Origin of the sequence: Tenacibaculum sp. 47A_GOM-205m, from assembly GCF_000518405.1 — a bacterium.
Taxonomy (GTDB): Bacteria; Bacteroidota; Bacteroidia; order Flavobacteriales; family Flavobacteriaceae; genus Polaribacter; species Polaribacter lutimaris.
Genome location: NZ_KI912431.1, coordinates 41642 through 99312 on the forward strand (window position 1 = coordinate 41642; position 57671 = coordinate 99312).

General features: G+C 31.4%; 52 protein-coding genes and 3 tRNA genes (1 of these 55 cut by a window edge). 18 read left to right on the forward strand and 37 right to left on the reverse strand.

Translation table 11 applies throughout. The features are described from left to right. Window positions 1-391 precede the first annotated feature (391 nt). From rfbA to rfbB, 4 genes are read left to right on the forward strand one after another with little or no spacing between them, the layout of a single operon-like run. On the forward strand, window positions 392-1267 hold the full coding sequence (gene rfbA, locus N534_RS0112265; protein WP_028892768.1) for a glucose-1-phosphate thymidylyltransferase RfbA: 876 nt from the start codon (window positions 392-394) through the stop codon (window positions 1265-1267). 3 nt (window positions 1268-1270) lie between these two features. After that, window positions 1271-1822, forward strand: a complete 552-nt coding sequence (gene rfbC, locus N534_RS0112270) for a dTDP-4-dehydrorhamnose 3,5-epimerase (RefSeq protein ID WP_028892769.1) — start codon at window positions 1271-1273, stop codon at window positions 1820-1822. Window positions 1823-1827: 5 nt separating this feature from the next. Then, window positions 1828-2697 (forward strand): dTDP-4-dehydrorhamnose reductase, encoded by an 870-nt coding sequence (rfbD, locus tag N534_RS0112275; protein ID WP_028892770.1) that lies wholly within the window; start codon window positions 1828-1830, stop codon window positions 2695-2697. Between the two features lies 1 nt (window position 2698). Then, window positions 2699-3745 (forward strand): dTDP-glucose 4,6-dehydratase, encoded by a 1047-nt coding sequence (rfbB, locus tag N534_RS0112280; protein ID WP_028892771.1) that lies wholly within the window; start codon window positions 2699-2701, stop codon window positions 3743-3745. Between the two features lie 894 nt (window positions 3746-4639). On the opposite strand, the gene N534_RS0112290 is transcribed toward rfbB, so the two are convergent. The 5 genes from N534_RS0112290 to porV all read right to left on the reverse strand — a co-directional run bounded on the left by N534_RS0112290 (window position 4640) and on the right by porV (window position 11014). Continuing rightward, window positions 4640-6472: a LysM peptidoglycan-binding domain-containing protein gene (locus N534_RS0112290; RefSeq protein ID WP_028892772.1), complete on the reverse strand. Its 1833-nt coding sequence runs from the start codon at window positions 6470-6472 to the stop codon at window positions 4640-4642. 33 nt (window positions 6473-6505) lie between these two features. Continuing rightward, window positions 6506-8041: a glutamine-hydrolyzing GMP synthase gene (gene guaA, locus N534_RS0112295; protein ID WP_028892773.1), complete on the reverse strand. Its 1536-nt coding sequence runs from the start codon at window positions 8039-8041 to the stop codon at window positions 6506-6508. Between the two features lie 71 nt (window positions 8042-8112). Then, window positions 8113-9177: a 3-oxoacyl-ACP synthase III family protein gene (locus tag N534_RS0112300; protein ID WP_028892774.1), complete on the reverse strand. Its 1065-nt coding sequence runs from the start codon at window positions 9175-9177 to the stop codon at window positions 8113-8115. 173 nt (window positions 9178-9350) lie between these two features. Continuing rightward, a complete protein-coding gene (gene cdd / locus N534_RS0112305; protein WP_028892775.1) occupies window positions 9351-9833 on the reverse strand; it encodes a cytidine deaminase in 483 nt (160 codons plus the stop codon). A gap of 80 nt (window positions 9834-9913) precedes the next feature. Beyond that, entirely contained in the window at window positions 9914-11014 is a 1101-nt protein-coding gene (porV, locus tag N534_RS0112310) for a type IX secretion system outer membrane channel protein PorV (protein ID WP_028892776.1), read from the reverse strand. Window positions 11015-11374: 360 nt separating this feature from the next. Between porV and gldJ the strand changes: the two genes are divergently transcribed. Together gldJ and murF are read left to right on the forward strand one after the other, a co-directional pair. Beyond that, window positions 11375-13078 (forward strand): gliding motility lipoprotein GldJ, encoded by a 1704-nt coding sequence (gldJ, locus tag N534_RS0112315; RefSeq protein ID WP_028892777.1) that lies wholly within the window; start codon window positions 11375-11377, stop codon window positions 13076-13078. Between the two features lie 63 nt (window positions 13079-13141). Then, window positions 13142-14395, forward strand: a complete 1254-nt coding sequence (gene murF, locus N534_RS0112320) for a UDP-N-acetylmuramoyl-tripeptide--D-alanyl-D-alanine ligase (RefSeq protein ID WP_028892778.1) — start codon at window positions 13142-13144, stop codon at window positions 14393-14395. On the opposite strand, the gene N534_RS0112325 is transcribed toward murF, so the two are convergent. Continuing rightward, entirely contained in the window at window positions 14392-15243 is an 852-nt protein-coding gene (locus N534_RS0112325) for an N-acetylglucosamine kinase (RefSeq protein WP_028892779.1), read from the reverse strand. The genes murF and N534_RS0112325 overlap by 4 nt on opposite strands. Before the next feature lie 151 nt (window positions 15244-15394). On the opposite strand from N534_RS0112325, the gene N534_RS0112330 reads away from it, so the two are divergent. Next, window positions 15395-16150: a tyrosine-protein phosphatase gene (locus N534_RS0112330; RefSeq protein ID WP_028892780.1), complete on the forward strand. Its 756-nt coding sequence runs from the start codon at window positions 15395-15397 to the stop codon at window positions 16148-16150. 34 nt (window positions 16151-16184) lie between these two features. On the opposite strand, the gene N534_RS0112335 is transcribed toward N534_RS0112330, so the two are convergent. The 13 genes from N534_RS0112335 to N534_RS0112395 form a co-directional block, all read right to left on the reverse strand. After that, window positions 16185-18551: a tyrosine-protein kinase gene (locus tag N534_RS0112335; RefSeq protein ID WP_028892781.1), complete on the reverse strand. Its 2367-nt coding sequence runs from the start codon at window positions 18549-18551 to the stop codon at window positions 16185-16187. A gap of 7 nt (window positions 18552-18558) precedes the next feature. Next, window positions 18559-19311 carry a polysaccharide biosynthesis/export family protein gene (locus N534_RS0112340; protein WP_028892782.1) on the reverse strand — a complete coding sequence of 251 codons (753 nt, stop codon included), beginning with the start codon at window positions 19309-19311 and terminating at the stop codon, window positions 18559-18561. A 28-nt stretch (window positions 19312-19339) separates the two neighbouring features. Further along, the gene (locus tag N534_RS0112345) at window positions 19340-21244 is read right to left on the reverse strand and encodes a nucleoside-diphosphate sugar epimerase/dehydratase (RefSeq protein ID WP_028892783.1); all 1905 of its coding nucleotides are present in this window, start codon (window positions 21242-21244) and stop codon (window positions 19340-19342) included. A gap of 59 nt (window positions 21245-21303) precedes the next feature. Next, a complete protein-coding gene (locus N534_RS0112350) occupies window positions 21304-21819 on the reverse strand; it encodes a hypothetical protein (RefSeq protein ID WP_028892784.1) in 516 nt (171 codons plus the stop codon). Between the two features lie 60 nt (window positions 21820-21879). After that, window positions 21880-25026 carry a cytochrome c biogenesis protein CcsA gene (gene ccsA / locus N534_RS0112355; protein ID WP_028892785.1) on the reverse strand — a complete coding sequence of 1049 codons (3147 nt, stop codon included), beginning with the start codon at window positions 25024-25026 and terminating at the stop codon, window positions 21880-21882. A 105-nt stretch (window positions 25027-25131) separates the two neighbouring features. After that, window positions 25132-26010: a phosphatidylserine decarboxylase gene (locus N534_RS0112360; RefSeq protein WP_038006084.1), complete on the reverse strand. Its 879-nt coding sequence runs from the start codon at window positions 26008-26010 to the stop codon at window positions 25132-25134. Window positions 26011-26015: 5 nt separating this feature from the next. Continuing rightward, a complete protein-coding gene (gene scpA / locus N534_RS0112365; protein WP_028892787.1) occupies window positions 26016-28079 on the reverse strand; it encodes a methylmalonyl-CoA mutase in 2064 nt (687 codons plus the stop codon). Next, window positions 28072-29418: a methylmalonyl-CoA mutase subunit beta gene (locus N534_RS0112370; protein ID WP_028892788.1), complete on the reverse strand. Its 1347-nt coding sequence runs from the start codon at window positions 29416-29418 to the stop codon at window positions 28072-28074. The genes scpA and N534_RS0112370 overlap by 8 nt, the downstream gene beginning before the upstream one ends. Further along, entirely contained in the window at window positions 29411-29734 is a 324-nt protein-coding gene (locus tag N534_RS0112375; RefSeq protein ID WP_028892789.1) for a septum formation initiator family protein, read from the reverse strand. Before N534_RS0112375 ends, N534_RS0112370 begins: the two co-directional genes overlap by 8 nt. Window position 29735: 1 nt before the next feature. Next, entirely contained in the window at window positions 29736-30341 is a 606-nt protein-coding gene (gene udk, locus N534_RS0112380) for a uridine kinase (RefSeq protein WP_028892790.1), read from the reverse strand. Between the two features lie 98 nt (window positions 30342-30439). Further along, window positions 30440-30513 (reverse strand) — tRNA-Thr (locus tag N534_RS0112385). A gap of 150 nt (window positions 30514-30663) precedes the next feature. Next, window positions 30664-30738, reverse strand: a tRNA-Pro gene (locus N534_RS0112390). Window positions 30739-30885: 147 nt separating this feature from the next. Further along, window positions 30886-31116, reverse strand: a complete 231-nt coding sequence (locus N534_RS0112395; RefSeq protein ID WP_028892791.1) for a hypothetical protein — start codon at window positions 31114-31116, stop codon at window positions 30886-30888. Between the two features lie 361 nt (window positions 31117-31477). Here N534_RS0112395 and N534_RS0112400 point away from each other — a divergent pair, with 361 nt between their 5' ends. Beyond that, on the forward strand, window positions 31478-32086 hold the full coding sequence (locus N534_RS0112400; protein WP_028892792.1) for a DUF1684 domain-containing protein: 609 nt from the start codon (window positions 31478-31480) through the stop codon (window positions 32084-32086). Window positions 32087-32120: 34 nt separating this feature from the next. On the opposite strand, the gene N534_RS0112405 is transcribed toward N534_RS0112400, so the two are convergent. The 4 genes from N534_RS0112405 to N534_RS0112420 all read right to left on the reverse strand — a co-directional run bounded on the left by N534_RS0112405 (window position 32121) and on the right by N534_RS0112420 (window position 34962). Next, complete coding sequence (locus N534_RS0112405; protein WP_028892793.1) at window positions 32121-32825, reverse strand: crotonase/enoyl-CoA hydratase family protein; 705 nt, start codon at window positions 32823-32825, stop codon at window positions 32121-32123. 69 nt (window positions 32826-32894) lie between these two features. After that, window positions 32895-33287 (reverse strand): fluoride efflux transporter CrcB, encoded by a 393-nt coding sequence (gene crcB, locus N534_RS0112410; RefSeq protein ID WP_028892794.1) that lies wholly within the window; start codon window positions 33285-33287, stop codon window positions 32895-32897. A gap of 139 nt (window positions 33288-33426) precedes the next feature. Then, complete coding sequence (locus N534_RS0112415; RefSeq protein ID WP_028892795.1) at window positions 33427-34398, reverse strand: DoxX family protein; 972 nt, start codon at window positions 34396-34398, stop codon at window positions 33427-33429. A gap of 18 nt (window positions 34399-34416) precedes the next feature. After that, window positions 34417-34962: a DUF1599 domain-containing protein gene (locus N534_RS0112420; RefSeq protein ID WP_028892796.1), complete on the reverse strand. Its 546-nt coding sequence runs from the start codon at window positions 34960-34962 to the stop codon at window positions 34417-34419. 80 nt (window positions 34963-35042) lie between these two features. Here N534_RS0112420 and folP point away from each other — a divergent pair, with 80 nt between their 5' ends. Beyond that, entirely contained in the window at window positions 35043-35861 is an 819-nt protein-coding gene (folP, locus tag N534_RS0112425) for a dihydropteroate synthase (protein ID WP_028892797.1), read from the forward strand. Window positions 35862-35922: 61 nt separating this feature from the next. Continuing rightward, on the forward strand, window positions 35923-36705 hold the full coding sequence (gene cdaA / locus N534_RS0112430; protein WP_028892798.1) for a diadenylate cyclase CdaA: 783 nt from the start codon (window positions 35923-35925) through the stop codon (window positions 36703-36705). Window positions 36706-36760: 55 nt separating this feature from the next. Here cdaA and N534_RS14815 read toward each other — a convergent pair whose 3' ends face one another. The 3 genes from N534_RS14815 to truA form a co-directional block, all read right to left on the reverse strand. Further along, a complete protein-coding gene (locus N534_RS14815) occupies window positions 36761-37228 on the reverse strand; it encodes a hypothetical protein (protein ID WP_051435924.1) in 468 nt (155 codons plus the stop codon). Window positions 37229-37297: 69 nt separating this feature from the next. Beyond that, on the reverse strand, window positions 37298-39064 hold the full coding sequence (locus N534_RS0112440) for an ABC transporter ATP-binding protein (protein ID WP_028892799.1): 1767 nt from the start codon (window positions 39062-39064) through the stop codon (window positions 37298-37300). Then, window positions 39064-39798 carry a tRNA pseudouridine(38-40) synthase TruA gene (truA, locus tag N534_RS0112445; protein ID WP_028892800.1) on the reverse strand — a complete coding sequence of 245 codons (735 nt, stop codon included), beginning with the start codon at window positions 39796-39798 and terminating at the stop codon, window positions 39064-39066. The genes N534_RS0112440 and truA overlap by 1 nt, the downstream gene beginning before the upstream one ends. Window positions 39799-40081: 283 nt before the next feature. On the opposite strand from truA, the gene N534_RS0112450 reads away from it, so the two are divergent. After that, window positions 40082-40579, forward strand: a complete 498-nt coding sequence (locus N534_RS0112450; RefSeq protein WP_028892801.1) for a metallophosphoesterase — start codon at window positions 40082-40084, stop codon at window positions 40577-40579. Here the strand turns inward: N534_RS0112450 and N534_RS14820 are convergent. The 4 genes from N534_RS14820 to N534_RS0112470 all read right to left on the reverse strand — a co-directional run bounded on the left by N534_RS14820 (window position 40562) and on the right by N534_RS0112470 (window position 44618). Then, window positions 40562-42262, reverse strand: coding sequence for a tetratricopeptide repeat-containing sensor histidine kinase (locus N534_RS14820; protein ID WP_051435925.1), 1701 nt, complete (start codon window positions 42260-42262; stop codon window positions 40562-40564). The two genes, N534_RS0112450 and N534_RS14820, sit on opposite strands and share 18 nt — an antisense overlap. Before the next feature lie 99 nt (window positions 42263-42361). Continuing rightward, window positions 42362-43039 carry a hypothetical protein gene (locus N534_RS0112460; RefSeq protein WP_028892802.1) on the reverse strand — a complete coding sequence of 226 codons (678 nt, stop codon included), beginning with the start codon at window positions 43037-43039 and terminating at the stop codon, window positions 42362-42364. 270 nt (window positions 43040-43309) lie between these two features. Next, window positions 43310-43963, reverse strand: coding sequence for a response regulator transcription factor (locus N534_RS0112465; protein ID WP_028892803.1), 654 nt, complete (start codon window positions 43961-43963; stop codon window positions 43310-43312). A gap of 217 nt (window positions 43964-44180) precedes the next feature. After that, entirely contained in the window at window positions 44181-44618 is a 438-nt protein-coding gene (locus N534_RS0112470) for a DUF4293 domain-containing protein (protein ID WP_028892804.1), read from the reverse strand. Between the two features lie 201 nt (window positions 44619-44819). Between N534_RS0112470 and rho the strand changes: the two genes are divergently transcribed. Then, complete coding sequence (rho, locus tag N534_RS0112475) at window positions 44820-46433, forward strand: transcription termination factor Rho (protein ID WP_028892805.1); 1614 nt, start codon at window positions 44820-44822, stop codon at window positions 46431-46433. Window positions 46434-46478: 45 nt separating this feature from the next. On the opposite strand, the gene N534_RS0112480 is transcribed toward rho, so the two are convergent. The 3 genes from N534_RS0112480 to N534_RS0112495 form a co-directional block, all read right to left on the reverse strand. Then, a complete protein-coding gene (locus N534_RS0112480) occupies window positions 46479-47027 on the reverse strand; it encodes a 5-formyltetrahydrofolate cyclo-ligase (protein ID WP_028892806.1) in 549 nt (182 codons plus the stop codon). A gap of 6 nt (window positions 47028-47033) precedes the next feature. Then, a complete protein-coding gene (locus N534_RS0112485) occupies window positions 47034-47399 on the reverse strand; it encodes an MmcQ/YjbR family DNA-binding protein (protein WP_028892807.1) in 366 nt (121 codons plus the stop codon). A 249-nt stretch (window positions 47400-47648) separates the two neighbouring features. Next, window positions 47649-48260: a DUF4230 domain-containing protein gene (locus tag N534_RS0112495; RefSeq protein ID WP_028892809.1), complete on the reverse strand. Its 612-nt coding sequence runs from the start codon at window positions 48258-48260 to the stop codon at window positions 47649-47651. A gap of 111 nt (window positions 48261-48371) precedes the next feature. Here N534_RS0112495 and N534_RS0112500 point away from each other — a divergent pair, with 111 nt between their 5' ends. The 5 genes from N534_RS0112500 (at window position 48372) to N534_RS0112525 (ending at window position 53431) form a co-directional block, all read left to right on the forward strand. Beyond that, window positions 48372-49469, forward strand: coding sequence for a sensor histidine kinase (locus N534_RS0112500; RefSeq protein WP_028892810.1), 1098 nt, complete (start codon window positions 48372-48374; stop codon window positions 49467-49469). A gap of 5 nt (window positions 49470-49474) precedes the next feature. Next, window positions 49475-50800 (forward strand): sigma-54 dependent transcriptional regulator, encoded by a 1326-nt coding sequence (locus N534_RS0112505; RefSeq protein WP_028892811.1) that lies wholly within the window; start codon window positions 49475-49477, stop codon window positions 50798-50800. Between the two features lie 495 nt (window positions 50801-51295). After that, entirely contained in the window at window positions 51296-52597 is a 1302-nt protein-coding gene (locus N534_RS0112515) for a Glu/Leu/Phe/Val dehydrogenase (protein WP_028892813.1), read from the forward strand. A 12-nt stretch (window positions 52598-52609) separates the two neighbouring features. After that, window positions 52610-53029 carry a GreA/GreB family elongation factor gene (locus N534_RS0112520; protein WP_028892814.1) on the forward strand — a complete coding sequence of 140 codons (420 nt, stop codon included), beginning with the start codon at window positions 52610-52612 and terminating at the stop codon, window positions 53027-53029. A 15-nt stretch (window positions 53030-53044) separates the two neighbouring features. Beyond that, window positions 53045-53431, forward strand: a complete 387-nt coding sequence (locus N534_RS0112525; RefSeq protein WP_028892815.1) for a hypothetical protein — start codon at window positions 53045-53047, stop codon at window positions 53429-53431. A 303-nt stretch (window positions 53432-53734) separates the two neighbouring features. On the opposite strand, the gene N534_RS0112530 is transcribed toward N534_RS0112525, so the two are convergent. Continuing rightward, window positions 53735-53809: transfer RNA gene (locus N534_RS0112530), tRNA-Pro, on the reverse strand. 163 nt (window positions 53810-53972) lie between these two features. On the opposite strand from N534_RS0112530, the gene trxB reads away from it, so the two are divergent. Further along, complete coding sequence (trxB, locus tag N534_RS0112535) at window positions 53973-54911, forward strand: thioredoxin-disulfide reductase (RefSeq protein ID WP_038006086.1); 939 nt, start codon at window positions 53973-53975, stop codon at window positions 54909-54911. A 72-nt stretch (window positions 54912-54983) separates the two neighbouring features. On the opposite strand, the gene N534_RS0112540 is transcribed toward trxB, so the two are convergent. The 3 genes from N534_RS0112540 to N534_RS0112550 all read right to left on the reverse strand — a co-directional run. Further along, window positions 54984-56546, reverse strand: a complete 1563-nt coding sequence (locus N534_RS0112540) for a hypothetical protein (protein ID WP_028892817.1) — start codon at window positions 56544-56546, stop codon at window positions 54984-54986. Between the two features lie 78 nt (window positions 56547-56624). Then, the gene (locus N534_RS0112545) at window positions 56625-57212 is read right to left on the reverse strand and encodes an aspartyl/asparaginyl beta-hydroxylase domain-containing protein (protein WP_028892818.1); all 588 of its coding nucleotides are present in this window, start codon (window positions 57210-57212) and stop codon (window positions 56625-56627) included. Window positions 57213-57453: 241 nt separating this feature from the next. Continuing rightward, a protein-coding gene (locus tag N534_RS0112550; protein ID WP_028892819.1) for a nuclear transport factor 2 family protein crosses the window boundary here: on the reverse strand, window positions 57454-57671 show its 3' portion. Its footprint extends 193 nt past the window's final position; the window shows 218 of its 411 coding nt (coding positions 194-411); its start codon lies off the right edge, out of view; it ends in the stop codon at window positions 57454-57456.

Below are 57671 nucleotides of genomic sequence, written 5' to 3' on the forward strand. Positions count from 1 at the left end.
TTTACGGTCTGGATTCGAATACGGAATACAACGTAGAATTCAAAAAAAGGAAAAAAAGTCTAGATTTTTTTGGTTCGTTTTTTCATCAATGGAAAAAATGAACAACATAAAAGATTGTCACATTGAGTGGTATTCTAGACTGAAAGGAAGGAGAATAGTATCGAGATTTTTTATAGTTTTAACGACTGCTAGATGCTAAAACAAGTTCAGCATAACATGTGTAATAGGTAGAATTAAAAGCCTAAAAAAATATATATTTAGAACAACAAAGAATAATAAGTTTCTTTACCGTCCCTATTCCCTAGTTTTAAACTCAAAACTAAAAATTAAAACATCAAAACTGCTAATGGTTTATTTTTTCTATAAATTAGCATTGTAATAAACAGATTAAATGAAAGGCATTATACTAGCTGGAGGGTCAGGAACGAGATTATACCCTATTACTAAAGGAGTATCTAAACAGTTACTTCCAGTATATGATAAACCAATGATTTATTATCCGTTATCGGTATTAATGTTGGCGGGAATTAAAGAAATATTAATTATCTCTACACCTGATGATTTACCTAGTTTTCAAAAGTTATTAGGAGATGGAAGTGACCTAGGAATTTATCTTAGTTATGCAGAACAACCTTCTCCAGATGGATTAGCACAAGCATTTATCATTGGGGAAGAATTTATAGGAAATGATGATGTATGCCTCATCTTAGGCGATAATATTTTTTATGGCCATGGGTTACCTGAAATGTTACAATCTGCAATTCAAAATATAAAAAACAACAATAAAGCTACTGTTTTTGGATACAATGTAAAAGATCCTCAACGTTATGGAGTAGTAGATTTTGACACTAACGGAAATGCTATTTCTATTATAGAAAAACCAGAAAACCCGAAATCAAATTATGCAGTGGTTGGACTCTATTTTTATCCAAATGATGTGATTCAAGTGGCAAAAAATGTAAAACCATCAAAAAGAGGAGAGTTAGAAATCACATCTGTAAATCAACATTATTTAGAAAACAATGAGTTAAAGGTTGAGTTAATGGGGCGTGGTTTTGCATGGTTAGATACTGGAACACACGACTCTTTATTAGAAGCGAGCCAGTTTATTGAAACCATAGAAAAACGTCAAGGATTAAAAGTAGCTTGCATAGAAGAAATAGCGCTGTATATGGGCTATATTAATAAAGAGCAAGTAAAAAAGTTAGCGGAACCTTTACAGAAAAATAGTTATGGACAATACTTACTTAATCTAGCAAAAGAATAAAGGATGATTTTTACAAAAACAGCTATTCCTGAAGTTGTCATTATTGAACCAAAAGTGTTTGGTGATCATAGAGGTTATTTTTTTGAATCGTTCAATCAAAAGGAATTTGAAGAAAATATCGGAAAGATAAATTTTGTACAGGATAACGAATCAAAATCTTCTTTTGGTGTATTGAGAGGATTGCATTTTCAAAAACCACCGTATACTCAAGCAAAGTTAGTGAGATGTGTCAAAGGAAAAGTGTTAGATGTTGCGGTTGATATCAGAAAAAAATCACCTACCTATGGAAAGCATGTAGTTGTAGAATTGTCAGAAGAGAATAAAAGACAATTATTCGTGCCTAGAGGTTTTGCCCATGGTTTTGTGGTAGTGTCTGATGAAGCTATTTTTTCTTACAAAGTAGATAATGTGTATGCTCCTGAATGTGATTCAGGAATTATATGGAACGACAGCAAGTTAAATATCGATTGGAATATTAGTGAAAGTGAGGTAAGGTTATCTGAGAAAGACCAAAAGTTACCAATGTTAGAAGAGTTAGAAAATCCTTTTATATAACAATAATGAATATTTTAGTTACAGGGGCGAATGGACAGCTTGGTTCAGAAATAAAAGAATTGTCTTTAAGTTATCCTAATTTTAGATTCTTTTTTGAAGACTCAAAAAGCTTAGATATTACAAATGCTGATCTTGTTGATAATTTTATAGAAAAATACAAGATTGATAGAGTTATCAATTGTGCAGCATATACTAACGTAGATAAAGCTGAAGAGGCTCTTGAAGAGGCTGAAAAGGTAAATGTTTTTGGAGTTGAAAATTTAGTTAACTCAATAAAAAGTAGAGGAGGGAAATTAATTCATATTTCTACCGATTATGTATTTAATGGTGAAAGTTTTTTACCTTATAAAGAAGAAGATAACATAGCCCCATTAGGAGTGTATGGTATAACAAAGAGAAGAGGAGAAGAGGTAGTAGAGTCTTCATCTATTGAAGCTATCATAATTAGAACTTCATGGCTATATTCCACCTACGGAAATAATTTTATGAAAACGATGATAAGGTTAGGGGAGGAAAAGGAATCACTAAATGTTGTTTATGATCAAATAGGAACACCAACTTATGCTAGAGATTTAGCGAAAGTTTGTTTGCATATTATTTCTTTGGATAGAAAGATAGATAGAGATTCAAAAATATATCATTTTTCAAATGAAGGTGTTACTTCATGGTATGATTTTGCAAAAGCAATTATGGAGTTCGGTAATTTACCATGTGCAATTAATCCAATAGAGTCAAAGGAATATAAAACATTGGCAAAACGACCTCATTATTCCGTATTGAATAAACAGAAAGTTAAAAATGATTTTACTATAGAAGTACCTTACTGGAGAGATTCTTTAAAAGAATGCATATTGAACATAAAACAAGTGAAATAATATGAAAAATATACTAGTTACAGGAGGAGCAGGTTTTATAGGTTCACATGTGGTACGCTTGTTTGTAAACAATTATCCTAATTATAATATTATTAATTTAGATCTTCTTACCTATGCTGGAAACCTTGAGAATTTAAAAGATATTGAAGGTAAACCAAATTATACGTTTATCAAGGCTGATATTTGTGATTATGATACTGTGGCCGATATTTTTTCAAAATACAAGATAGACGGGGTAATTCATTTAGCGGCTGAATCACATGTAGATCGTTCGATAAAAGATCCTTTCTCTTTTGCAAGAACGAATGTAATGGGAACTTTGAGCTTATTACAGGCAGCTAAAAACTATTGGGGAGGCAATTTTGAAGATAAATTATTTTATCATGTGTCTACTGATGAGGTTTACGGTTCTTTAGGTGATGAAGGTTTCTTTTTAGAAACCACAGCGTATGATCCGCATTCTCCTTATTCAGCTTCAAAGGCTTCGTCAGATCATTTTGTAAGAGCTTTTCATGACACATACGGTCTGCCAGTTGTAATTTCAAACTGTTCAAATAATTACGGGTCATATCAGTTTCCAGAAAAGTTAATTCCGTTGTTTATTAATAATATTTGTAACAACAAAGCATTACCTGTGTATGGAAAAGGAGATAATGTAAGAGACTGGTTGTTTGTAAACGATCATGCTAGAGCAATTGATGTAATTTTTCATAAAGGAAAATTAGGTGATACTTACAATATTGGAGGATTCAACGAATGGAAGAATATAGATTTAATTAAGGTGTTGATAAAAACCGTAGATAAGTTTTTAGGGAGAGAAGAAGGAGCCTCTGAGAAGTTAATAACGTATGTAACAGATAGAGCAGGACATGATTACCGTTACGCTATAGATTCTTCAAAATTGAAGAATGAGTTAGGTTGGGAACCCTCTTTACAATTTGAAGAAGGAATAGAAGAAACTGTAAAATGGTATTTAGAAAATGAAGATTGGGTAAAAAATGTTACCAGTGGAGAGTATCAAAAGTACTATCAACAAATGTATGAGTAGAAAACAAACTATTATAAAAAATACTTTTTGTCAAACTGAGTCCGTCGAAGTTTTTTATCGATGAAAAATTAAACTCCGTCATTACGATCCCGACACTTCAAGAGAAGTAATTTTTGTATTAATAGTTTGAGATAAACAGATAACTTCATTCGTATATTCCTTAATAATGACAAAAAAACAGGATATGTCATTTCGACCAAAGGGAGAAACCTTTAGGTTCAATGGAGTTAAACCTCAAACCCGACCTATTTTCCTTTTGGTAGAATTCAAGGTTATGGAGTACAAGAGAATCCAAAGAGTTACGGTCTGGATTCGAATACGGAATACAACGTAGAATTCAAAAAAAGGATAATAAGTCTAGATTTTTTTGGTTCGTTTTTTCATCAATGGAAAAAATGAACAACATAAAAAATTGTCAGATTGAGTGATATTCTAGACTGAAAGGAAGAAGGATAGTATCGAGATGTCTTCATAATTTGAATAACAACTATTTAGATTCGTTTTTTAGACAAGCAAAAAATGAATGGAATCAAAAATAAAATGCTCGTCATTGCGATCCCGACACTTCGGGAGAAGCAATCTCATGCATAAGAACGAAAAACCAACCCGATCTATTTTTCTTTTGGTAGAATTCAAGTTTATGGAGTACAAGAGAATCCAAAGAGTTTACGGTCTGGATTCGAATACGGAATACAACGTAGAATTCAAAAAAAGGATAATAAGTCTAGATTTTTTTGGTTCGTTTTTTCATCGATGGAAAAAAGAACAGCAAACAATGTAGGTGGTAAAAAATAAAAGTTATTACAATTAACGGACACTGAATGTAGTAGAAGTGTATAAATAAAAAACCGAAACTAATTAGTTTCGGTTTTTTTATTTAGTATAATCTTAAGTTTATCTCAATCTACTTAAGCTAAGGTCTTTGTTGTATTTAATCACAAATAAACCATTGTTACTGCCACTTCCAAATATTTTTTTATGGTAATCAAATTTGCTTTCAACGCGTAAAGAAACTCCTTCTTTAAAGGTACTGTCAAGGTTTTTACCAGAAGCTAAACGCATTAATATATCATATGTAATATCAAATCCTTTAATAGCATAATCAGAAGGAATGGTATTGTTTTTTAATAAATATTTTTCGGTAAACGTTTTTGTTTCTATAGCGTCTTCATCAGTAAAAGTATCAGAAACATAGGTGAAATTAATAGTAGCAAGTTTATTATTGTCAATTCGATAATAAGCATCTCCTTTGTTTGGCGAAAACACTTGAACATTAATCTCATCAGGTAAACCAATCATGCTATTTAAAGCGTCAGCAACCACAACATTATCATCAGAAGCAATAATTACCCAATTATGCCTTTTGGAAGACATTTTTCTTGTAAAACGTTCTCTCTTAATATATCCTTTTTCAGGTTTTAAGATATTGATGTTATTGATGCTATCATGTCGTTTTAACTCAGAAACAATTTTAGAAACCAAACGATTAGATTCACTCTTGTCATCACCAACTACAAAAATTTCTTGGTCTTTATAACTGTCTTTTAAATAAGAAGCTAAATAGTCTGCATACCTACTTTTTTCAGGTGCTGTTTTTACCAATTTAGAAGAGGTAAATTTTTCTTGGTTATTAGAATAGTGAGGAAAAATAACAGGAACATTTACTCCTTTTGCAACAACTTCAGCTTTGTCTGAATAGAAAGGACCTATAACAACATCGGTATTTTCTAATTTATTTTCGTTTAAAATAACATCGATGTTTTTTCCTCTATTACCAGTATCAAAAACATTTACATGTACGTTTACTCCTTGTTTTTTGATAGAATCAATAGCAATTTCTGCACCCATATAAAAATCAGTTACCATATTAGCTAATTGATTTTTTTCAAAAATATCTTTGCTTGATTTTTCTATATACTCATCAGCTCTAAAAGGTAGTAAAATCGCTAAATTGATAGATGTGTCTTCTTCTATAGAATCTTTGTAAAAAGTATAATTTTCAGCTTCGTTTACTTCTTCTATAGGTTTTATTTTTAATAATTGACCTATCGATAGCTTGTTATCTGCTAAATCAGGATATTCGGGATTTAAACGTAAAATATCTTCTTTTGAAACGTTGTAAAAACGAGTTAAACTATACATGGTTTCTTTGCTTTTAACTGTGTGGGTTAAAAACTTTTCTAAAACCTCTTCCTTGTCAATAGTAATTGTTTTTTTAATTTCTTTAACTTTTAGTACTTGACCGATACTCAAATTATTACTTTCAATATTAGTGTATTCAGGGTTGTACTTAATTAAATCATCTTTAGTAATTCCGTATTGTTTGGTAATTCGGTATACGGTTTCTCCTTTTTGAACTTCATGAGTTTCATACTCTACAATGGTTTGCTGAAAAACAGTGTCGTCTTCTTTTGTTTCAGGAGTAATTTCTTCGTTAGTAGCGTCAGAAGTTATCGTTTCGTTTTCTTTTTCTGAAGAAGGAGTAGATGTAGAAGTACTGTTTTTAAGTTTAGGATTAGGAATAACAATTACCGTATTGGCTTCAGGACGTCTGCTAACATCAGGATTTAAACGTAGTAAATCTTTTGTTTTCATATCCAAACGATCAGCAATATCACGCATGGTTTCTCCTTCTTGAACTTTATACGATACATAACGTTTTTGCTGTCCGCAAGAAACGGTAAAAGTTAAAATACAAACTAATAGTAAAAACTGTAATTTCTTCATCTACTCTTTTTTTATTTTTAATTTAATCGAGGGTTATTCCCATTCAATTGTTGCTGGTGGTTTAGAACTGATGTCATACACAACTCTATTCACACCTTTTACATTATTTATTATTTTATTTGATGTTTTTTGTAAAAACTCATAAGGTAAATTTACCCAATCAGCCGTCATACCATCGGTACTTTCAACTGCTCTTAAAGCAACTACCTTTTCGTAAGTTCTCTCATCACCCATAACTCCAACTGAGTTTACTGGTAATAAAATAGCACCTGCTTGCCATACTTTATCGTACAGTCCGCTTTCTTTCAATCCGTTGATGAACACAGCATCTACTTCTTGCAAAATACGAACTTTCTCAGCGGTAATATCACCTAAGATTCTGATAGCTAAACCAGGACCAGGGAAAGGGTGACGACCTAATAATTCTTTATCAATTCCCATAGAAGCACCTACACGACGTACTTCGTCTTTAAAAATCATACGTAAAGGTTCTACTACTTTCAATTTCATGAAATCTGGTAGACCACCTACGTTATGGTGACTTTTAATAGTTGCTGAAGGACCACCATTTACAGAAACTGATTCAATTACATCAGGATAAATCGTTCCTTGTGCTAGCCATTTGGCATCTTCTATTTGGTGTGCTTCATCGTCAAAAACATCGATAAAAACTTTACCAATGGCTTTACGCTTCGCTTCAGGATCACTTAATCCAGCTAATTCGCCCAAAAAGCGTGCCGAAGCATCTACACCTTTAACGTTTAATCCCATACCTTCGTATTGCTTTAATACATCGGTAAATTCATTTTTACGTAACAATCCGTTGTTTACGAAAATACAATGTAAATTGCTTCCGATAGCTTTGTGTAATAGAACAGCAGCTACGGTAGAATCTACACCACCAGATAATCCTAAAACAACTTTATCATCACCTATCTTTGCTTTTAACTCAGCAACGGTTTCGTCAACAAACGAATCTGGTGTCCAAGTTTGAGCAACTCCAGCTATAGTAACTAAAAAGTTTTGTAATAATTGTTTACCGTCAGTAGAATGATATACTTCTGGATGAAATTGTATTGCATAGGTAGTTTCACCTTCAATCTTATAAGCCGCATTTTCAACATCGTGCGTGCTTGCTAATAAGGTCCCTCCAGTAGGTAATTCTTTGATAGTGTCTGAATGACTCATCCAAACTTGACTTCCTTGTGAAATACCTTTAAAAAACTCTTCATTTTCTTTAATGAAAGATAAATTGGCTCTCCCATACTCACGAGTATTTGAAGGAGCTACTAATCCACCAGAAAAATGCGCTAAGTATTGCGCTCCGTAGCATACCGCTAATAAAGGTTTTTTACCTCTAATTTCAGATAAATCTGGATGTGGAGCTTCTTCTGAACGAACCGATGATGGACTTCCAGAAAGGATTACAGCTTTAAAATCGTTTAAGTTTTGTGGTATTTTGTTGTAAGGGTGAATTTCACAATAGATATTCAATTCTCTTACGCGGCGCGCAATTAACTGCGTGTATTGCGATCCGAAATCTAATATAAGTACGTTGTGTTGTTGCATGCGCAAAAATAGTACTTACATTTTAGATTTGCGAGAATATTTAACAAGAAATTCTTCCTATTTAAGAAACTTTAATACTTGTAAACAATTGCGTTAATATTCATACCTGCTCCGACAGAAGCAAGAATAATTACATCACCTTTATTTACTTCTTGGTTTTCAATGTTTCCTTTTAAAACTAAATCGAGTAGGGTAGGAACGGTTGCTACAGAACTATTTCCTAATTTATGAATACTCATAGGCATCACTCCTTCTGGAATAGGTTTTTTATATAAGCGATAAAAGCGTTTGATAATAGCTTCATCCATTTTTTCATTTGCTTGATGAATGAAAACTTTTTTAACATCATCAATAGAAACTCCGCTTTTGTCTAAAGCAGTTTGCATAGCTTTAGGAACGTTGGTTAAGGCAAATTCGTAAATTTTTCGTCCATGCATTTTAATATAACGAACGTCTTTGTCTTTGCTTTTATCGTTTGAGTTTCCGAAGAATAAATAATAAGCTTCATCTTTAGTAAAAGTTTGTGAAGCGTGACTTAAAATTCCACTGTCGTTTTTGTCAGTAGCTTCTACAATACAAGCACCTGCACCGTCGCTATAAATCATAGAGTCACGGTCATTGATGTCAACTACTCTCGACAAAGTTTCTCCACCAATAACCAAACATTTTTTTGCGATTCCTGCTTTGATAAAAGCTTGTGCTTGAATAACTCCCTCAATCCAACCAGGACATCCAAATAAAATATCGTAAGCTACACAATTTGGATTTTCAATTTGGAGTAAATACTTTACACGAGTGGCTAAGCTTGGAAGAATATCACTTTGAATAGCATCCTTTTTTACATCACCAAAATTATGTGCAAAAATGATATAATCTAATTCCTCTGGATTAATATTAGCATCTTCAATAGCTTTTTTTGCTGCAAAATAACCTAAATCAGAAGCTTTATATTCTTCTTTTGCATAACGACGCTCTTCAATACCGGTAATGGATTTGAATTTTTCAATAATTATAGGGTTGGGGTTATCAAAAGAGGTTCCGTCTGCATTTAAAAATACATGATTATTAAAGTTTGCATTCTCTTTTTTGATAGATGGAATGAAGGAACCTGTTCCTGTAATTACTGATAGTTTCATTAAAGTAAATGATTTTTAGGATTGAGTAATTACAAATAAAACATTTTTATTGACAATAACCTTTTTATTTACAGTCAATTTTAAAGATTTGTTAGATTCTTAAAAAAAGGAGGTTAAATTATTTTTTTAGAAATGAGCAATCACCTTTTTTATGATTTTGATGTTTAGGTACTTTATAAATAAGAGCTGTCAAAAGAAAATGGTAATAATGAAAGTAACGACTCTGTTTTTACAATTTGTCCAATTTCTCCCATAAATAGGATTTCAATCGGTTGTTTTTGATTGATTTCATATTCTGATAATGTTTGGCGACAAGCACCACAAGGACCAACAGGTTTATCAACCTTAGAGTTTTCAGAAGAAGCTGTTATAGCTATTTTTAGTACTTTCATGGTTGGATATTCAGAACCAGCTTTCCAAATAGCAACACGTTCGGCACACATGCCAGAAGGATAAGCAGCACTTTCTTGATTATTTCCTAAAATAACTTCTCCATTATCAAGTAATATTGCAGCGCCTACATTAAATTTTGAGTAAGGGGCATAGGCTTTTTGTCTAGCTTCAACTGCTTTTTCAAGTAAAAAAGCGTCTTCGGGTGATAATTGAGAAATATTATCAAAAACAATAGCGGAGGTGGTTACATTAATTTTCTTCATAATGAATAAATTAGTCAAAAAAAGCAGTCGGTTAGACTGCTTTTATATTCTGACACGAATTTATAAAAAAAATATGAGTTTTAATAAATTTCATAAAGCTCTCCTAAATCAAAAGAAAGAGAAAAGCGTAAGGTGTTTTCTAATGGGTTATTTACTTCTGCGGTATTGATTAAGTAAGATAAGTCAATGTTAAATGCCTTGGTAGCAAAACCAGCTCCTAAAGTAAAGTACTGACGTTGTCCTTTTTTAGGGCTCTCATGGAAATATCCAGTTCTTAAAGCAAAAGAATTATTGTATAAATATTCAGCACCTAAAGCCCAAGTGGTTTCTTGTAACTCTTCCTCAAAACTTCTATCTCCTAAAGAAGTAAACATTCCTTCAAACCAGCCTCTATCCGAATCGGGGTTGGAAGGAACCAATAGTTTTGTGAATTCTAAATTCAATCCGAAAATATTCATATCATCAAAAATAAAATCGAATCCACCACCAATTTTAGCATTGGTTGGAATAAAATTAGGGACACCAGGAGTATACTCTACTTTAGGCCCAATGTTGGCAATGTTAAATCCTAAGCGGTAACGACCGTTAAAACTTCCGTAGTTAGCTTCTTTTGATTGATAATAACCAGAAACATCAACAGCAAAAGAGTTAACAGCATCTATACTAGAATCATTACTTCTAATTTTATAATTAGAGTGTACATATTTTAAACCAATACCCATTGAGAAGGTTTCGCTCAGTTTTAAGGAATAAATTCCCGTAATAGCTAGCTCGTTTGGTTTTTCTGTACCATTAGAAATACCTCCTAGATCATATAACGCTACTTCTCCTAGAGAAAAATATTTTAAGTCTATACCCCAAGCAGATTTCTCACTGTATCTATTAACGTATGAGCCTCCACCAACAAAAATATCGTCAGTAAGGTTTCTAAGCCAAGGAGTGTAGTTAACACCAACGCTAATTCTATTTTGATTAAAAGCAGTTTTTGCAGGGTTGTGAAAAATTGCAAAAGCATCAGAAGATGTTGCAACACCAATGTCTCCCATACCACCAGCACGAGCATCGGGTGTAATCAATAAAAATGGCATTGCCGTTGTGTTTATTGATGTTTCATTTTGGGCTTGTACTTTGTTTTGAAGGGTAAAGCACACAAAAAATAATACGATCGATAATTTTTTCATGTAAAAATTTGATTAATTGTTTAGCAAATATATAATTTTAATTGAAGGATTATCGGGGTTTTATGTATACTTAGGGTTTAAATTGACTATTTTGGATTACTTTTCTGTATTACATAAACGATAAGACAAAGAATATATTATATAGTTGTTTTTAATTTACTTCTTATAATGTTAGAAATAATAAATTTTATAGGGTGGTTATTTTAATCTTTTTCTTAGATTCGTAATACTAAAGTGTAAAATGTATCGTTTGTAATCTAGCAAGGTTAAGGTTGCAAAAAGAGAATTTGTAGTTAAATTAGTTGTAAGAAATTAGAAATATTGTAAATTGCGACACCCTTAAAAAACAGTTTAAAATACATGAAAAGTACGTTAAAATTATTTAGTTTATTGGCGATCACTGGCTTGCTGATTACTTCTTGTAAGAGTAATGGAGGAAGTGGTTCAAGTAAATCCTCTCTAACTGGTTGGAACTTTAATGATCCTAGTTATGGTGGTTATTTAAAAGGGAAGTACAAAGAAGGTAAAAATGTTCCCCCTGGAATGGTTCATATTGAAGGTGGTACCTTTACTATGGGACTAGTACAAGATGACGTAATGTTTGATTGGAACACGACCCCTCAAAAAATGCACGTACGTTCTTTTTATATGGATGAAGTAGAGGTAACTAATGCAGAATATGGTTTATTTATGCAATATACTAAAGATGTGTTCCCTCCAGAAGATCCACAGTTTAAAAATATTTATCCTTCTATTTTACCAGACACCTTAGTTTGGAGAAAAGGTTTAGGAAATACAAACTTATTATCGGAGAGTTACTTACGTCACCCATCGTATGCAGAATATCCTGTGGTTGGTGTTAGCTGGATTCAAGCTAATAAATACTGTAAGTGGCGTACAAATGCATTAAACTTAAAGATTTTAATGGATAAAGGTGTAATTAAAAACATCTTTAAAGACGATTCATTAAGTTTTAAAGGACAAAATAATTTTGATACCGATACGTATTTAACGGATCCATATGCAATTTTTGATGGTGATTCGACTATTTATAAAAAAGGGATTCCTGTACCAAGAGTTAAAGGAGAACCAAAACCAGCGAAAGGATCGTTTACAGGAAGACAAGTAACTTCTTCAGATGGTATTTTAGCACAGAAATTTAGACTTCCTACAGAAGTTGAATGGGAATACGCAGCAAAAGCTATTTTTGAAAACCGTGAGTATAACAACATTAGAGGTAGAAAAAAATATGCTTGGAGTGGAAAGTATACACGTGATAGAGATAAGCGTAGAAGAGGAGATCAGTTAGCAAACTTTAAACAAGGAAAAGGAGACTATAGTGGTATAGCTGGATGGAGTAGTGATGGTTCTGATATTCCTAACGCAGTAAGAAGTTATCCTCCAAATGCATTCGGTTTATACGATATGTCTGGTAACGTTGCTGAATGGGTAGAGGATGTATACAGACCAATTATCGATTCAGAAGCAAATGACTTTAACTATTTTAGAGGAAATATTTTTACGAAAAAGTTAATCAACGAAGATGGTAAAGTTGTGATTGTTGGAGACGGAGAAGTAGAGTACGATACTTTAGAAAATGGTAGAATTGTAGCAAAAGATTTACCAGGAAGTGTGAAGTATATTCCAATTACTAAGGAAGATACGTACATGAGAAGAAACTATAACTTAGCGAATAACTCTAGTTTAGGGGATGGAGATCAAGCCTCTTCTAAGTTCTACGGATTAGATAAAGATCAATTAGACCGTTCGTCTAGAATGTATAACTCTCCTCAAAAACCAGAAGCTGAAGTAGATTCTTTAGGAAATGCTATAGAGAATTACAAATATGACGATAAGAGAAGAACTACGTTAATTAGTGATAAATCTAGAGTGTATAAAGGAGGTTCTTGGGCTGATAGAGAATATTGGTTAGATCCTGCACAAAGAAGATATTTCCCAGAGTATATGGCAACTAATTACATCGGATTTAGATGTGCTACTGATAAAATGGGACCAATGGTGTTAAACAAAAGAAAGACTGCAACACCAGATAAAGTAAAATAATTACAGTTTTAATTATAGAAAAAACCTCATTGAATCTCAATGAGGTTTTTTTATTTTTACAAGATGAAGATAGAAGATTTATATCAGTTATATAGCATTCACGGATTAGTTGATACTGATACCAGAAACATTAGACAAAACACAATTTTCTTTGCCCTAAAAGGAGAAAATTTTAATGGAAATAAGTTTGCTGAAGAAGCGATAGACAACGGAGCGAGTTATGCTGTAGTAGATGAAGAAGCTTACAATACTTCTGAAAAAACTATCTTGGTAGATAATGTTTTAGAAACGCTGCAAAAGCTAGCAAATTACCATCGTAATCAATTAGGATTGCCTATTATAGCGTTGACAGGAAGTAATGGTAAAACGACAACCAAAGAACTAATCAATGCTGTGCTTTCAACAAAGTATAAGACAACTGCTACCGTAGGAAATTTAAATAATCATATTGGTGTTCCATTGACTTTATTGTCAATGAATAGAGATACTGAAATTGGTATCGTAGAAATGGGAGCCAATCACCATAAAGAAATAGCTTTTTTATCTGAAATCGCAGGACCTGATTATGGGTATATAACTAATTTTGGAAGCGCACACTTAGAAGGGTTTGGTTCGCTTGAAGGCGTGGTAAAAGCAAAATCTGAGCTGTATGAATATCTTAGAAAACATAACAAAAAAGTAATAGTCAATCCTAACGATGCTAAACAAATAGAGCATACTAAAGGCATGGATAGTGTATGGTTTAGCAATGATATTAAGTATTTAGATGCAGATCCGTTAGTTAGATTTTCTTATCAAGAAAAAATAATAACAAGTAATTTAATAGGAGCATATAATTTTGCAAATATTTCTGCAGCTATTACAATAGGTAATTATTTTAAAGTTACTCTAGAACAAATTAAAGAAGCAATTGAAAACTATATTCCGTCGAATAATAGATCACAAGTTATAAAGACGGAAAGAAACACGATAATTTTAGATGCTTACAATGCAAATCCAACAAGTATGAAGGCTGCTTTAGAGAGTTTTGAAGCACTTAAATCAGCTCATAAAACAATTATTATAGGTGATATGTTTGAATTAGGAGAGCATAGTTCAAAAGAGCATCAAAAGATTGCAGATATAGTTCAGGAATTTAATTTCAACAGCGTGTTTTTAGTAGGAGAAAACTTTTACAAAACTACAACTGAATTCAAAAAGTTTAAAAACTTTACAGAGTTAGCAGAGTATCTGAAGTTTAACCCTATAAATAAAAGTACAATTTTAGTAAAAGGATCAAGAGGAATGGCTCTTGAAAGAGTAGTTGAGTTTTGTTAAAAGTTGTTGTTCCTATGAAATTCTACTAAATTATCGATTGGGCGTTGGATAACATCAGTAATAACTAGATTGTTTTTAGCAGCTACTTTCTCTAAAATATCTCTGAAATAGTAAGCAACTGACCCAATGAAGTAAATAGGTGTCTTTATGTCTTTCTTAAAAGGAAGAACTCTATAATAAAAGAAATCTTGTAATCCTTTTTTTATCATTTTTCTGATGTATTTTTCTTCTTTATGTTCAAACATAAAACGGGTAAAAGAAGCTAGATACATATTAGCGTTTGGTTTTCTGTACAAGTTCATTTTTACGATATCCGTATCCAATTCAAAAGAACTTTTAAATGCTGTAGCTATTTTTTTAGGCATTTTTTTATAGTAATAATCACGAAGGAGTTGTTTTCCGAAGTAATTACCGCTAGCTTCATCCATAAGAGTGTAACCAAGAGAAGGAGCTGTAGTAGTCATTTTTTTCCCATCAAAATAACAGCTATTTGAGCCTGTTCCTAAAATACACACAATACCAGGATTATTTCCAGAACTAGCATATACAGCAGCCAAAGTATCTTCAGAAACAAAAACAGTAGCTTTTTCAAAAACTGATTTTAAAACTTGCTGTAAATTTTCAGAAGCCTTAGGGCTACCACAACCTGCTCCATAGAAATGGATTTGTTGCACTTCGTTTTGTATTGAAAGTAAATCTTCTGTATTGTTTATTGTACGTAGTATTTCTTCTTTTGTGAGTACAGAAGGGTTTAAACCTAAAGAAGTAGTTCTAAAAACTTCTTTTTTGTGCTTATTAAGTGCAATCCAATCAGCTTTTGTAGAGCCGCCATCCGCAATTAAAATCATATACTTTATCTATTACACTCCAAAGATATAGTATCATGATGAAATGACAGTAATTAATTTGGTGTATAAGTGAAAAAGGAATAGATTTTGTTACTGTTTGATAAATATTATTCGTTTATTTTTGTAGCTAAATATATTATTTCGCCTTACTATGTTTTTTTTCAAGAAAAAGGAACTTCCATTAAATGAAGTTTTTCCAGATGGTTTTGTAGATATTCACTCACATTTGTTACCAGGGATTGATGATGGAGCAAAAGATTTAGAGCATTCAATTTCGTTAATTTCTAAAATGTATTCTTACGGAATTAAAAACATTATAACTACACCTCATGTTTTGGGTGATGTATATCCTAATTCTTCAGAAACAATAAACAATAAGTTAGAAGAAGTAAGGATTGAGTTGAAAAAGCAAGGATTTCATGATGTGAATATAAATGCAGCTGCTGAATACATGATGGATGAACGTTTTGTAGAGCGCTTAAAAGCAGATGATATTTTGACATTAAAAGATAATTATGTTTTAGTAGAAATGTCTTACTTCAATGCTCCTTATAACCTATATGATATTTTGTTTGAGATTCAATTAAAAGGATATAAACCTGTTTTGGCACATCCTGAGCGATATAATTTTTATCATGGCGATTTTCAGAATTTTTATAAATTAAAAAAGGCAGGTTGCGTTTTTCAATTGAATTTATTGTCGTTGACAGAACAATACGGAAAAGGAGTACAGAAAACAGCTCAGAAGTTATTAAATGAGAATATGTATGATTTTGTTGGAACTGATACGCACCATCACAATCATTTAAAACTTTTACAAAAAATAGGAAATGTGAAAACAAAAAAGCAAATAGAGCATTTGCTAAATAATAATAAACAATTTATACAAAAAAAGGAAGCTATATAGCTTCCTTTTTTGTCTTCTTTTAGTTTTTTATTAATTAACTAAATATTTTTTTATACCAAGGTTTATCATCATCTAGGTCAGCTCCATATCCATATCCATATCCATAGCCATAACCATATCCATAACCACGCTTTAAATCTGTATCATTTAATACGATTGCTAGGTTAGGTAACTTTTTGTCTTTATACAAGGTTTGCGGAACAATTAACATTCGTTTATCCAAATAATTAGCTCTAGTTACATACATTACAAGGTCTGCATATTTAGCAATTAGAAGGGTATCAGTAACTAAGCTTACGTGAGCAGTATCAATAATCACATAATCATACTGTGCTTCTAATTCAGTAAATAACTGTTCTATTTTGTCGGTCATTAGTAGTTCTGCAGGGTTAGGAGGAATAGCCCCTGAAGAGATAATATCCAAATTAGGGATTTCATCAATTGAAAACTTTAATGAATCTATCGTAATAGAATCATCTGTAATGTAGTTTGTAACTCCTTTCCTTTCAGGAAGTTCAAGGTATTCGATAATTTTAGGGGCTCTTAAGTCTAATCCAGCTAAAACCACTTTTTTTCCTGATAATGATAAAGAGGCTGCTAAGTTAATAGATGTAAACGATTTTCCCTCTCCACTAGTAGTTGAAGTAATAAAGATAGTTTTAGCTTTATTTTCTTCTTTTTTAGGAAGCATAAAATCAAGGTTTGTCCTTATTAATCTGAAGGCTTCAGCTGTACCAGAACGAGCACCTGAGTTGATAACTATCTTTTCTTTTATTTCAGAATGTGGAATATCTCCTAAGAAAGGTATTGAAGTTAAATCTGCAATATCTTTTCTAGTATGAACTTTTGTGTCTAATAAATCTCTTAAGTAAATAAAAATGAAAGGAATTATTAAACCTAATAATAACGCAGCCAAATAGATGATTTTTCTTTTAGGGCTTACAGGAATGTCAGAACCATAAGCTTTATCGATAATTTTAGCGTTAGGAACTGCAGTTGCAGCCAAAGAAATAGCAGTTTCTTCTTTTTTCTTCAATAAATAAGAGTATAAACCTGCAATAATTTCTTGTTGGCGAGCTATGTCTAAGAACTCTCTTTCTCTAGTAGGAATAGAAGAGATTTTTGTATTAAAGCGAGATGCTTCATGTTGCAAGCTATTAACTTTTACTTGCAATGAACGAATAGTATTTTCAAGACTTCTCTTTAGAGAATATTTTAAGCTAGAAAGATTTTCTTGAACATTAATAAGTACAGTGTTTTTTGATCCAGCACTTTTTTCTAAACGTTTTTGTTGAGCTATTAATTGATTATATTCGTTAATAGATGCTGATATATTAGCGTCTTCTAGACCTAAGTTAGTAGGTAGATAATCGTTATTATCTAATTCTTTAGTTAAAGATTTTGCTAAGTTTAATTCGGTGCTAACTTCAATTAATTTTTTGCGGTTCTCAGTGTTTGTTTGTAAAACTAATTGTGCTTCAGACTCAATATCTGTTATGTTGTTTTTGTTTTTAAATGTTTCAACATTATTGTCTAATTTTCCTAGTTCTTTAGCTACATTATTTAAGCGATTAGAGATAAACTCTTTTGTTTTTTCAGAAACTTCCTTTTTATCATTAATAGCGTCTAAGTTATATTGCTTAACTAATTCGTCTAAAACATCTTCAGCTTTTTCTTTAATTGAGGATTGTAATGATAATTTTAAAACATTTGATTTCTTACCAACAGGAGAAATGTTTATGCTGTTTTGGTAACTTCCTATAATTTTATGAATTGGATGTATTAAAATTTTGATATTTTGGTTTATGTTAGAGTCATTAAAATCAACGTTTTTTTCAATTTTGAAGCTACCTAAGTTGTCGTTTTTTATTACTTTATTAAATGAGTTTTCTGAAATAAGATTACCTTCATTGTCTATTAAACGATACTTTTCATTAGATAAAATTTTAATATTAATTATAGTGCTTTGATCATATGAGGTTGAATCAGTTTGTGTGAAAAAAATAGGAGACTCTTTATAAACTTCTGTTTCTTTAATTCTTCCTTCAGTTATATATATAATATTTAACTCTAATGATTTAATAACATCATTTATAAGCTTACGAGACTTAATGATTTCTATTTCATTATCTATATTTTTATTACTACCACCTATAATACCTATATCTTCAAAAGCGGCAAGTTCTTCAGAAACACCTCCTTGTTTGTCATTTTTAATTAAAATAGTAGTTGAAGCATTATATATTGGAGTACTATACCTTAAATATAAATAAGCACCAACAAGAGAAATAAAAACACCTAAAACAAACCATTTCCAATGGATTAAGTATTTTTCTACTTCAGCTCGAATATTAATAGTATCGTTGTTATCTAATTGCGGGGAATATTGTTCGTTATTCATAGCAATATTATCTTGTTAGAATTGAAATTAATGATATGATTATAGAGCCTAAGGATATAAATAGACCAGTATTTCTATTATAAACAGCATCCTGTGAAGATGATTTATTAGGTTCCACATATATCACATCGTTTTGCTGTAGGTAATAAACAGGTGAGTTGAAGATTTTATTAGAGCGTAAATCTAATTTATAAGTTTTAATTTGATTATCTTCTTCCCTTTTAACTTTAATAGTTCTAATCCCTGACATGTTTAAATCACCTGCTAAACCAATTGCCTCTATAACTGAAATGCGTTCGTTTGGAATAGTAAATCTTCCAGGGTTTTTCACATCACCAAGAACAGTTATTGAAAAATTTGTAATTTTAATGTTAACTGTAGGGTTTTTAACATAATCAGGAGATAATTTTTTTTTAAATAATTCAATCGCTTCAACTCTAGTTAAACTGGCTAATTTTAATTCTCCTAATATAGGATAATCAATATATCCATTGTTATTAATTAAATAAGAATGTTGAGGAGTTCCTGATACATTTGTATTGGTTGCAGAACTAGAGGTTAAGTTAAAAGGTTTTACAGCTTCTATATCTAAAGCTGAAATAGTTATTTGTACTAAATCACCAGGTTTAAAAATTGTTTTATAATTTATTTTTGATTGATCAACTTCATCATTTTGAAAATAAACAATATCTTTCTTAGAAGCACAAGACGTTATAGATAGAATAATAATAGCTAAAACAATTTTTGAAACTTTTTGCATTGACTAAATTTTTGGCGAAATTACTAATTTAATTTTTAGAAGCAATATCTAATTTTTCATAGATAGAATTATTAGATATATATTCAGGAACAATTTCTTTGATAAGTAAGACTGTCTCTCGGTTATTATGACTTTGGTTAGATAAACACAGCTCTTGTATTTTGGAATTAACAAACGTATAATCGATATTTTGGTTTTTGGCAATCATGATTTTTTCATGATAAGTAGGAGTCGTGTTTTCACCATCAGCCAAGAGTTCTTCATACAGTTTTTCTCCAGGGCGTAGGCCGGTTATTTTTATATCAATATCATCAGGGTATTGTAATCCGGATAAATAAATCATTCTTTTAGCGATATCGTATATTTTTACAGACTTTCCCATGTCGAAAATATAAATTTCACCACCTTTTCCCATTGTTCCTGCTTCTAAAACTAATTGACAAGCTTCAGGAATAGTCATGAAGTATCGAGTAATATCTTTATGGGTAACCGTCAAAGGACCTCCATTTTCAATTTGACGTTTAAAAAGAGGAATAACAGAACCATTAGATCCTAAAACATTACCAAAACGAGTAGTTGTAAATTTTGTTGTATGGTTTTTAGAGTTACTTAGGCAACTTATGTACATTTCGGCAACGCGTTTTGTAGCTCCCATTACATTGGTAGGGTTTACAGCTTTATCTGTAGATACCATTACAAAACGTTCAATCTTATGTTTTATTGATAAGTCAGCAATGTTTTTTGTACCTCCAATGTTAATTTTTACAGCTTCATAAGGACTCATTTCCATTAAAGGGACATGTTTATATGCTGCGGCGTGAAAAACTTTTTGAGGTTTAAACTCTTCAAAAATTTCATTCATTCTTACTTCATCTCTAACGTCAGCTACGATAGAGGTAAAGTTTTTACAATCTTTTTGAATGAGTTCTTGTTGAAGGTCGTACAAAGGAGATTCAGCATGATCTACTAATACCAAATGTTTATGGTTGTATACGCTTAATTGACGAGAAATTTCTGAACCTATTGATCCAGCGGCACCAGTAACTAAAATTACTTTGTCGTTCACTTCTCTTTTAACAATAGGATTATCAATAGAGATAGGTTTTCTATCTAATAAGTCTTCAATTTTAACTTGTTTAATTTGGTTGGCTTCTAAATCGCCATCAATCCATTTTGATAAAGGAGGTACAATTTTTACCTGAACTCCTAGTTCGAGCAGTTTGTCAGTTAAATATAAAAGTTTTTCAGATTTTATATTTTGAATAGATATAATGATTTCATCAATTTGTTTGTCTTGTATGAAGGTTTTATTGATTACTTTTTTGCTATATATTTTTATTCGGTCTAATTTTTTGCCAATTTTCTTTGGGTCATCATCAACAAAACCAATAACTTCATATTTATTTTTGGTATCCCTGTTTAAAGCTCCGTAAGTTATCAGTCCAGAATCTCCAGCTCCATAAATCAAAACATTTGTGATCGATTTTAATTCGGTAGAAATAATCTCATAAAATGCTTTAAATACATACCTGCTAATAACTAAAAGAATAACAGAAATCAAATAATGAATAATAAGTATTGATTTCGGAATTGTAAAATTTGGAACTATTTTTAGAAGGTTGTTAATTAATACAAGGCTTGTAGTAATAATAAAAAGTAAGGTTACACCAATAAAAACATTAAAGGCATCTCTTGTTCCTGTATGACGGACAATTCCTTTATAAGAACCAACAGTGATAAAACTAATAAGAGCAATAAAAGCTATAAAAGGAATTTGAAAGAATAGGTTTTCTACCTCAAAATTTAAGCTAGCATTAAAACGTACTGTATAGGCTAAAATAAAGGAAATACAAACTAAAGTAATGTCTATAATTAGAACAACCCATCTAGAAGCGTACCTGTCAAAAGCTTTTAAAAATAAACTCTTAATCATTGTTGATTTTTGTTAGCAAATAAAGGTACAAAATATAAAATGAACAAATTAAGGAAGAATTAAATCTTCTTCATTTGTTGCTTCATCATTTGCATCTGCTCTTTAAGCATTCCATGCTTATCCAGTTTTTTAGCTTCAGCCATTAAATTTGTAGCTTCTCTTTTTCTACGTTTAGTCATTGCTATTCCTGCTAACTGTAATTTAGCCATGGCTAAATCATGATCCATAGCTAAACCTAATTTAACAGCTTTCTTTAAATACTTTTCAGCTTGAGTTATGTTCGTTTGAGATAACATAATTCCGTGTAAGTAGTTATAGTAACCTTCTTGCTTTCTAGTTAATGCTGCTGAAGGATTTTTAATATATCCTAGCCATTTTTGTGCCCCTGGAAAGTTTTGTTTACGTAGCTGTAAAAAAGCTAAAAGAATAAATTCGTTTTTGAAGTAAAATAAAATAAATAGTCCAGCAAGTAAAAGTATTGATATTCCATTCATTATATGCCCTTGGGTAAATTCATACACAGACCATACAGTTATTAATGCAGCTAGAGCTAATTTTATATTTTTATTGAACATAATTGTTTTTTCTTTTTGTCGGTTTGCAAAAATACATTTTTTAACAGAAAAACTGTCAACTTATTTCTTGTAATACTTTTTGTTTTTTATCCAAGCGGCAATTCCTAAAATGGCTACAAATGCTACAGAATAATATACAGATGTTGGAGTAATTACTTTATCTCCACTAGCGTATGAATGCAGTCCTGATAAGTAAAAGTTTACCCCGAAATAAGTCATCATAATAGAAGCAATAGCAATGATAGATGCTAAGTTAAATGTATATCTTCCTCGTAAACCAGGTATTAATCGCATGTGTAATACAAAAGAATATATCATTATAGAAACTAAAGCCCAAGTCTCCTTAGGATCCCAGCCCCAATAACGTCCCCAACTTTCATTTGCCCACATTCCTCCTAAAAAGTTACCAATAGTAAACATTACCAATCCAACAGTCAACGCCATTTCATTGATAATTGTTAACTCTTTAATGTGTAAATCCATTTTCTTTTTATTCTTTTTGTTTGTGAAAATGATTAAGAATAAAGCAAATATTCCAAGAATCATTCCCAAAAAGAAAGGTCCGTAAGCGGCAACAATTATAGAAACGTGTACATATAACCACCAAGAGTTTAATACTGGTTGTAAGTTGGCAATTTCAGGATCTAACCAGTTTTGGTGAGCAAAAGCTAAAATAATCGAAACTAAAAATGTTGATGCTGCAATTGTTAATGAAGATTTTTTTCCTAAGATTAATCCAAACAACATAGTTGCTAATCCAACAAAAATAATAGACTCATAAGCATTACTCCATGGAGCATTACCACTAATGTACCATCTAGCTGTTAATCCTAATAGATGAAAAATAAATAAGAAAATTACAACACCTATCAATGCTTTCACAACACTACTAATCCATGGTTTGTTGTTGAAAATTTGAAAGAAAACAAATACAATTAAAAGTAAACTTGCATATCCGTAATATTTAGAAAGCTTTACAAAAATATTTAGTTTGTTGTAAGCTATTTCTAAATTGATTTTGTCTTTAGAAGGAATAACTTCTGAACCAAATTTTTGTTGGAATTTCTTAATTCCCTCTAAAACCTTGTTGGTTTCAGTATAATCTCCCGATTTTTTTGAAGCTTGTAACAACTGTAAGTATACAGGTAATGACTGACGTACAAAAACAGAGTCTGTTGCTTTAAAATTAGCTTGTAGTGTTTCTGGTTGCGAAACCCATTTGTTGTTTTCGTCGTTAGGGATTGGGTAAATACGTAAAATACCGCCTCCTAAGGCTTGCGATAATAACCAAACTCTTCTTTCAATTTTAATAGCGTCTTGTTCAAATTTATTTTGAATTCTTTTCTTTTCAGCTTCAACAACAAGCTTACTAATTTTAGAAGAACCGTCAGGATTGTAAAAATCAATAAAACGAGCATATTCTGTGTCTTCTGGAAGACCTAAAATTTCTCTAATTTGTGTGTTTCCTTTTTCTAGATACACAAAAGGAACATTTAACCAAAGCATTGGGTTTTCTGTAATAGATAGTAAAATTTGGCTAGGATCCATGTCTTTAAATTTATCGACATGTGCTACTTTTCTAACTAATTCCGAAGCAAAAGTATGAGCAGGCTTCATACGTCCTCCAGCATCTTGAATAACTAAAGAACTGAATAAATCAGCGTGTTTGTTGTTTACTTTGTTTGCGATTAAAATAGAATCAATTTGAGCTTCAGTAATTTGTTTAGGTTCATGTTGTTTGTGTTGACTAAAACCAGCTAAAGAAATAAATAAAGCGATTACTGATAATTTGGCTTTTTTATTACGGATTTTAACTAGCGATTGTTTTAAGTCGTAAAAACGAGTTCCTTTTACAAATAATATAGCAGTCATACCAAAGAATAATAAGAAGTAACCAATATAGGTAATCCAAGTACCCCAAAAATCATGGTTTACAGATAGGTGAGTTTGTTCGTGTTCACCTTCGATTTTATAGCTAGATTGGAAGAATTTATACCCTTTATAATCTAAAATATGGTTCATGTAAATTCTATAATCAAAAGTTTCTTCAGGAGAAATTACTGTAACTTCACTAGCATAGGCAGCAGCACTTTCTGAACCAGGGTATTTTTCTAATTGAAAATCGTTTAGTTTTACACTGAAAGGAGTTTCTAATAATTTAGAACCATACCAAGCTCTGAAGTTTAAATCACCAACGCTAAATTCTTGCTGATTAGCCACGTTAAATTTACCTCCATAAAACTCTACACGTTCAGTTTCTCCATTAGCAGTAATATCAAAAATAACGGTGTCGTACTTTTGATCGTCTTTTTTACCTCTTACCGTTTTAATTTCTCCTTTTTCAGGTGATTTTGGAACAACGAATTGTAATCCATTTATGTTATGAAGTGTTAAAAACTGGAAGTGTTGTGTGCTATCTTTAACTATTAATCCCTTTTTTTGATCAGCCATTCTAAGCCAATCACCATCATTTTTTGAAGTCATTTTTAAACTACCATCTTCATAGAAGAAGTTAATTGAGGCAGCGTTTCTATCTTCAGCTTCAAAACCAACTAAAATATTATGAATGTTTTCTATAGTACCCTTTTTAACATAGTGTTCATGTCTAGTTCCATCAGAGCTTTCAACAAAAAACAAGTGTTCTGTTCCGTTTTCATCGGGTATCATTTTAGTCTCAGACCAAGGAATATAATCAACTAAATTAAAAGTAACTTCATGATTTTTTCCATCTTTTTGAGGTTTGAAGTTTTCTGTAAAAGTAGCTGAGTTTTTGCCCCATGCAGAGAGTAGTAATTTATTAGCGGTAGTTTTTTGAAACTCGCTATTATCAATAATCACATTTAAATAAGTGTGTTCTGAATAGAATTGATTAGTGGTTTCTCCTTCATCAATAACCATTAAACCTTCATAACTGATGTATCTTGTAATACCTGCTCCAATTAAAATTAAAAGGAAAGACACATGAAATAATAATACAGCCCACTTTTCTTTTTTATATAATCGGTACCTGAAAATGTTTCCAAAAAAGTTGATTACAAAAAATACCATGATTAACTCAAACCACCAAGTGTTGTACACTAATGCTTTTGAGGTTTGTGTTCCGTAGTCATTTTCAATAAAAGTGGCAACTCCCATGGCAATGGCAAAAGCAAAAAATAATACGGCCATTAAACGGGTAGAGTAGAGGGTGTCTAAGATTTTTTTCATCAGTAAATCTGCTAAGTATAAAACGACGCAAATTTACGGATTAAAGCTCTAATCACCCTAAGAAATTAATCATTTTTAAAATGTAAAATGTTAAAGTTATGTAGGTTAATTTCCTATTTGTTCTCCCATTTTAACAAAGGTTTCCATTTTGTTTTTAGTGTTAGCTAAAATATCTTCGTCAATAGTGATTTTTGAGCTATCAACCAATAATACAATAGTAGACCCACCAAAAGCAAAATAGCCCATTTCGTCCCCTTTTTTCACCTTTATATTTGGGATGTAAGTTTCAATAATACTTCCAACCATCGTAGCGCCTACTGGAGCAATGATAATATCTCCTTTATTCTGTGTTTTTAAAGTGCAGAATTCTCTTTTGTTTTCACAAAATACTTTGGTAAAGTTTGAAGCTAAAGCATAAGGTGATACTGAAAAATAACGTCCTTTAATTTTTGTTACTTCAGAAGGAATTCCGTCGTAAGGGAAGTGGTAACGATGATAATCGTTAGGTGCCAATCGAAGTATAATTAAAGAATCGTCTTTATGCTTTGTGGCTAGTTCTTTGTTGCCTAAAAATTCTTCTAAGGTGAATTTTCGTCCTTTAACAAAGAAGTTTTGAATATCTGAAATATTTTTAAAGGCTAACATTTTTCCATCACCAGGAGAAACAAAACCTTTTTCAATAGGACGAGCGTCAGGTTTTAATTTTCGATAGAAAAAATCATTAAAAGAAATATAATCTTCTGAAGGCCTTTCAGCTTCGTTCATGTCAATTTGAAGCTCTCTAACAAAACTGTTTATTTTGTTAATAGAGTTAGGTTTGTTCATGAGCTTACCATACCATGATGATAAAAATTTACGCTTAACCAATGGCAATAAAGCCATTTTACCAAACGGATTGTTGTATAGCAATTTTAAGTACCCTTCTCCAGGAGGGGTTTCGGTAATTATTTTACCTGTTTTTCTATCAATGAATTTTATTTTCATAACCGTTATTCTTCGGTACTATCAATTAAAATAGTTAACATGTCAATAGCAGCTTGTGCAATTTTAGTTCCTGGACCAAAAACACCTACGGCACCAGCATCAAACAAGAATTGGTAGTCTTGTGCAGGAATTACACCACCAACAATAACCATAATATCTTCACGGCCATATTTTTTAAGTTCAGCAATAACTTGAGGAACTAAGGTTTTGTGTCCTGCAGCTAATGATGAGATACCTAAAATATGTACATCATTTTCTATAGCTTGTTTGGTAGCTTCTTGCGGAGTTTGGAATAAAGGACCTATATCTACATCAAAACCTAAGTCAGCATATCCTGTAGCTACTACTTTAGCACCACGATCGTGGCCATCTTGTCCTAATTTAGCAATCATAATACGTGGACGACGTCCTTCTAACTCAGCAAATTTATCAGCTAGTTCAGTAGCCTTTTTAAATAACTCGTCATCTTTTATTTCTTTACTATACACGCCAGATATGGTTTTATGCACTGCTTTATGACGTCCGAAAATAGTTTCAAGGGCGTCAGAAATTTCACCTAATGTGGCTCTGTTTCTTGCAGCTTTTACTGCTAAATCTAATAAATTTCCTTTACCTGTTTTAGCAGATTCAGTTAAATCGCTCAATGTTTTGTCAACTTCAGCTTGATTTCTTTTTGATTTTAAATCGTTTAGTCTATCAATTTGAGATTGACGAACGGCTTCGTTATCAACTTCTAAAATATGTAAAGGGTCTTCTTGTTTTAGCTGATATTTATTAACACCAACAATTATATCTTGACTACTGTCAATTTTGGCTTGTTTTATGGCAGCAGCTTCTTCGATACGCATTTTAGGAATCCCTTTTTCAATAGCTTTGGTCATTCCTCCTAATTCTTCAACTTCTTGAATTAGCTCCCAAGCTTTGTTGGCGATTTCTTCGGTAAGTTTTTCTACATGATAACTACCCGCCCAAGGATCAACCGTTTTTGTAATATGGGTTTCTTGTTGTAAATATATTTGTGTGTTACGAGCAATGCGCGCTGAAAAATCGGTAGGTAAGGCAATTGCTTCGTCTAAAGCGTTGGTGTGTAAGCTTTGTGTGCCTCCGAATGCAGCAGCCATAGCTTCAATTGCAGTACGAGCCACGTTGTTAAAAGGATCTTGCTCAGTTAAACTCCATCCACTAGTTTGGCAGTGAGTTCTTAATGCTAACGACTTTGGATTTTTAGGGTTGAATTGTTTTACCAATTTAGCCCATAACATTCTACCTGCACGCATTTTGGCAATTTCCATAAAATGATTCATTCCGATAGCCCAGAAAAAAGATAGGCGAGGAGCAAAGGTGTCGATATCCATTCCTGCTTCCAATCCTTTTTTTATGTATTCTAATCCGTCAGCTAAAGTGTATGCTAATTCAATTTCTGCTGTAGCACCAGCTTCTTGCATGTGGTACCCAGAAATAGAAATTGAATTAAACCTAGGCATATTTTCAGAAGTATATCTAAAAATATCAGCAATAATTTTCATTGATGGAGTAGGTGGGTAAATGTAAGTGTTACGCACCATAAACTCTTTTAATATATCGTTTTGAATAGTTCCTGATAATAATTCAGGAGCTACACCTTGTTCTTCGGCTGCTACAATATAAAATGCCAAAATAGGTAAAACGGCTCCGTTCATAGTCATGGAAACCGACATTTTATCTAGCGGGATCTGATCGAATAAAACTTTCATATCCTCAACAGAATCAATAGCTACTCCAGCTTTTCCAACATCACCTTGTACACGTTCATGGTCTGAGTCGTACCCTCGGTGTGTAGCTAAATCAAAAGCAACGGATAAACCTTTTTGGCCAGCAGCTAAATTTCTACGGTAAAAAGCATTACTTTCTTCTGCGGTAGAAAAACCTGCGTATTGACGAATTGTCCAAGGTCTACGAACATACATGGTAGAGTAGGGGCCGCGTAAGTTTGGAGCAATACCAGCAACAAAATCTTCATGTTTGAAAGAGTTGTTTACTGCTGCTTGTTTTTTAGGTAATTGTATGTTTGATATATCTTTTCTACTCATTTTTTAAACGTTCTTGTTCAAGCTTTTCAGCTAATCGTTTTTGAATAATTGGTTGAATCAAGGTTTTTTCGTTACGTACCTCTAAGAAAGGAGAAACTTCTAGGTCTTGTTTCATCTTATCATTTTCATTCTGGATTTTGTTGGTGCCTAGTAATACTAGTTTTCCAGAATCAAATAAGTCTTGTTCTTTTTTAGCGGATTCTTTTATTTTTCGTTGAATAACGCCTTCTTTCAGTTGTTTTAAAAAGCCACCACCTTGTTCTATTTGTTTGAAAACTTCAAGTGCTTTTTGTGCGAGTTGTTGAGTGATGGTTTCAATATAATATGTTCCATCTGCAATGTTTTGTGCTTCAGCAAGCTGGCTTTCTTGTTGTAAAATTAATAACTGATTTCTTGAAATACGCTCACCAAATTCATTTGGGTGATGGAATATTTTATCATATGAATTATTAGTTACTGTATTTGCTCCTCCTAAAATAGCACTCATGCATTCAGAAGTTGTACGAAGCATGTTTACATTATAGTCGTATATGGTTTTGTTTCGTAAACTTGGTTGAGCAAAAACATGAGCAGTTGCTTGGGCGTTGTATTCGCTTAATAAAGAATCCCATAAAATTCTGAAAGCTCTTAGTTTGGCAATCTCAAAAAAGTAATTGCTGCCTACAGCAAAATTGAAATGAATGTTGCTAGTAACTGAACTTCCGAAGTGATTTAAATATTCATTAGCATGTGCTAAAGCATAAGCTAGTTGCTGTGTAATTGTTGCTCCTGCATTTTGATAAATTGAAGCGTTAACACAAATAGCATTTTGTGAATTGTTTGCTATTTCTTCAAGTTGATCGTGGTCACTTTTAAGGTTTGAATACCAGTTTCCTGAACTTGCTAAATGACCAATAATATCTGTATTAAAGTAACATTTTTCAGAGTTTATAAAAGAGGATACATCTTTAATAAAGTCTGAGGATAAGAAATCTAATGAAAAATAGATTGTGATATTTTCTGTGTCAATTCCTTTTAATAATATTTTGTAATCAAACTCTTTTTTAGCTAAAAATTGGATTGATGAAGCACCTCTTTGAAGTGAATCAATAGCAAAAGCATTGGCTTTTTCTTCATCGTTAATAAAAATTGACTGACAAATACTAAAACCTTCTTTAGGGATGTTAACCTTCGTGTTTGTTCTATCTTCTTTAGTATAAAAAGGTTTTACAGTAATTCCTTCTTCTGTCTTCCATAATAAGGTTTCGTTATAGTCGCCTCCTTTAAGGTCTACTTGTATTTGTTGTTTCCATTCAGCGGGGTTAACTCCGTTAAAATCTTCAAATAAATAATTACTCATTACTTTTTATGGTGTCAAATTCAATAATATAAATATCTTCATCATCTTTCTTCATTAAATATTTTTCTCTAGCGTAGCGTTCTAGTTGAAGAGAGTCTTGAAGTTGTTGTATCGTTTGCTTGTCTTTTTTGATTTTCTTTTCATGATACTCAATCCAACTTTTCAGTTCCTTAATTTCGGAATTAAACTCCCTATGTGTAAGGTACGAATTTTCGTCAAAAAAAAGCATCCAAACTACAAATACAGTAAGTATAATTACGTAAATATTAGTAGCGATTTTAAAGGATGGTTTGTTTTTAATTGATTTGAAATTCATGTTATAAGCGATCGTTAATTACGGTTCTTACAATATCAATAGCCACAGTATTATATCGATCATTTGGTATAATAATGTCAGCGTAATTTTTTGTAGGTTCAATAAATTGTTGATGCATTGGTTTTAAAGTAGTTTGGTAACGGTTTAAAACTTCATTAACATCTCTACCACGCTCTTTAATGTCTCTTCTGACGCGCCTAATTAAGCGTTCGTCAGCATCAGCATGTACAAAAACTTTAATGTCACACAAGTTACGAAGATCTTCGCTATTAAAGATTAAAATACCTTCAATAATGATAACTTTTCTCGGATGTGTTTTTATAGTGTCTTTAGTTCTGTTATGTGCTACAAACGAATATACTGGTTGTTCAATAATCTCTCCATTTTTTAACTCAGTTAAGTGTTGAACCATTAGATCGAAATCAATGGCTCTTGGATGATCGAAGTTTATTTTGGTACGTTCTTCGTAAGTAAGGCTATCAGTTTGTTTGTAGTAAGAATCTTGAGAGATAACACATACTTCATCAGCAGGGAGCTCATTAATAATTTGATTTACTACAGTAGTTTTTCCACTTCCTGTTCCTCCTGCAATACCAATAACAAATATGTTTTTCATTAAATCTTTGTAAAAATAGAGTTATGACAAATTTAGTAAAATAAGCGCATAAAAAAAGCGCTAACTTTTGTTAGCGCTTTTGGCTTTTGAGCCGATGGAGGGACTCGAACCCACGACCTGCTGATTACAAATCAGCTGCTCTAGCCAGCTGAGCTACATCGGCGTTTTCCTTTAAAGCGTGGCAAATATATAACGTTTTTTGATACTGCAAAAACTTTTTTTATTTTTTAGGTGACTTTTTTTTGATGTTTTTTTTAAGTGTTTGAAAGTTAGTTTGTTTTGGGGTAAAAAAAGTGAAGAAAAAAATAAGAAGTCGGGATGAGTGGATTCGAACCACCGATCTCTGGTCCCCCAGACCAGCACTTTAACCGGACTAAGCTACATCCCGATGAGTACAAATATATTTAAAAAGAAAAAGTTCTAAGTAAATTTACTTAGAACTTTATCAAGAATAAATATTATAATGAGAGTAGTAGTTAATATAACTACAATTCTTATGTATATATTGTTAACGCGTTAAAACACTGTTTATTGTTTAGGCAGTTAAAGGTTTACCTTTTAAACGTTTTTCAATTCGTTGTTTTACAGCTGTTAAACGTTTCATGATGTCCATTAACGTAGTGTCTTTTGTTTTTTTGTATACCTCGTTAATCTCTAAAATTAGAGCTTTTGCTTCTCTAGCAGCTAAAATTCTATCGCTAGTAGTCACAAATTTGAATTTTCTGTTTTCAAACTCTTCTGCCTTATTGATTAATTCTGATTTCATAAAATCTACCAATTTTAATTTAAAATTTTCTTTTAGGTTTGTCTGGTAATTGATTTGGTTAAAAAAATAACCCCTAAAATAACTGGGGCGACAAATTTAGAAGAAACTTTATGTTTACTATAGGTAAACTTATCAATTTACTTTATAGGTTTATAAATTTTTCTTATAGAGCCCAAAAATCTTTTTATATCAATTATAGACATAATCTATAAAGATAAATATAGTAATTTTTATTTGTTATGTCAAATTATTAGCAGAATATTAACAATTTTTGACTATTCATTTAATGATTTGTTAAGGAATTGTAGTGTTTTAGTGAGAATACAGTATTTTTGTTTATGTTAGAAAAAATAATTACAAAATGAAAAAAATAATTTTAATAGTTTTTGCTTTTGTGTTTTTGTCATGCAAGAGTCAGGGAAAAAGAGCAGTTTTAGGAGAGTCTGATTTCCAGATAGAAATGAATACCAAATTTAAAGATGCTTCAAAATCACCTTTAACAAAAAAAGGATTAAAAGAGTTTAAAGGGTTAGATTTTTTTCCGATTGATGATGAATATACTGTAAATGCTAAATTGGAGTTATTACCAGATGCGCCTGTTTTTAATTTTCCTACAACAACAGATAGAGTAGTATTGTATAGAAAATATGGAGTGTTATCTTTTTCTATAGATGGAAAAGATTTTGAGCTAGCTATTTATCAAGATATAAACCCTGACTCTGAATATATTAATCATTTATTTTTACCATTTTTAGATAACACGAATGGTAACACTTCTTATAAAGGAGGACGTTATATAGATGTATACACCACAGATATAAAGAAAGACGGAACCGTTATAATTGACTTTAATAAAGCGTATAACCCGTATTGTGCGTACAGCGATCGTTATTCGTGTCCTATTACTCCTCAAGAGAATTATTTAGACATAGAAATTAAAGCTGGAGTAATGGCTTATAAAAAACCTTAATCAATAAAAAAAATCCTGCAAGCGCAGGATTTTTTTATTTTGAAGGAGGGGTTAATCCTTCTTTAGTGTCTTGTTCAATAGCTTTAGCTAGTAAATCTAAATAGGGTTTTCTAACCTTTAATTTTGTTTCTTTATGTGCTTTTTTGTTTAGCTTGGTAAACATTTCAGCAATTTTAAAAGCGGTGGGTAGTAAGTGTTCTTGTGGAACGATTTTATCTAAAAATCCTGCAGTAACAGCTTCTTTCGGATTGTATATTTCCGAACAACTTACGCTTCTCTCAAAATAAATAGGGGAAAGACGAGCTTTAGCAATTTCGATACCTGCATTGTGCATGGTCATTCCAATCATAACCTCGTTCAGTCCAATTTTAAAATCTCCTTCAATACCTAATCTGTAATCTACAGAAAGAAGTAAAAAAGCACCCTTAGCAACAGCGTGTCCTGAACAAGCAGCAATTATAGGGTAAGGAAAAGATAACATCCTGTGCGATAATTCTGAACCTTTGGTAACTAATTCTAAAGCAGAATCAGCAGACTGTGTCATGCTTTTCAAGTCGTAACCAGCAGAGAAAATTCCTGGTTGCCCAGTTAAGATTACTGGTTTTTCTTCTTTTTCGGCGTTATCAAAGGCAGTATTTAAAGCGTCAATTACTTCATGAGAAATTGCATTGGCTTTACCGTTTGTAATTGTTATCATTACATGGTTATCTGCCGAGGTGTATTGTATAAGTTCGTTCATTTGTTAAGTGAATTTTTTGATGATTGAGGATTGTTTTTTAGAGTAATTCTTCAATTTAAATGTTTTTAATTAAAGATTTTGTGGGTTTCCCCAAAGGTAACTTACTAAGAAAATTCCTGCAAAAACAGCCAAAAAACCAATAATAAAACTAGCAATGGTGTATAGAGCAAAACTGCTAAAATCACCTGATTTTAAGAAAACATGGTTTTCGTAAGCAAAGGTTGAAAAAGTGGTAAAACCACCACAAAAACCAGTAGCTAATAATAAAGTGTGGTTTTGTGTTAAAGCTTGGTTTTTGGCAGCTAATCCTAAAATAATTCCGATAAGTAGGCTTCCTAAAATGTTAGCAGTAAAAGTTCCGTAAGGAATTCCTGTTTGTGAGCTGTTTAATGCTTTTCCAATGATGTATCGTAATACGCTTCCTATTCCGCCGCCTAAAAAAACTAATAAAAATTGTTTCACAAAAATATTTCTAAATTAAAGCTTGATAATAACCTGTAAGAGAACTTTAAAGTAGTTCTAATCGGTTTTCTGTATGTGCTAAAATAAGAAAACCTCACAAATTTGTGAGGTTTTGCTTATATATAAATTATGTAGCGGTTTATAGTTCTACATCATCAGCGTCTGTCCAGTTCCACTTTCCAGTAATTATTCCATTTTTAACAGTTAAGATACCAGGGTTGGCTCTGATAACAGTTTTTAAGGCAGTTTCATCACAGAATCCGAAAGTGTATGGTAGCCCATATTTTTGTTGGGTAGCTGCTAAATCTTCAATATAAGAAGCAGTTAATACATAAACTTCATAACCTTGTTCGCTAGCTTGTTTTGCTACTTCTGAAACTTTTGAAATTCCTTCTTCCTCAGTTTTATCAAAATTAGACATAACGATTAGCATTGCTTTTTCTTTAGCTAGCATTTCTTCTAATTTATCGCCTTCGTCAGTTTCAATCATAAAATCATGAATAGGAGGGATGTCATCGCTTCCTTCTTGGTACTTCATTCCTTCAGCAATATCAGTTCCTACAGAATAAGCCCTGAAATCAATAATCGGTAAGTGTTGTAGCACGTAATACGTTACTAGAAGTGATATAAAAACTGAAGTAAAAGTTGTTATGGAAGCAATTTTACTAGAAATGAAAGGTTTTATGTATTTAACTCCTAAAATTAGGATTATAATAAATACCATAAACACAACATTTTTATAAAACGTTTCTTTTGGTGTAAGTTTTAAAGCATCTCCAAAGCAACCACAATCAGTAACCTTGTTATAAGTGTAAGAATACCAAGTTAAAAATAAAAATATAAGGTTAATACCAAATAAACTCCAAACGGTGAATTTTGCTTTGTAACCAACTAAAAGCATAATACCTAAAACTAATTCGGTAACAATTAAAAGGATAGAAAAAGGTAAAGCAAATGGTATTAAGAACTCTAAGTTTAGTACACCAGCACTAAAATATTCTTCAAACTTGTATTGAGATCCAATAGGGTCTACCAATTTTACAAATCCAGAATAGATAAATAGTAATCCTACTAGTACTCTTGAAATATGAGTCAATAATTTTAAAATCATATTAGGGGTTGTTTTAGGTTAATTTTCTGATTCAGAAAGGTGAATCATGGCAAAAATAGCATAATTAATCATATCTTGATAATTAGCATCAATTCCTTCAGAAACTAAAGTTTTACCTTGATTGTCTTCAATTTGTTTTACACGAAGTAGTTTTTGTAGAATTAAATCGGTTAGTGATGAAACTCTCATATCTCTCCATGCTTCACCATAGTCATGGTTTTTATTTTCCATTAACTCTTTGGAGATTTTTATGTGTTTGTTATACAGTTCGGTGGCTTGCTCTGTAGTTAAATCAGGCTGTTCAACAACGCCTAATTCTATTTGAATTAATGCCATTACAGAATAATTGATGATACCAATAAACTCTGATTTTTCTCCTTCATCAACTTTTCGCTCAGTATTTTCTTGTAATTGACGAATGCGTTGTGCTTTAATAAATATTTGATCGGTTAGTGATGGAAGTCTTAAAATCCTCCAAGCACTACCATAATCGCTCATTTTTTTGATAAATAAACTTTTACATTCTTCAACTACAGCATCATACTGTTTTGAGGTGTCTTGCATCTTTCCTATTTAAAAGTATTCGACCAAAAATAGTAAATATTACAAGCTTTTCATTTATTTTTACTTAGAAATTTAGTGTAATGACAATTAATTGTAAAGGAACCTTGGTAGATTTAACAACACCTAAGGTTATGGGGATTTTAAATGTAACTCCTGATTCTTTTTTTGATGGAGGAAAGTATAAAAACGAACATGATATTTTGACTCAAACAGAAAAGATGTTGAATGAAGGTGCTACTTTCATAGATGTTGGAGCGTATTCTTCAAGACCAGGAGCGAAGCATATTTCTGAGGAAGAAGAATTACAAAGAATTTTGCCTGTGGTTGAGTTGTTGGTGAAAAACTTTCCTGAAATTTTTATTTCAATTGATTCCTTTAGGAGCAGGGTAGTAGAAGAGTCTATTAATGCTGGAGCTGCAATAATAAATGATATTTCTGGAGGAAATATGGATGAGAGAATGTTTGAAACTGTGGCGAAATTGCAAGTTCCGTATATAATGATGCACATGCAAGGTATACCACAAAATATGCAGCAAAATCCACAGTATGAAAATGTAGTTACTGAAGTAATTTCTTTTTTTGCAGAACAGCTTTTTAAACTTCGTCAATTAAAAGTAAATGATGTAATTATTGATGTAGGTTTTGGTTTTGGAAAAACTGTTGATCAAAATTATGAATTGCTTAAAAAATTATCATTGTTTAAAAATTTAGATGCTCCTATTTTAACAGGAGTTTCAAGGAAATCTATGTTGTATAAGTTATTAGGTACTTCAGCTCAAGAAGCTTTAAATGCAACTACGGTAGCCAACACTATCGCTTTGTTAAACGGAACGCATATTTTAAGAGTGCATGATGTAAAAGAAGCAGTTGAGGCTGTAACGATTGTAAATCAGTTATAATAAAATGCTTACATTTACTTGTTTAGATTATTTTAAACATTAAAAAACTTCAAGAAAATTAATGAACCTAGATTTTATCGACTTTTCGTTTTTGGATGTGCTGGATATTTTTTTAGTAGCTATGCTACTTTTTTATATTTATAAATTATTAAAAGGAACGGTAGCAATTAATATTGTAATTGGAATAGCTTTTATCTTTTTAATATGGAAAGTTACTCAAGCTCTAAACATGGAGATGTTAAGTGGTATTTTGGGGTATTTACTTTCAGGAGGAGTTATCGCGCTGATTATTGTATTTCAACAAGAAATCAGGAAGTTTTTATTAATGATAGGAACTACGAATTTTTCTACTAAAAGAGGTTTTTTAAATCAACTAAAATTTTTAAAATCTGAGATTCATTCAGAAATAGATATAGAAACTATATTAAGAGCTTGCACTAACTTGTCTAGAACGCAAACTGGAGCGTTATTGGTAATAGAAAAAACGAATAACCTTGATTTTTTAGTGAATACTGGTGATAAAATGAATGCTTTAGTCAATGAAGCTATAATTGAAAGTATTTTTTATAAGAATAGTCCGCTACATGATGGGGCAACAATTATTAGAGATAACTACATTATTGCAACTCGCGTGATTTTACCAGTTTCTGACAGTGCAAAAATACCTGCACGTTTTGGTTTACGACACCGTGCTGCGATTGGAGTTTCTGAAAAAACAGATGCAATTTGTTTGCTGGTCTCAGAAGAAACAGGAGAAATCTCATACATAAAAGACGGAGAGTTTGTATTGTATAAATCATTAGAAGAACTCCATAAAAAATTAGAAAAAGATGTAATGGCATAAATAAAAAGGCTCGCAATTTGCGAGCCTTTTTTTATTGTGTTCCGTGTCAAAAAAATTATTGAGCAGGAGCCATTTTAGATTGAATAGCGGTCATAACGCTATTGAATTTTTCAGCAGCAGCTTCATCTAAGTTAGCAACGATCTCTTTAGCTTGAGTAGCTAATTCAACACCTTTTTTAGCTAATTCAGTATTTTTAACAACATCACCTTTAGCTTCGATATAATCTTTAGCGTATTGAGAATAAGTTTGTAAATACTCACCTACTTTAGGATCTTCAAATTCAGGAATTTCGATACCTTCAATTGCAGATTTTACTGCTTCAGCAGCCTCTTCTGTTGCTTCAGTAGCAGCTTCAGTAGTTTCTTCTACTGCTTTAGTAGCAGCATCTGTAGCTTCTTCAGTAGCATTTTCTACAGCTTCAACAGCATCTTTAGTAGCGTCTTTAGCATCTTCTTTAGTGTTTTTACAAGAGGTAGCTAATAAAGCACCAACTACAAATACTGATAAAATTACTTTTTTCATCGTTTATTGATTTTTAGTTTTTAGATTGAATAACAAATGTAATATTTTGATTGATGTAAACAAATTTATTTACATCACTGTTTCACTATTAAACTGTTTTTCATACAAATTCTTATAATAACCCTCATGTTTTTTTAATAATTCTGTATGATTTCCTTTTTCAACTATACGACCTTTATCCATAACTATAATAATATCAGCCTTTTTAATAGTTGCTAAACGGTGTGCAATTACTATTGAAGTTCTGTTTTTTGTAATTTCATCAGTAGCATATTGGATCATTTGCTCAGAGTGGGCATCAACAGAAGAGGTGGCTTCATCTAAAATTAAGATACTTGGGTTGCTAACATAGGCACGTAAAAAAGCAATTAATTGACGTTGACCAGACGAAAGCATACCTCCGCGTTCTTTTACATTGTAGTGATAATTATTAGGTAAACTCATAATAAAGTCATGAATCCCTATTTGTTTAGCTGCTTTTTGAACTTGATCTAAAGAGATGTTTTCGTTTCGTAGGGTAATGTTATTTAAAATAGTGTCTGAAAATAAAAAGACATCTTGTAATACTACGGCTACTTTTTGTCGTAAGGAAGAAATTTCATAATCTTGAACAGGAATATTATCAATAGCAATAACTCCGCTATCAATTTCATAAAAACGACTAATAAGGTTTATAATAGTTGATTTACCAGCGCCTGTAGCACCAACAATAGCTACGGTTTGCCCTTTTTCTACATTAAAGCTGATTCCTTTTAAAATTTCTTCTCCTTTTATATAACTAAAATGTACATTTTTAAAACTGATATTTCCTTTAACGTTTTCTGCTATAATAGTTCCGTTTTTATCTATTGAACTGTCTGTGTCAATTACGTTAAAAACACGTTCACCAGCAACAATCCCCATTTGTAATTGATTGAATTTGTCTGCTATTTGTCGTAACGGTCTAAAAAGCATTTGAGCCATTTTTATAAAACCGATAATAGCACCTAGGCTAACAGCACTATCTTCTATAACTTGTAGTCCACCATACCAAACAATTAATCCAATAGCTATTGAAGAAAGTATTTCTGCAATAGGGAAGAAGATAGAGTAGTACCAAACAGTTTTAATATGTGCCTTTTTGTGTTTATTGTTAATGTCAATAAAGTTTTTGTACTCAATTCGTTCTCTATTAAAAAGCTGCACGATTTTCATTCCTGTAACTCTTTCTTGCACAAAACTATTAAGATTAGCCACTTGATTACGTACATCTTGAAAGGTAGATTTTATAGCTATTTGAAATAATTTAGTAGCATAAATTAGTACAGGTAAGGTAGCAAGTGCAATTAAAGCAAGCTGCCAGTTTTTATAAAACATTACAGCTATTACAATAAGCATTAATAAAATATCACTTACTATCATAAAAACCCCCTGGGTGAAAAAGTTTGAAATGGTTTCTATGTCAGAAACTACCCGAGTTACTAGTTTACCTACAGATGAGTTGTCAAAATAACTCATTTTAAATTCTAGAATTTTTCTAAAAGTTTTGGCTCTTATATCTCTTATGATATGTTGTCCTACCCAATTGGCATTATAAATAAAGCTAAACTGAAATAGGACTTGAATTAATAAAACAATGATCATGGCTATTGTAAAATACAATAGTGTTGTCGCGTTTTTAGTTGTTGTAAAATCATCGATTGCAGTCATTAAAATTACAGGGGTAAGAACTGAAAACCCTGCTAATAATACTGTTGAAGCCGCAGCAACGATAAAACGTAGGCGGTATTTTTTTGCAAAACTCATTAGTCGTGCAAAAATTTTAATATCAAATGCTTTTCCTGTTGCTTTACTCACTATATATAGTCGTATGTTACTGCTGTTAAAAATAAACCTTTTGCTGGAGCTGAAACACCAGCTTTACTTCTGTTTTTACTTTCAATAATTTTTTTAAAATCATCAATAGTAATTTTTTCAAGGCCAACATCAATTAATGTGCCTACTATGGCGCGAACCATGTTTCTTAAAAAACGATTAGCACTAATATGAAAAGTAAGTTCGTTACCTTTTTTTATCCACTCAGCATTGGTTACTGTGCAATTAAATGTGTTAACATCTGTTTTTACTTTTGAGAAACACTCAAAATCTTCGTATTCATATAAAATAGCAGCAGCTTTATTCATCAACTCAATGTTTAATTGTTGATGATGCAACTGCCAACTAGTTTCTAGTAAAAACGGATTTCTACCTAACCATATTTTATACTCATAGTTTCTACTATTAGCATCAAAACGAGCATGAGCATCTTTGTGCACCAGTAAGGTGTTAAATATTACCACGTCATCGGGTAAAATAGCATTGAGTTTGTAAGTGAAATCATCATTTAAAGGTGATGCAACATCAAAATGAGCAAACATTTGCGAAGCGTGCACACCTGCATCTGTTCTACCAGCACCAACAATGTTGATTTCTTGTCGTAAAATAGTACTAATAGCCTTGTTTATGACTTCTTGAACCGAAATTGCATGTGGTTGTACCTGCCAACCATGATAATTTTTTCCGTTGTATGCTAACTCAATAAAGTACCTCAAATATGTAAAAATTTTAAAGAGCTAAATTATGAAATTCTGACTTGAAAAGTTAAATACTAAAGATTAAATAATGTTTTTGAGTTTTATTAACATATGTTAACAGATTGTTTGGTTACTTATTTTATTTTTGTTGCCTTGAAAAATATAATGATGAAGTCCCTCATGAATTTCATTGTTTAAATAATAGTGAATTCCCCTTTCATTAATTACCCCTTATTCTAAAGAATCCATAATGTTTAATTATGGATTTTTTTTTGGTTTGTAATTCATTAGTTTTGTCTTGATGAAGAAAATTTTACTCCTTTCTGATACACATAGTTTTATAGATGATCAAATTTTAAAGTTTGTAAAGCAAGCGGATGAAGTTTGGCATGCAGGTGATATTGGTGATTTGCACGTTACTGATATGATAAAAGATATTAAACCACTAAGGGCAGTTTATGGAAATATCGATGATAATAATGCTAGAGCAGAGTTCCCGCTAGATAATAGATTTTTAATTGAGGGGGTGTCAGTTTGGATTACACATATTGGAGGGTATCCTAATAAATATAATTATAGAGTTCAGGAAGAATTAAAAAGGAACCCTCCTAAATTATTTATTTGTGGACATTCACATATTTTAAAAGTTCAGTATGATGAAAAACTGAATTTACTTCACCTAAACCCTGGAGCTGCAGGTAAACATGGTTTCCATAAGGTTAGAACGATGCTTCGGTTTGAAATAGATAAGGGAGAAATAAAAAATATGGAAATAATTGAATTAGCTAACAGAAGTTAATTTAAAGTTTTTCTGTTGTTTTAAAATAGGGACAGAAATATAAATAGAAGTCCCTATATTTTCTTTTGAATTAATAGTTAATTTCCCACTCATGATGTGAATTCTTGCCTCAATTTGATTTAGACCAATGCCATCTGAAAAAGAAGAAGACGAGGTAGAAAAACCTACCCCATCATCTTTAACGAGAACGGTTAGTTGATCCTCTTCCTCTTTCAATATTATTTCGGCATGTTGAGCTTTACTATGCTTTAAAATGTTGTTAATAAGTTCCTGAATAACATTAAATATTTTTATTTCAAATTCTTGATTATATCGATTGATATTTTGAGCAGAAACTTCAAACTTAAGTTCGCTATTAGAATATTTCTTAGTAACGTCTTTAATAGCGTATTCTAATCCAAACTTTAATAAGATAGACGATACTAGGTTGTGTGATAAGTCTCTTACTTTTTGCGAGGCTTCAGAAATGATAGCTTGAGTTTTATCAATTTCTTGAGGAGTATCCCCATTGAATTGTTTCTTGGTAGCTGTTAAATGCATGTTAGCAGAAGATAGTAAAGCGCTAACATTATCGTGTAGTATTTCTGCTATGAGTTTGCGTTCGGTCTCCTTCCCATCTATTGTAGCGTTTAATATTTTTATTTGCGCTTCAGATTTTAATTTTTCAATGCTTTGTTGCTGAATAAGTTTGCTTTCAGATAGTTTAAGGTGAAGGTTTTTTTGACGTAATTTATAGTTGTAGATGATTACTCCAGAAATTATTAAAACTAAGAAGCTTAGAGCAGCAAAAAGTAATGAAGTTTTCGCTTCTTGAGCTTCTTCTAATTTTCGTTGCTCTTCAACTAAAGCAGTTTTTTCTTTTTCTAAATTTAGTTCATGTCTAGTGTAAATTTCATCTACAATTCTCCTTATTTCAACATCTTTTAAATCATCTTTAATGTTATAAGATTTTTCTTGATAATCATAGGCTCTGTAGTCTTTTTGCAGATATAATGTATAAGCTAAATTGAAGTAAAGAAATTCTTTATATCTCGTAGCTCTACTACTAGAGTCCATTTTTATTAAATCTAGACCTTCTAAATAAATTTTTTTTGCTTTTTCATAATCCTTTTGTTCTAAATGAATACTAGCTAAGTTACCAAGGGCAGCAGATTCTAAGACTTTTTTATTTGCTTTTCTGTATATTTTTACAGCTTCGTAAGAGTATTTTTTTGCTAAGTCATAAATAGAATCTTCTCTGTAAATATTAGATAAATTACTAAAAGCACTGGCTTTAGTTGTTAAGTCAAGTTGATTGAGAGTGTTGCTGTTAAGTATTTTTTTGTAGTAATTAATAGCACTGTCTTTTTCTTTAATGATATGAAATTCACTTCCAACTCGTAATAAAAGTTTGTTTAGATTAATGTTATTGATAGAAGGAGATAAGCCTGTTTTTTCTTTTTCTGTTAAATTGTTTTGAGTATTAAAACTTTCTAATGCTTTTTTGTAGTACACTATTGCTTTTCTATGGTCATTAGTCTCTCTGAATATATCACCGATTAAAAAAGAGGTTCTAAAATATAATTCTGAATAGTTGGTAGCATCCAATTTCGAAAACAAACTTAAACTCTTTTCAAGTGAAATACTGTATTTTTTTTTGGTAAAAAACTCTTCTGATTTTTTAAAATCATTAATAAGTTCCATTTCATCCTTTTTTTGGCTGAAGGATAAAATGGAATAAAAAAGTATTATAGCGACTAATTTTTCTTTTATCATGAGTTAGTCAAAGTTAATTTGTTTTTTTTAAATCACAGCATCACCAATGATTATAGATTTTGGTTTTCTTTCAGTATCTGCTATTTCTTCATCTCTAGCTGAGTATTTATGGTTTACAAAATCTAATCTTAATATATTTGAATCAGTTTGTATTTTGAGTTCTCTTGAGAATGTTTTTTGGGTTGAAGTACCATTTGACAAATGCACTTCATGAGTTTTAAGTTCTTCGTTGTAGTTAAAATCTGCAGCTACATTATCATTCACAGTAAAGTTTAATGTATATGTTCCGTCTACATTTGCTGTAATACTGTAAGAATTTAAAAATTCAGTGACTCCTTTTGCTAAGGTGATATTATCGTCTTCAACATATATTTTAGTTGTTTTTCCTCTGTTAGTTTCTAAAAAACCTATTTTTAACTGATCGTTTTCAATTGAAAAATCGTTAGAGTGTTTTGTAGCAGTTTTTTGTTTAGTTTCCGCTAATATAATTTCTTTTGAATTGTCTACATTGGTTATTGTTGTGACATCTGTGTTGTTGGTCGTGTTAAAATCAATAGAGTAAGCACCAGTAGCATCTCTTTTAAGAGTATACGATTGTAATAAGTTTTCAGGAGTACCTTCAACCACCTCCGTTTCGTTTGATGAACAAGATGCAAATAAAAAACTTAAACTTAAAGCAAGGAAATAAGGAGTGATTTTTTTCATGACTAAATTTATAAATTATACTATTTTATGTTAATGTTTTATAAAATAGCGATGTACTTAGGATAGGTATTAAGAGACGGGGGATCATATCTCTTAGGGGATATAAAAGAAAACAAAATGAAGGGGTTTTCTATACTATGTTTAATAACGCGTACATCGCTATTGTTTTCATTTGTAGTAGTTGTTAAGCGATGTATGATAATGTATAGACTCGGGGGGCTTCTTCTTAATCTGGGGGACTAAAGAAAAATTGAAGGGTTGATAATATCTTTACACTATTTTGTTTCTCACAGCATACATCGCTAAACCTACTACGTTTTTTACTTTTAATTTTTTATATAAATTACTTCTATATGTTTCTACTGTTTTTAAGCTAACATTTAATTTTTCGGCAATCTCATAAGAGCTTTTTTCTTCTGCAATTAATTTTAATACAGCAATTTCTCGCTCTGTTAAATCTTCTTGGATAAATTTTGGCTCTTCAATTTCTTTTGCATCTGTAGCATATAAATCTAATAGTTTCACTTTTATGTCTTCACTAATGTATTGTATGCCGTTGTGAACAACTTTTATGGCATCAATTATTTGTTCATTAGCGCGACTTTTATCTACAAAACCGTTAGCTCCTAATGCTATCATTTCTTGCACAAGTTTAGGGTCGCTTAAACTAGAGAGTATGATAGTTTTAACTTTTGTGTTACGCTTTTTAAACGTTTTTAAAACTTCTATACCATCCATTTCTGGCATGTTAATGTCTAAAACTAATACATCGGCTGTATTGTTTGAGGACCAATTAACGACTTGCCTTCCTGTTAAAGAGAATCCTTCAACTTCAATGTCATCTTCAGTATTTAATAAAGCAATGACTCCGTCTATTAATATCTTGTGGTCATCTGCTATGTGAACTTTAATCTTGTAATTCATGGTCGTTTACAGTTACAAATCTATGGTATAAAACAAGTGTGTGCAATACACAGTATCCCTATTTGTTTCATTTTGTATATAGGGATAACCCTGAGATTTCTTTAACATTTCTTTAACATTTTAGTTTAAAGGCTAAGTAAATACAGAGTTTTTCAAAAATAAAAAACCGAGATTTAAATCTCGGTTTTTTCGCACTAAATATACTAAGATGTTAGGCTTATCGTAATCTATCAACAGATTTTACAAGATTTTCATCCTTCTTAATGGCTCTATTTGCTAAAAATAAAAGCAAAATAACAATGACAGGAAAGAACATCCCAATACCTTTCTCAGAAACCGAAGCTTCTCCAGATAACGTTTGTGATAAATATATCAATATTCCTAATAAAAAAAGGTTTATCAATATGTTTAAGCGATTAATTACAAATTGTAACTGACGATTTTTAAATAAAAAGATAGCTACAATTGATATTAATGCGGAAGAAAAAAATAATACAGGAATTGATTTTTCAAGTAAAGAATTGCTCGAAAATAAATCTAGAATAAATACTGGTAAGTTTGTATTAGAAGTACTCCAAAGGTTAACTAATAGAGTTAAGCCTCCAGAAATAATTCCGGCAACTAATAAGTATATAGATTGTATTCTTTGTATCATAATTTTTTATCGGGAAGCAAATGTAATACTTCTTTTTTTAAAAAGAAATATTAGAAGTTAAAATATTTGTATATATTTGCCTTGTATGTAACCGCACAAAATTATTATATAGCCCCTATATAATTAGCACTCAAAACAAAACTTAATACAAAATCAATTCTTTACACACAGAGAATTTTAAGTAACTTAACTATTTAACGAATGTTCGAAATTTCGGAATTAAAAACTAAAAAATTAGCTGATTTACAGGTTATTGCCAAAACTATAGGATTAACTAAGTTTAGTCAGTTAAAGAAATTAGATTTAGTATATAAAATTTTAGATGCGCAAGCCGAAGCAAGTGCTAATGAAGCTAAGCCAAAGGCAGAAAAACCTAAAAGAAAAAGAATAGCTAAAGATGATGTCCCTAGAGATACTTCAAAGCAACAACAAGATAATAATCCTGTAAAAAAGGTAGAGGCTAAAGAAGAGGTAGAAAAGACTGAGACTGTAGTTAATAAACCCGTAAAAAAGGTTGAAGACAAAAAACAGCATCCACAAAGTCAGTCTAATGAGGATAAAAAACAACAGCAACCTCAAAAACAACATACTAAAAACCAAAATAGAGGTAATAAGAGTAATAAGAACCAAAATCAAAATCAAAATACATCTAAACAGCATCATAAAAGTGGAAACAAGTATCGTGATCCTGATTTTGAATTTGATGGAATTATTGAAAGTGAAGGTGTGTTAGAAATGATGCCTGACGGATATGGTTTCTTACGTTCTTCTGACTATAACTATTTATCATCACCTGATGATATTTATGTATCACAATCCCAAATTAAATTATTCGGATTAAAAACAGGAGATACTGTTCGTGGTAATGTACGTCCACCAAAAGAAGGTGAAAAATACTTTCCGTTAATTAGAGTATCAAAAATCAATGGATTAAATCCGAATATAGTAAGAGATAGAGTGTCTTTTGAACATTTAACTCCACTTTTTGCTGATGAAAAATTCAACTTAGCAGAAAAAGGAAGTTCTCTTTCTACAAGAATCATCGATTTGTTTTCTCCAATAGGTAAAGGACAACGTGGTATGATTGTAGCACAGCCTAAAACAGGTAAAACAATGTTGTTAAAGGATGTAGCTAATGCAATTGCAGCAAATCATCCAGAAGTTTATCAAATTGTTTTATTAATTGATGAGCGTCCTGAAGAAGTTACCGATATGCAACGTAGTGTGCGTGGTGAAGTTGTAGCGTCTACTTTTGATGAGCCAGCTGATAAACATGTTCGTGTAGCTAATATTGTTTTAGAAAAAGCAAAACGTTTAGTAGAATGTGGACACGATGTTGTGATTTTGTTAGATTCAATTACTCGTTTAGCAAGAGCCTATAACACAGTTGCTCCTGCATCTGGTAAAATTTTATCAGGAGGTATCGATGCGAATGCATTACACAAACCAAAACGTTTCTTCGGAGCGGCTCGAAATATTGAAAATGGAGGGTCGTTAACTATTATTGCTACTGCACTTACCGAAACTGGTTCGAAAATGGATGAAGTTATCTTTGAAGAATTCAAAGGAACAGGTAACATGGAGTTACAATTAGAACGCAATATTGCCAATCGTAGAATTTATCCTGCTATTGATTTAATTAAATCGAGCACACGTCGTGATGATTTATTATTAGATGAAAAGACAGTACAACGTATGTGGGTATTACGTAAGTATTTAGCAGATATGAATCCTATTGAAGCAATGGAGTTTATTCAAGACAGAATTAAAAGATCATTAAATAACGATGAGTTCCTGATTTCAATGAATGGATAATCGTTAGTTATATAAAATAAAAAATCCTGCACTTAGCGGGATTTTTTATTTTGGGTATATCACAAAATCTAACGGAATGTCAAACTTGTGCGTGTCTTCAATTTTTTTGATAGGAGAGAAGAAGTTGAGTCCGATAGTTTGAGTGTCTTTTCTACATTCAGATAAAAATCGATCATAAAATCCTTTGCCATAACCAACTCGATAGTTTTCCTCATCAGAAATTAACATAGGCACAAAAACCAAGTCAATATCTTTTACATTTGCTTCTTCTGCATTTATAGGTTCTGGAACTCCAAATTTGTTGAGTTCTAGTTTGGTTTCTTTTTCAAAATAGAAATGAGTTAGCGAGTCATCTTCAAAATTACAACGACTAACAATAATTCTTTTTCCTTTATCTCTAAAAAAATCAATGATAGGTTGAGTGTCTATTTCATTAAACTTTCGCATGGATAAAAACAAATGTACAGTACTAATATTATCAGTTTTTAACTCGAATATTTGTTGGTAAATACTCTCTTGTAATTTTTCTTTTTCAGTTATTGTAAGAGTATTTCTTTTTTGTTTGTATAATTTTCTAAGTTCTGATTTCAGCATGTTTAATTACATTGATTTTAGTTCTTCTTGCAGTTTTTTTGTTAGTCCTTTCACTATAAGTTCGTAGGAATGATCAATTAGCTCATAAGCAAAAGTATCAGAAACATCATTGTTTAAAGTAACTGTATTCCAATGTTTCTTACTCATGTGAAATCCTGGATTAATGCTTTCATACTCAGCTCTTAATTCTAAAGCACGTTCAGGATCACATTTTAAATTAACCTTAGGCTTTTGTTGTTCCCAACTATCTAAACCCGATAAAGCGAACATTTTATTCATTACTTTAAAAACTAATACATTATCATCAAAAGGGAAGTGTTCAGTTACACCTTTTTTTTGTAAGCAATATTCTCGGTAATTTTCTATGTGCATTAGTTAATAGTTTTTTTAGTTAAAAAAACTTTAAAAAGAAATATAATCGATATCACTGCTAAAAGAAATAAGAAATATTTTCCTAAATACATGAAAATCAATATTCCTAAACCCCTTGTTGAATAAACTCGATCTAGTTTATCTGAAAAGTTTTCAATAATTTTTGCATTTTCTATCCAAAAATATAATAGCCATGAAATTAAAGAAAGCAATGTCAGTTTTAAGGTCTTAGAATAATTCATATATAATTTAATTAATCAAATTTTGTTCAACTTCAGGTATTTCTAAAGCAGAATAATCTAGTTTCCATCCAATAGTTTCCACTAAATTTTGCATTAAAGTAACAGCTTCTAAAGCTTCTTTGTTGGCGGTTTGCATTAAGTTGCTTTCAGGTATTTTTTGAAGAATATGTTCTTTCGCTTCCTTGTTTACTTCTGTTAAATCTTCTGAACTAAACTTGTTAAGTAATCCGTTTTGAATATCATAAAAACGTAAGTTAGGTTCTATCGAAAAAACTTCAGGTTGCGGAAATTCAGAAAGAACTAATACTTTCTTCTTAGTATCCGTATGCATTTTTATTTTTCTAAAATCAAAACCAATATGTACTTTGGCATTGATTAAAATAATGGCTTTTTTCTTGCTAGTAACAAGTCCTAAAAACTTCTCTTTGGTGTTTTCGTGATGATAAATCTCAGCAAACTCTCCTTCAACAGTAATTAATTTAGATACTTTCTTAATTTTATCTAACAATACTACTGATTGTTTTTCGGTTAAATTTTTTCTTTTTACTGAGGTGAATTTTTTAAAAATGTAATAGGAGATGATAGCGCCTCCTGCTAAACCTAAAAATAGTAATTCCATAACAACGAATTTACATAAAAAGAATTAGTGTTGAATGTCTCTTGGGGAGTAATTTTGTATTTTTATACGGCTATTGTTTTATAGTTGTTTTAATAAAATCTTAAAAAATAGATGAGAGTATCCAGTACTACAGAAGCAGAATTACACGAACGTATTAAAGAGTTAACATGTCTTTATAAAGTAACTTCTTTAATAATAAGTGCAGATCTTGAGCAGATAGATATTACTTTAAAAGCAATAGCCTATAGTTTAAAAAAAGCACTTCAATTTCCTGAAAATACGGAGGTGGTTATTGAAATAGAAGGTGATGTTATAGAAGATAAGAAGGTAGAGGGTAGTATTTGTATTATTTCGAGTAATATTCCTGTGTTTAATTTACCAAAAGGTAAAATCGAGGCTTATATCAAAGGAAAAGAGTTTAAAGAAAATTTATATTTAAAAGAAGAGCAAGAATTATTTGATTCGGTAGCTATAAAAATTGGGGGACTTTTAGAACGAATAGAGATAAAGAAAAATGAGCTATCGATGAGGCGTAAGATGGAGCACGCAGATCGATTATCTATTTTAGGAGAATTAACAGCAGGTATAGCTCATGAATTAAATACCCCTTTGGCTAATATTTTAGGTTTTTCAGAATTGTTGAAAGCAGATTTAAAAGGAAATAACAAGGCATTAGAAGATGTAGAAAAAATTATTCAAAGTGCTATTTTCTCTAGAGAGGTAGTTAAAAAGTTAATGTATTTTGCTTGTGAAATGCCAAATGAAATGAAACAAGTAAATATAGTTCCTAGTATAAAAGATGCTATAGATTTATTAGACGCTACATTTAGAAAACATGGAGTTAAGTATATTGTAAAAGTTGAAGATGAAGAATTGTTATTACGAGCAGATACAGTACAATTAACACAAATAATTTTTAACCTTACAATAAATGCAATTTATTTTTCGCCTAAAAACGGGTTGGTTGTTATAGAAACATTTCAAACAGATAAAGAAGTAGTTCTTAGAATTTCTGATGAAGGGAAAGGACTTACACAAGAAGCTCTAGAAAAAGTATTTCAACCTTTCTTCACTACAAAACCAACAGGAGAAGGTACTGGTTTAGGGTTGAGTGTTGTGCATGGAATTGTATCAAGTCATAAAGGAACCATAACAGCTAAAAATGGCATCGAAAAAGGTGCTATCTTTGAAGTGAGGTTACCAAAATAAAAGAAATGCAACTAAAAAAAGAAAATATACTGATAGTAGATGATGATGTTCATATTCTAGAATTGTTGCACAGGCATTTACAATCTTGGAATTACCACACCTATAAGGCTGTTTCAGTGAAAGAAGCAGTGGCGATTTTAAGAGATACATCAATAGATTTATTAATTACTGATTTAAAAATGCCAGAGGTTGATGGTTTTGAGCTTGTAAAGTTTGTTTCTGAGCATTACCCTAAATTACCTAAACTTATAGTAACAGGATATCCTTCAGTACAAGACTCTCTTGAAGCGATTAAATCTGGAGTGGTAGCTTATTTAACTAAACCTTTTACAAAAAGTGAGTTAAAAGATGCGATGGATGATGCTCTTAAAAAATCGAAAAAAGTACAAGATTCTAATACACAAAAAAAGGAACATAAAGAATTTTATGGAGACATGATAGGAGCTTCTGAAAAAATTAATGAAATATTTCAGATTATCGATCGTGTTAAAAATAACAAAGCAACTGTTTCTGTTAGGGGAGAAAGCGGGACAGGTAAAGAGCTGGTGGCTCGCGCAATACATTATGAAGGGAAGTTTTCAAAAGAACCTTATATAGCAGTGAATTGCGGGGCAATTCCAGAGAACTTGTTAGAGTCTGAATTGTTTGGGTATGTAAAAGGAGCTTTTACAGGAGCAGATAAAAATAGAGATGGTTTTTTTCAGGCGGCAAATGGGGGAACTATTTTTTTAGATGAAATAGGGAATGCCTCATTAAATGTACAGGCTAAATTGTTAAGAGCACTTCAGGAAAAAGAGGTGGTAAAAGTAGGGGCGCAAAAAGCCGAGAAAGTTGATGTTAGGATCATTGCAGCAACAAATAATAATTTAAAAGAAATGATTCAAGAAGGTTCTTTCAGAGAAGACTTGTTTTATAGGTTAACAGTAGTTGAGATAGAAGTACCTCCATTAAGAGAACGAAAAGAAGATATTTCAATGTTGGCGGAAAAGTTTCTTTTTAAATATGGAGTGGAGTATAAGGATAGATTTGTAAAAATGAGTCCGAAAGCCCTAGATGTTTTAATGCGTTATGATTGGCCAGGTAATATTAGAGAGTTAGAAAACATTATACAGCGTGCGGTAATTATGTGTGATAGAGTGGTAGAGGTAGAGCATTTACCAGATTCATTAAAATACAACGTTAATTTTTCTGAAGAAGGATTAATTTCGTTGAAAGAGATGGAGAAACGTCATATACAACATGTTTTAAATGCCACTAATAATAATAAAACACAGGCAGCTAAAATTCTTCAAATTGATCGAAAAACTTTACGAGAAAAACTCAAAGAATAACAAGTTAACTTCATGGAGATTTTTTACTCACCCGAGGAAAAACTCCCCAGTGTAAATTTTATCATAAATTTTATTGAACATTTCAATCCCTTTATTTTAAAGGGATTTTTGCTTTTTTGTGTTTTTTGGCACATTTAACGGCATATCATTTGCCTTTAATGGAACAGAAATTAAACGAAACAATTTTATGAATGCAAATCCTTTCAATATTTGTCCCTCGTGTGCATATTTAAACACATGTGTATTGACCAAATCAAAAGAAAAAGTTTGGTCATGTAGTGAATATAATGAGGTAGAATGCAAAGAAGATATTCAGAAAGAAGTAATGACTGAAAAAGAGGTAGAATTAGTGTAAAAAACAAAAAAATAAGTTAAAGACTCAATAACAGTTTTTTACTTTAGCAGCCTTAAAAAACAGACTTACTAAATTATGAATGTATGAAGAATACAAAAAGTGAAATTTCAGATAGAGAATCGAACTCAAATACAAAAGAGATGACATTAACAAAAGAGTTAAAAGTACCAGCGAAGCCTAAGAATGCTAGAGGTATGGTTGATAATGTACTAGAGCAATTCAATAGTGCATCAGACCAAATAGGGTTACACCCAAATATTCGTAAAATATTAAGTATTACTAATAACGAAGTCATTGTTAACTTTCCTGTAAAAATGGATAACGGAGACGTTGAAATTTTTCAAGGATACCGTGTACAACACAACAATGCATTAGGACCTTATAAAGGAGGTTTACGTTACCACCCAACGGTAGATATCGATGCAGCTAGAGCTTTAGCTATGTGGATGACTTGGAAAACTTCATTAGCAGGTTTACCATACGGAGGAGGTAAAGGAGGTATACAATTAGATCCTTCTAAATACTCTAAAGATGAATTAGAGCGTATCACTAGACGTTTCACATTTGCTTTAGGAGACAACATTGGGCCAGAGCACGATATTCCTGCGCCAGATGTTAATACAAACGCGCAAACAATGGCGTGGATGGCTGATACGTATATGAGCACTAAAGCTCCTGCTGCGCGTTCAATGAACCAACACGTAGTTACAGGAAAGCCAATAGGTAGTGGAGGTCTTGAAGGAAGAGATAGAGCTACTGGTTACGGTGTTTTCTTAACTATCAAATTTTGGATAGAAGAAAATAATGAAACTTTAGAAGGTAAAACTTTTATTGTTCAAGGATTTGGAAACGTAGGATACTGGGCAGCTTATTTCTTAGAAAAAGAAGGAGCTAAAATGATAGGAGTTCAAGATGCTTATGGAAGTATTAAGAATGGTAACGGAATTAAAGTAGAAGATCTTTTCAACTATACAAAAGCTAACAACGGGAGCTTAGTTGGTTACCCAGAGTCTGAGGCTATGGAAAAGGAAGATTTCTTTGCACTTGATTGTGATATTTGTATTCCAGCAGCTTTAGGAAATCAAATTACTGAGGGAAATGCTCACTTAATAAAAGCTAACTTAATAGCTGAGGGAGCAAACGGTCCAATAAATGTTGAAGGAGAGAAAATCCTTTTAGAAAAAGGGGTGACAATTATTCCAGATATTTTATGTAATTCAGGAGGAGTTATTACAAGTTACTTTGAGTGGCTTCAAAACCGTAACGGTGAATTATGGAACATGGAAGAAGTAATTGAAAGATTAGATAAGAAGTTAAAAGAGTCATATACAAAAGTTTCTGATTACGCTAAGTTAGAAGGAATTGATATGCGTAAAGCAGCATATTGTATAGCTATTCAACGAATAGAAAAGGCTTATGTTCAACGTGGAATTTTCCCATAAAGAGTATTACAAATGAAGCACGGAAGTTTAATTTTAGAGAAAAAAGAGTACGTATATATTAAGAGTTTACTAAATGTTTCAGAGCATTCTGAAGGTCATCAAGTTCAAAAATCATTAATAAAGTTTGCTGAAGAATTAAAAACAGCAATCATTTTAGATGAAGAAGAAATGTTAGATGATGTAGTACGCTTAAACAGTACGGTTACTGTAGCTTCTGGTGATGTTTGGGAAAAAACTATAAAGATTGTAAAACCAACAGAGAAAGACCTAAAAAATAATAAGGTTTCTATATTAACTCCAATCGGAATAGCCCTATTTGGATATGCATTAAACGATGTTGTTCATTGGGAGTTTCCAGGAGGAAATAAAGAAGTTAAAATTTTAAAGGTTACTCAAGAAGTAGGAAGTGAAAATATCAATTCCATAATTTAAAATACTATAAAAGTTATGACACTTAATAATCACGATAGCGATATAGATGTAGTACACAAGTACAATCATGTAGAACTAAAAGGATGGGTAGATCAACTACAGTATATAGATAGAGAGATTGATAACCTTTTAAGTTTATATGCAAACTCTTTAGGAGAAAAAAGTATACCAGCAGGAATACAAGAACTTTTCTCTGAAAGAAAAAAATTAAACAAAGAGCTTTACGAAAAAGTGCTACCATATTCAATCACGTATACTAATGTTGCAGAATGTGATGACATTCAATGTGATATGGCATATTTAGGAGAGTATGATAGATTACGAGAAAATTATAAAGATAATTTAGAGGCTTACCAACAGCTAAAAGATAAGTTGTTTGAAGAGGCTCTAAGAAAAGAATAACATACTTGTGAAAGCAAGTTTGTTAGATTAGTAGATTTAGTTGATAAACCTTGGGATGAGAATTCCAAGGTTTCTGTTTTTTGGTAATTGATTTATTTTATTATTAAATATAACAAGCTCTATTTTTATATTTATTAAGTAGATGGTAATAAATTAAAAAAATAACTATTCTTGAGATTTAGATTCTTTGAATAAGATCTTATAAAATAAGAAAGAAGTTGGGGTTAATTAGTGTTAGAGTAAGGTTTATAATACTAATTTCAAATAAAAAACCTGTAAATCATATGATTACAGGTTTTTTAGTCGGGGTGGCAGGATTCGAACCTGCGACCTCCTGCTCCCAAAGCAGGCGCGATGACCGGGCTACGCTACACCCCGAATAATTGGGACTGCAAATGTAGAAAAAAAAAGCAAACAACAAATAAAAAAATGAAATATTTATTAAATAATTTGATTTTATAAGACGATAGTTAAAATATATTTAAAAGAAGATAATAGATGCAAAAAAAAATTACATTTGTAACTTCAAAATTTTAAGATAATGGCAGAAAAAATTAAATGTTTAATTATTGGATCTGGTCCTGCAGGATATACTGCAGCAATTTATGCAGCAAGAGCAGATATGAAACCAGTTATGTATACAGGAATGCAGATGGGAGGTCAGTTAACAACGACTACTGAAGTTGATAATTTTCCAGGATACCCTAAAGGAACTGATGGTACAGCAATGATGGAAGATTTAAAAAGTCAAGCAGAGCGTTTTGGAACTGATGTTCGTTTTGGAATGGTGACTAAAGTAGAGTTCTCTGATAAAGAAGGAGGCGTTCATAAGGTAACCGTAGATGAATCAACAGAGATCGAAGCGCAAACAGTAATTATCTCTACAGGGGCTACTGCTAAATATTTAGGATTAGAAAGTGAACAACGTTTAATAGGTGGTGGGGTTTCGGCTTGTGCTACTTGTGACGGTTTCTTTTATAAAGGGCAAGATGTTGTTGTAGTTGGAGCAGGAGATACTGCTGCTGAAGAGGCAACGTATTTAGCGAATATTTGTAGTAAAGTAACTATGTTAGTTCGTAAAGACTATATGCGTGCTTCAAAGGCAATGCAGCACCGTGTAAATAAAACAGAAAACATTACAGTAATGTATAATACTGAAATAGATGAAGTTTTAGGAGAAAATGTTGTTGAAGGTGTTCGTGCTGTAAACAATGAAACAGGAGAGAAAACTGAGATTCCTGTAACAGGAGTGTTTGTTGCCATCGGACACAAACCTAACACAGAATTATTTAAAGGAGTGTTAGATATGGATGAAACAGGATATTTAATTACTAAAGGAAAGTCTACAAAAACGAATTTACCAGGAGTTTTTGCTGCTGGTGACGTCCAAGATAAAGAGTACCGTCAAGCTGTAACAGCAGCAGGTACAGGTTGTATGGCTGCGTTAGATGCAGAACGTTATTTAGGTGCGTTAGCATAAAAACTAGTAAAAAAGAAAATAAAAAGAGCTCTTAAATTAAGAGCTCTTTTTTTTATGGAAAAATACCATTTTTTATTCTTCTTGTTTAACAGATAATTTTATGGTTTTAGAAACTTTAAATTCTCCTTTGGGCGCTATTTTGTCTATATATTTTATCTCTTTGTCAAAGCATAAATGGAATCCTCTATTATCAACACTATTATCTAATAAATTATAGTAAAGAAGTAGCATTTCTCGCTCTTTAGTGTCTTTTAAAAATGGAAGCGAAGAGGAATAGCCTTTAACTATAATTTTCTTAATAGGAGCTATATTTTTATGTTCATCATAAAACATGTGAAAATCACCAAAATTTAGAGTTTGAATGTCCTTGTCGTTCCATTGTACGATATCGTATTTTTTACTGTTTTTACGGGTTAAAGAAATTATTTGTGTATCACCATAAGGAGCTAGTAATTCTATGTCAACTTCTAAAAAAGAAATGGGGAGTTTGCAAAGTTCATGACCAATAGGAAGCTCTTTTATAAAAGAGTCTTCATAATTAGTAAGATTAAAATCTAAATGAACATTTTGTTCAAGAATCAATTCTTTTGAAGAATTATAGGCTCTTATATTTTTAACATTGATTAATACTGGAGCAGAATTAGTATACGTGTTCAAGTAAAGTTGAGTGCAATTTTCAGTATAGTTTAAGCTAAGAGGTTGCAAATTTTGCAAGGTAGTTTTCGCTGTTTTTTTTGATTCAAAAAGAATTTTACTGAAAAAGGTTGTTAAAGAATCTCGGTTAGGTTTTTTAAACAATTCGGGGATGTCAGTAATTTCGTAATCTCCACTGGAAAGATGTGCCTTTCTTAATTGAACAACGTCAACTTCCGGTTCACCTTTTAACCTAAGAATTAGTGAATGGCTCTTTAAAAACAGTCTCATTTGTAAAGGCATACCATCTTTAGTGTTAATAACAAAGATACCCACCATTTCATTAGAATCTTTATTTTCATTTTCAGTCAATGTATAAGGTTCAGAATAGAGTTTAAAAATGGCCTTATTATCAACTACAGCTAATAATTTTGCTTGAACCGATTGATTTTTATCAAAATGATATTGATTAATAGGTTTTATCGTAAAAGACTCGCCTACAGTGAAAGTTCTACCAGAAAAGTAATTGAAAGTATTAAGGTTAGCATTATTAAGAAATTCGTTAAAAAACTTTTTTTCTCTTCTTTTTAAAAAAGGAGTTTCTTCAAAGAAAGTATTATTATTATTTTGAATAATGTTTCCATTATTATCAAGTTTAAAGGAAAGTTTTTTTTCAGTTAAAAACTTTTTTAGGGAATAAGTTTTGTAGTCTTTAACGGAGTCAGCAGGTTGATTTAGAAAGAAAAGAAGATCATTACCTTCAATTAATTGAACATCGGTAAATTCTTGTAGTACTTTATAGCCTTCTTTCTCTTTAGAAAATAAAATGGTGTTTTTTATTTTAGTAGTAATTTTTTGGGAAGACACTTTACTGTGGGTGTGTGTACTATATTCGTATTTTTTATTCAGTTTAGGAGAAAAATCAATCTGTATTTTTTGTTGAGCTACGCCAATAACTGTATACAATAGTATAATTTTTAAAGCAATTTTTTTTAACATCATTAAGTTAATTAAACAATCTTACAAAAATAATAAGATTAAGAAGTAATAATTAAGAACTAGAAGGAGAAAAACACAAAATTATGATTCACTTTCTTTAATAACTTGTTTAATCCAGTCATTAGGAATTATATCAATAGTTAGGTTTATTCTTTCTTCATTGCCGTTGTTTATAACTTTATGAGGATCGGTAAGACGCATATACCAACATTCTCCAGGTTTCATTAATACAGGAGTATTATTCAAGTAAAAAGTTACATTTTCATTATTAAGAATAGGAATGGTAAGACGAATCACTGATTTTTCAATCTCCAAACCTAAAGTAGGGTCGGTATGTTCTTTAACGGTAGCATGTGGGGCTAATCTAAGCAGTCTGACAAGGTTTACAGTTGTATGTTCTTTAAAAAAGTTAACAATACTGGTTAAGTAAGGAGATTTATTTAAAGCTGAGGTGTCTAACCAATCCGTCCATGAACCATCTGCATAATCTTCAGCAGGAGGTGGAAAAGGTAATGATGTATCTACTAAATGAGCAGGTGACCGTAAAGGAATTACATCATAGTATTCAAAATTACCTGATTGTAAAATTTTAGTTTCTTCAAGCATTTTAACAACATCAAAATTAAAAGGTAATTTAATTCGATCGGTAGTAATGTTAGTTGTTTCCATAGAAATTAATTAATAAAAAGTTTTGGTTAGTGTTTGGTGACGCTATATATCTCTACATATTCTTCGTAGAAGATGTAATTAGATAAAGGTAGTTTTTTTGCTTTAATTTATGAAAGTAGATTTTATAGGTCACCATGAGTTTTATTGTAAGTTTAATTCTCTAACCTTGTATTCTAATAAATACAACAGCGACTATGAAAGAGTATCAAAGTCGCTGTTATAATTAAGCTAAATAAGTGTTTTAAAGATAGGTGTCGTGCTCTTCTATTTCAAGATCATTAATACTCGCATATCTTTTTTTCATTAGTCCATTCTCGTCAAACTCCCAATTTTCATTGCCATAAGCTCTAAACCATTTTCCTTCTTTGTTTTGATATTCATATTCAAAGCGTACAGCAATTCTGTTTTCACTATGTGACCAATAGTCTTTTTTTAGTTTATAATTAAGTTCATTATGCC

Coding starts and splice junctions, on each gene's coding strand:
- rfbA (WP_028892768.1), top strand. CDS start 392: ATGAAAGGCATTATACTAGCTGGAGGGTCAGGAACGAGATTATACCCT.
- rfbC (WP_028892769.1), top strand. CDS start 1,271: ATGATTTTTACAAAAACAGCTATTCCTGAAGTTGTCATTATTGAACCA.
- rfbD (WP_028892770.1), top strand. CDS start 1,828: ATGAATATTTTAGTTACAGGGGCGAATGGACAGCTTGGTTCAGAAATA.
- rfbB (WP_028892771.1), top strand. CDS start 2,699: ATGAAAAATATACTAGTTACAGGAGGAGCAGGTTTTATAGGTTCACAT.
- N534_RS0112290 (WP_028892772.1), bottom strand. CDS start 6,472: ATGAAGAAATTACAGTTTTTACTATTAGTTTGTATTTTAACTTTTACC.
- guaA (WP_028892773.1), bottom strand. CDS start 8,041: ATGCAACAACACAACGTACTTATATTAGATTTCGGATCGCAATACACG.
- N534_RS0112300 (WP_028892774.1), bottom strand. CDS start 9,177: ATGAAACTATCAGTAATTACAGGAACAGGTTCCTTCATTCCATCTATC.
- cdd (WP_028892775.1), bottom strand. CDS start 9,833: ATGAAGAAAATTAATGTAACCACCTCCGCTATTGTTTTTGATAATATT.
- porV (WP_028892776.1), bottom strand. CDS start 11,014: ATGAAAAAATTATCGATCGTATTATTTTTTGTGTGCTTTACCCTTCAA.
- gldJ (WP_028892777.1), top strand. CDS start 11,375: ATGAAAAGTACGTTAAAATTATTTAGTTTATTGGCGATCACTGGCTTG.
- murF (WP_028892778.1), top strand. CDS start 13,142: ATGAAGATAGAAGATTTATATCAGTTATATAGCATTCACGGATTAGTT.
- N534_RS0112325 (WP_028892779.1), bottom strand. CDS start 15,243: ATGATTTTAATTGCGGATGGCGGCTCTACAAAAGCTGATTGGATTGCA.
- N534_RS0112330 (WP_028892780.1), top strand. CDS start 15,395: ATGTTTTTTTTCAAGAAAAAGGAACTTCCATTAAATGAAGTTTTTCCA.
- N534_RS0112335 (WP_028892781.1), bottom strand. CDS start 18,551: ATGAATAACGAACAATATTCCCCGCAATTAGATAACAACGATACTATT.
- N534_RS0112340 (WP_028892782.1), bottom strand. CDS start 19,311: ATGCAAAAAGTTTCAAAAATTGTTTTAGCTATTATTATTCTATCTATA.
- N534_RS0112345 (WP_028892783.1), bottom strand. CDS start 21,244: ATGATTAAGAGTTTATTTTTAAAAGCTTTTGACAGGTACGCTTCTAGA.
- N534_RS0112350 (WP_028892784.1), bottom strand. CDS start 21,819: ATGTTCAATAAAAATATAAAATTAGCTCTAGCTGCATTAATAACTGTA.
- ccsA (WP_028892785.1), bottom strand. CDS start 25,026: ATGAAAAAAATCTTAGACACCCTCTACTCTACCCGTTTAATGGCCGTA.
- N534_RS0112360 (WP_038006084.1), bottom strand. CDS start 26,010: ATGAAAATAAAATTCATTGATAGAAAAACAGGTAAAATAATTACCGAA.
- scpA (WP_028892787.1), bottom strand. CDS start 28,079: ATGAGTAGAAAAGATATATCAAACATACAATTACCTAAAAAACAAGCA.
- N534_RS0112370 (WP_028892788.1), bottom strand. CDS start 29,418: ATGAGTAATTATTTATTTGAAGATTTTAACGGAGTTAACCCCGCTGAA.
- N534_RS0112375 (WP_028892789.1), bottom strand. CDS start 29,734: ATGAATTTCAAATCAATTAAAAACAAACCATCCTTTAAAATCGCTACT.
- N534_RS0112395 (WP_028892791.1), bottom strand. CDS start 31,116: ATGAAATCAGAATTAATCAATAAGGCAGAAGAGTTTGAAAACAGAAAA.
- N534_RS0112400 (WP_028892792.1), top strand. CDS start 31,478: ATGAAAAAAATAATTTTAATAGTTTTTGCTTTTGTGTTTTTGTCATGC.
- N534_RS0112405 (WP_028892793.1), bottom strand. CDS start 32,825: ATGAACGAACTTATACAATACACCTCGGCAGATAACCATGTAATGATA.
- N534_RS0112415 (WP_028892795.1), bottom strand. CDS start 34,398: ATGATTTTAAAATTATTGACTCATATTTCAAGAGTACTAGTAGGATTA.
- N534_RS0112420 (WP_028892796.1), bottom strand. CDS start 34,962: ATGCAAGACACCTCAAAACAGTATGATGCTGTAGTTGAAGAATGTAAA.
- folP (WP_028892797.1), top strand. CDS start 35,043: ATGACAATTAATTGTAAAGGAACCTTGGTAGATTTAACAACACCTAAG.
- cdaA (WP_028892798.1), top strand. CDS start 35,923: ATGAACCTAGATTTTATCGACTTTTCGTTTTTGGATGTGCTGGATATT.
- N534_RS14815 (WP_051435924.1), bottom strand. CDS start 37,228: ATGAAAAAAGTAATTTTATCAGTATTTGTAGTTGGTGCTTTATTAGCT.
- N534_RS0112450 (WP_028892801.1), top strand. CDS start 40,082: ATGAAGAAAATTTTACTCCTTTCTGATACACATAGTTTTATAGATGAT.
- N534_RS14820 (WP_051435925.1), bottom strand. CDS start 42,262: ATGGAACTTATTAATGATTTTAAAAAATCAGAAGAGTTTTTTACCAAA.
- N534_RS0112460 (WP_028892802.1), bottom strand. CDS start 43,039: ATGAAAAAAATCACTCCTTATTTCCTTGCTTTAAGTTTAAGTTTTTTA.
- N534_RS0112465 (WP_028892803.1), bottom strand. CDS start 43,963: ATGAATTACAAGATTAAAGTTCACATAGCAGATGACCACAAGATATTA.
- N534_RS0112470 (WP_028892804.1), bottom strand. CDS start 44,618: ATGATACAAAGAATACAATCTATATACTTATTAGTTGCCGGAATTATT.
- rho (WP_028892805.1), top strand. CDS start 44,820: ATGTTCGAAATTTCGGAATTAAAAACTAAAAAATTAGCTGATTTACAG.
- N534_RS0112480 (WP_028892806.1), bottom strand. CDS start 47,027: ATGCTGAAATCAGAACTTAGAAAATTATACAAACAAAAAAGAAATACT.
- N534_RS0112485 (WP_028892807.1), bottom strand. CDS start 47,399: ATGCACATAGAAAATTACCGAGAATATTGCTTACAAAAAAAAGGTGTA.
- N534_RS0112495 (WP_028892809.1), bottom strand. CDS start 48,260: ATGGAATTACTATTTTTAGGTTTAGCAGGAGGCGCTATCATCTCCTAT.
- N534_RS0112500 (WP_028892810.1), top strand. CDS start 48,372: ATGAGAGTATCCAGTACTACAGAAGCAGAATTACACGAACGTATTAAA.
- N534_RS0112505 (WP_028892811.1), top strand. CDS start 49,475: ATGCAACTAAAAAAAGAAAATATACTGATAGTAGATGATGATGTTCAT.
- N534_RS0112515 (WP_028892813.1), top strand. CDS start 51,296: ATGACATTAACAAAAGAGTTAAAAGTACCAGCGAAGCCTAAGAATGCT.
- N534_RS0112520 (WP_028892814.1), top strand. CDS start 52,610: ATGAAGCACGGAAGTTTAATTTTAGAGAAAAAAGAGTACGTATATATT.
- N534_RS0112525 (WP_028892815.1), top strand. CDS start 53,045: ATGACACTTAATAATCACGATAGCGATATAGATGTAGTACACAAGTAC.
- trxB (WP_038006086.1), top strand. CDS start 53,973: ATGGCAGAAAAAATTAAATGTTTAATTATTGGATCTGGTCCTGCAGGA.
- N534_RS0112540 (WP_028892817.1), bottom strand. CDS start 56,546: ATGATGTTAAAAAAAATTGCTTTAAAAATTATACTATTGTATACAGTT.
- N534_RS0112545 (WP_028892818.1), bottom strand. CDS start 57,212: ATGGAAACAACTAACATTACTACCGATCGAATTAAATTACCTTTTAAT.